Raw genomic sequence first — 57,671 nt, forward strand, 5'->3', positions numbered from 1 at the left:
GCTGGCAGGTTCGTACCTCTACCCGTGCGGGAACGAATGATACCCAAAGCGTCGGGTAAACTCCGCCGCCTAGGCATTCCAACTGCTCGGGACCGAATTGTGCAAGCCAGTCTGAAACTGGTCCTTGAGCCGATCTTCGAGGCGGACTTTAAGCCTGCAAGCTATGGGTTCCGTCCTCGTCGCCGACCACACGATGCAATCGCTGAGATTCACATGTTCGCTAGTCAGGGATATACCTGGGTATTAGAAGGTGACATCACGGCGTGCTTTGACGAGATTGACCACTCGGCCCTAATGGATCGAGTCCGTCATCGAGTTGGAGATAAACGCGTCTTGGGGACGGTGAAGGCACTCCTGCATAGCGGCATCCTCTCTGAGGAGGGCCTAACAAGAGAGACCAAGAGCGGCACGCCTCAGGGCGGGTTATGCGAAGCTTCGCATAAGGATCCTTATGAGAAGTAGACGATTATGCGAAGTTGACGGACATACTCCCATGTCAAGGTGTATCCATGGGCGCAGTAGCTTCGCATAATGCGTCGTCACTTTGTTGAGGACTTGCAGGCCATTGAAGAGGTCAGCAACGCCGGTCTAATCGGGCAGTCTCGGGGTGGTGTGTTCGGATGTCTCTCAACGTTCCGGTCTCCTGACGAGACAAGAAATCATATTGTTGGTCTAAAAACCCTACACCTAACTCCTCAGTGAGGTCTGGGGCGTGCTCGGCCTCCAGAAACGCAGCAGTACGGCTCCACATGCGCCGATAGTAACTGATCGTCCCCTCGGCGTAGTGCAGCCGATGTAGCTCCTGTTCTAAGGCAGTGGTCAATTGGAAAAATGATTCAGACATGAACTAGGTACCTCCTCAATGGGTTAGCGGGATCGTGAAGATCCTCCACTCCACTTTGGCCCATGGTGACGTTATGCGAAGTACATAAGACCTGGATGCCAATCTGACCTGCGAGTCTGGGTGTCAACTTCGCATAATCGTCTACTTCTCATAAGGCGGGATTCTGTCACCACTACTTGCCAATATCGCACTCTCGGTACTCGACGAACACTTCGCCGAAGTCTGGGAGCGCGATATGGGAACTCGTTCTCAACGAGCCACGCGCCGGACGCACAAGCAAGCCACATACCGACTCATTCGGTACGCGGATGACTTTGTTGTAATGGTGCATGGAACTGAGGAACATACCGAGGCCTTGCGAGCCGAGGTTGCAGTGGTACTCTCCAAGGTAGGTCTACGCCTATCACCGGAGAAGACGATGACCGTCCACATTGACGAGGGGTTTGACTTCCTTGGCTTTCGCATCCAGCGACAGACCAAGAGAGGATCAAACAAGGCATACGTCTACACCTGGCCATCGAAGAAGTCGCTCTCCTCGATAAAGGCCAAGGTGAAGGCGATTACCAAACAGGGAACGAATAACCCGCTCTCTAGTCTCTTAGCCCAGATTAATGGTGTTCTGAGGGGCTGGACAAACTACTTCCGGCATAGCGTATCCAAAGATAGCTTCGCCTATCTGCACCAGTACACCTGGTTGCGGGTAGTGCACTGGCTACGACGGAAATATCGCCGTGCGAACTGGGGGTGGCTGCGACGGCATTACCTGGCCAACGCCTGGATGCCCGAGCAAGACGGTGAAGTACTCTTTGACTGCAGAGCAGTCAAAGTGACCCGCTACCGCTACCGTGGTGCGGCAATCCCTTCACCGTGGGTGGGGACAGATGAGAAGGCATCTTAGCCAGATGGCATAGGTTCGGGGAGAGCCGGATGCGGTGGAAGTCGCAAGTCCGGTTCGGAGGGCGGACCAGAGAAACCCACCAGCGGAAACGTTGGCAGGGCGTTCTGGTCCGACCCTACTTGGGAACCGAGGCCCTCGAAGACGTACGCAAAGACCTCTGGCGGGAGATGAGGAAGCTTCCCTCACCAGTCTATGCCCGTAAGTTTGCTGGAGCACGGTGGGCTCTGTTGAAGAATCCAGGAACCCTGACCAAACGCCAAGGAACAGCTCTCGCGGCCATCAAACGCCGCGGGGGAGCCTTATGGCGAGCCTATGAGATGAAGGAGTCCCTACGGGCAATCTTTGCTGGAGACCTCGAAATCGGCGAGGTGAATGAGATGCTTGATCACTGGTGCAAGCGGGCCTCACGTTCGAGATTGCAAAGCTTCGTTCGCCTCTCAAAGACCATCCGAACTCATCGAGACGGGATTCTTGCCTCCATCAGACTTGGGGGTCCAACGGGAGGGTTGAGGGACTCTAACGCATGAGTCCGCTCCATCATCGCTCGCTCCTATGGGTTCCACTCTGCCAAGGCTACCCTGGCACTAGTGATGCTAGCTTGTGGACCGATTGACTTGAAGCTGCCCTACGAGACGGCATTTTCATCCACATGAATGTCAGGAGAGCCCAAAACCATCCAGATACGTGAGACAGTCAAAGCGAGGAGCTAGTTTCGCGTACCACCGATGGAGCTATGCCCCAAGGATTTTATGCTTCACAATCGTGTGAGGTTTAATCTCCCAGGACTTCCCATTACCCTTGAACTGCCATTCTAGCAGACGATTTGGCTTGAACTCAGTGGAGGGATTCTCCATCACCGTCCTAGATGGTTTACTACTGGCCATGCCAAGCGGCATCGGGATAGAACTATGGCCAGCCGTACCCTACAAAGATGACTAGGAACAATAGTAGATAACTGGCACCGTCTCCTTGGACTCTGTGCCATTCGCGTCAAATACGCAGGCGTCGATCGGAGTCTGATCATCCGTAAGGCATAGTTCCCAGGCAGACTGGACACACTCTGGAGCATATATATTTAGGAGGACAGCACAGTTGCTAAAGTAGGGTGGCGGGGAGGAACTGCCCCTCCCCGCTCCCGTCAAACCGGACGTGAACCTCTCAATTCATCCGGCTTCCTGCTCGCAGCTGTTCTGTGTTGGCTCATCACCATTGCTAGGTTGGCTAGTTCATCACAGCCCGTTCGCCTGGGGCCTTTGCTCGACTCTCATTACAAGACCTTCATCACTAATACACCCCAGTCCGCCCCAGCGCGTAGCATCTGAGTACTCTCGCCTTCGGCTTTCTGGCCTCGGCGTACTCGGGTTCCCTGGGTTTACCAGGGACAACTACACGACTGGTTCCTCGGTTCGATATGAAAGCCAGTACTACGCTCATGCCACCTCTACGCCGGACACCGCCTGACCAGAACGAGACAACCTGCCAGACTTATCCGGAAGCAGTCTTGCAACCCCGGTTCTGATGTCCTCTTGAGCGTTTGAACTAGGACTACGGCTCAGATCCTGGTGAAATCTATCCACATAAATGTCAGGAGAGCCTATTATACTAATGGTCGCCATGCGGATCGTCCATACCTAGAGAGAGGACCGCTAATGATTTGTGATATGTGTGGGGCACGTATGCCGGCAGAGTCGGTTAGCTGTCCTAGTTGTGGTCAGTTGACAGGTTTTTGTACCGGCTGTCGAGCGTCAGTTCCAATGGGGAGCACCCTCTGCGACAGCTGTTTGGCGTCTACCCCCAATCAAGACTCAAGCCAGGTCGCCACCGAGTCTCGCCCCAACTCCCTGGCCTACCAACTCTCGCGATTCGCCCCTTCGGTCCGCTACTCTATACGCGACGGAGCGATGATGGTGCTCGGTCTCTACGTCTTCCTCGTTGTTGTGTCAGTGGCAGTCGTCGGTGTAATTCACGGGAGCGGTCTTGGGAATGCGGGCGTTCTCCGAATTGCTGGATGGCTAACCGGACTGACCTTTCGGGGACATTTGATCGCCGCCGCCGGTAGCGGGAGTGAATTTAATGCTAGTCTAAGTGCTTACATCCAACTCGGTTTGCCGTTCGTACTTGCTATGAGCGCAATAGCTGTGCTCGCTAGGCGCACCGAGCGACTACACCCGTCGAAAGACTGGCACCAGATGTTACTTTATGCCACCGCAACTGGACTCGGTGCAGGCGTTGTAACGATAGTGATTTCTTTAATCACTTCGGCGTACGCGGACTTTGTTGTGGGTGGACTAAACATCAACGCTGACGTCCATATGAACATTGTTTCGGCTTTCCTTGGAGTCTTCTTTTTCACGGGCATAGTGGCCGCAGTGACCAAAATCGTCACCGCCTGGAAAACCGAGGTCATTCCCGAAAGGCTTCGCCACCACGTTGCTCTATGGACGCCGGGTGCTATAGGTTTTGCCTGGTTCGCTACGGTTGGCGTAGTCCTGTCCGCACTGACACTTATCATTACTCTTCTGGTGTTACCCTCATCGGCTCAGGTGTGGCTCACTACATTGACCGAACTTCCTTTTATTCTTCTCTGGGTATTCATGGTGAGCTTCGGCATACCTGTCTCTGTTTCGGGCTCGCTAGGATTGCTCGGCTCGGTTGGTGGAGCCACCAGCCAGAGCGTGGGGCTTACCTACGGGTCCTGGCCCGTCGCGGCATGGCTGATTGTGCTCATACCTCTTACGGCGTTGATTGTGGGAGGAATCAAGATCACGACTAGATACCCCGCTCAGCCAAAACCAGCGTGGGCACACTGCTGGCGAACCGCGTTGCTAGGTGCAGTCGGTGGGTGGCTCACCAGCTTCCTAACGCTGATTCTCATAGGAGGCAGCGGGAACGTCAGTATGTTTTCGGGACAAATATACGGCTCCATCGGAGTTAACTGGGCAGTTGCTATAATAGGTGGGGCAACAATCGGGGCACTTATCCCGCTTGTTGGCTTCTACTTAACTCGGCTGCTCGGTGCTCGTTTGCCCAAGCCGATCGCCTTTGTGGTACTCTTCCACAAAGGTACAATCGACCCCAGTTGGGAGCAGATTCTCGGTTCTACCAACTCGCTTAATACAGGGGTATCGTTCGGCGCCCCCGGAACGGATGAACGGCACTCATCGGTGCTAAGCGACAGAATTAACGCATCCGGTCTTATGTCGCTTCATCCGAAGCAACTAGCCAAAACATTTAGGATGACCAAGCGATGGTGGATCGGGGTTGTTGCGACGGTCAGCCTCGCAGTAATGGCGGTAGCCGCAGTAATTGTCATTAACGTTATGGGATCTGCTTTTACTCCTAGCTCAGTAGCCAAAAGCTATCTAAGCGATATTGCTACTGGTAACGCCTCCGGTGCGTTGTCACGGGGCGGTGGTCATTGGGCGGGGCCGTGGTTGACCTCTACTGTACTCCGCCGACAAGACGCTGCTTCGCCAATCAGCCATATCGTCGTAGGTACCGCCTCAATCCAAGGCTCGACCGCCACTGTTCCGGTTTCGTATTGGGTAGGGACTACTCCGGTACTGCACGACGACCTGACACTCTACAGATCAGGCTCACAAGATCTATTTTTCTCCCATTGGATAGTGGCCACTCCTGTCGTCCGACTAGGTACGCCATCTGGCGGGGTGTTCGTGGACGGTATAAAGACCCCCTCGAAAGGGGGCACAATCCTAGTCTTCCCCGGATCGCCCATCAAGACGACGCCCCCGGATTCCGACCCTTACGTGTCGACTCAATTAACCCACAGTGGATCGTCGGTATTAACTCCAGGTGCTAGCACTCTGTTGGGTGTCAGACAGCAACTCACTCCCGTTGGTCGGCACACTGTTATCTCTAGCATCGACAACGCTCTCAAACGGTGCCTCAGCTCCACCTCGGTCACTCCTCCTGGTTGCCCATTCAACGATCCCTACGCTAGCTTTTATCAGCCCATCAGTCATATACGGTGGACTGTGTCGGCTATGCCGTCGCTTCGTAACGTCGCGCTCTCCTTGCATGGAAAATCTCTCGTAAATGTTGACGCTCAGTACGACGTCATAGAGGTGAATTGCAGCTACGATTACTCTTCGTTTTTTGGGACACAGAGCAACCAGGACACCGATATTTCAGCTATGACTACTGCCTCGGTCACTCTAACGCCTCACGAGACGCCAAAGGTTACCTTCCAGAGCTTTCAATGACATCCCCAGCCGCGCCCGATGACGTCACTTGCCTATTTTGTGGCGCATTCAATCCTCGCGAGGCAAACTTCTGTCACGTTTGCGGACAGGGCAATCCTGGATTAACACCAACAAACCAGGAGGCCCCGCATGATCCGATCGAGCCAGTCGACCTAACGAACAGGCAACTCAAAGTCGGTGTCATTCGCCGTCACCCCTGGGCGACATTAGCCTGGTTGCTGCTTACGGTGGGCATTTCTGCCGTTGCCCTAATGACGGGTATTGGTGCGGCATCCATTCCACCTGTTGTGATTCCCGTACATGGGATACGTCCATGAGCGCTACGCTCTCTCGCAAGAAGCAATTTTCTATTGGTTTTCGAACATTGGCTGTTGTGGTGGTGCTCAGCATGCTTGCTTCTACCGTGGTAGTGACTGGTGCTCGCGCCGCTCAACAAGCGTGGGTCCCCACGACACGAACAATCCAGATGCATGTCGCACTCCGGGGACAAGTGGTAAAATCCGTCACCTTCGCCGGTTACCACAGCGTCGACGGCAAACTGCCCACATCCATAACGGCTCGAATGGACGCTACCGGCCTCGTCATTGCCTGGAACCGCTCAGGCGCTCCGGGTGGGATGGCTATCATTCCCGTCTCCACCGTTCTGCGCAATATTCCTCAGACTGTGAACTATACCAGTACTGCCGAGGCTTTAGTTGAGCTTTCGGCGTTTCCCTCGTCGTCTCCTATCCTGTCAGCATCTATTGAGATGGCCGCCATGGAAAGCCCGAGTTTCCCAGTCTTGGTATCCTTGTTGGCATCCGAGGCAGATAGCGATCCTCGCTATCTATCTAACCTAAGTCCCGCCGCCCATACCGCTCTCGAACAGACCGACAGTGAGGTGCAGCAACGTCTCGAACAAATCTTTGCCTTGCCCACTATTCAGGAGCGGCCACAACTAACGAGTGGCACCACAACACCAACCACTGCTACAGTACCGCCAATCGCCAGTGAAGCTCTCGACTCTTTAGTGCCTTTGTTGGACCAATACGGCCAAACCGCCTGTCAAAATCATGCCATTGCCCAAGCTACCTGTCTCGAGGCTCCATTGCCTTCCATGCATCAGTATCTGGATATGACCAATTGGTCGCAATCATGGCAGCTTGTCTATAAGACAACCGACTTACAGTCTCCTGGTGGTGTTGCAAATCCAGTTGCTATACTGCCGCCAGCGGTAAACGCGCCGTTCACTATTAGTGGTGCGGTGGCTACGGCAGTCCAAACGATAGCATCGCCCGTGCTCAACGACAATATCTGTCAACAAGCCGCGAACGTTCCTGATCCAAGCCAAAACGACTGGATACAACCATCCGCCTGCACCAATGATGCCGTCTCTTCCGCATTACTGAGCCAGCTCACCCTTACTTCCCAGTCATCGACGGTACAAGCTTATGTCTCACGATCATCAGGACTAGAAAAGGGTGGTCTCACCGTCGTCGGCGCGTTGGGACCTCGGGTTACGGCCCCCAACACGCTGCTCGGGTTCCAGGAAATATTAGCTGGTGAAGTCAGTCTTGGGATCACCATGATCTCACAAGTCGTGGTACCTATCGCGCAGATCGTTCTTGATCAGGTCATTAGCAATATAAGCCAGAGCGACACCGCCGACGAAGCTACTGCTAGCGTAGAGACCAGCACGGAGGTATCCCAATCAGAAAGTAGTGTCGCCAAATTGGAGGCTAGCGAGGCTGACGCCGGCACGAACCTAGCTGGCGATTTAACACTATCTCCATCGTTGTCGGAATCTTCTGTTTTTGCGTCTATGGGGAAAGAGACGAAGGCAGAGGCATCTCAGATGGTGACCGTTGAGGAGTCGGATCTGACGACTGATAGCAAGCGAGCAGAAAGCGAGTGGGCTCTGCGACCGCAGGCAGCAGGGGCGTCTGCGTTGTCGGCAGTAGTGGACGGTTTTCTTGGACAAGGCAATTACGTGAGTGCTATTGATTCTTCCTTGATAAGTGGTCAACCACTAAGTACGCTTAGCTTTCTAAAGACGTCGCTGGTCACCACTCTCTCGGTTCTTGACCACATCTCTTATCTTTTGCCTGTGCTGTTTCCGGCGTTCTTTAATAACGCTTCTTTGATGGGGATATTCTCCGGTGCTGCATTTAGCTACAGCTTGCCACTAATACCGTTTGTGGGTGAGGTCGCAGGAGGAGTGGTTGATACCATCGATCAAGCAGTTGGCCTCGTAGCCGACACTCAAAATTTGATTGGATTAGGAGAATCTATCGGCACGGGGGATATGGTTCATTCCTATGCGCCGCTCGATGAGCTGCGACAAACAGGCTCCACCTCCGTGGCACCCCTCTATCAATTAGTCGTGCCTCGAAGCCTCTATCAAGTGCTTAACAGTCGTCTTACTGCTACAGCGGTAATTGGACAAGACCAAGGCAGTGGCGCGACGTACACTTTAGATCCAGCGTCTCAAGTGGTTAACGATATTGTAGGAGTAGGCAACGTAACCCAGCTCAACGAGCTCCATCTGGCAGCGTCGGGTACTGCCGCGATCTCCACGCCCGCCTATCTGGGCCCAATCCAGTTCTCGGTGATGACGGCTCGGCTTCCGGTGGGGCAAGGACCGGTGAGCTTCGCACTGCCGTCCGCCACCTCTCGTGACGTGACTATTGCCTACGAAGGCAATGGTACGCATCTTGTCACGGTGCAGGGGACTATCACTAATAGCATCGCACTGTCCTCGGACGGGCACAGTGGCATTGTAGCATTCCGAATTTCGGCACCCAGCGTCACTTCCAGCACTATGCCCTCCCTCGAAGGAGGATTCGTATTCGCGGCGACTGGACCAGCGGCCGGGCAACTGGTTGGGTTGATCGAAATGACCTCGGGCAGACTGCTTACTGCCGTCACCGGACTGGGTGCTCGCTATCTCTTCTGTCAAGCCGAGCCGACTTTGTGTGTTCAATCATGACTACGTCTCGCCATCGTCGACTGCGCATGGTCATTATCTCCGCAATATTGATTGCACTAGTTGCGACTACTTTAGTAGCGCTCCACTATCACTATGCCTCCACCTGTCAACTCGACGCCGCCTTCGGTGTGAGTCCCACCCTACCTATTAGGTTGGGGTGCTACTTATAAATTGGGGGTCTACTTCTGACTTACGAAGATAAGTCGGCAGTCTCGTCCTTGCGCCAACGACCCTTTTCTGTCGCGCGAGGCTCCTGCACCGTGAGTAGTTCAGCGTTGAGTTCGCACGTTGAATGATGATCGGTGCCATGACCAGGAACCGGATATCGCGCCGCTTTAACTTGGCCTCTCGCTTTCATCGTCACCGTCCTTTAGCCGTTAATCACTTATCTTGGTGGAGGTGGCGGGAGTCGAACCCGCGTGCCGCGACCTGTCCTCAATCCATGTAATTTTGCCAAAGCCCCATAACCTCTGCAGACCCACTTGATCACGGGAAATCTCACCATAGGTGATTGACAGTCAGGAATCAAGACCGAAGGAAGCATTCCTAGATCAACAGCCCTACGCTGCTTAAGGAACGGAACAATATCGGATCGGCCCTAGCAGGGACCAAACTGCATCCCAGGTGTTCGCTTCCTATGGCGAGCCTTCAATCTAATCCGATACGACAAGGCCCTATAGGCTCGCGAGGTCGTTCGAACGGATCACTCCAACGAAAACTATCAGCAATCCAGAACGTCTCGATGTGTAAACACTGATCCATATTTCAACAACGACTCTCTCACGAGGTAGGCCATCCACTTGCCTAGGACCTCGGCCCGGATGTGTGTTGACTGGGCGGGCGCACAGTCGCCGCCCACGCTAGGAGCGGCGAGCCCGGGCGCGCAAATATGCCCCGCTGGGCGGCCTTGATCTGCCAAGTGTTGACACGCTCGACCCACGCAGCAGGAAGCACTCGATCTGCATCCGTCTTCGCGAGCGACACGAGCAGCGTCGGGCTGAAAGGCATAACCACGATATTCGCGCCACCAATCGGCATGCCTGCTTCGATGCCTTGGCGGAGGCCCGCCTGATCGGAGGTAATCACAGGAACATCCCCGATCAGGAACTCCGAATCGGCGGGTGGGCGAAGAATCTCAAGGCCAGCATCGGCTATTAAATCGGTTGCCTGCTTGAAGAGGTGGACTACACGGTACCGGAACATCACTCCGGAGTCTACGAGGTTGGCTATATCGTCATGGAATTTGCGTATGATCATCTCTTTCTCCGAGATGGCTGGCGCGCCGTCACTCCCGGTCTTCAGTCGGTACAGGGTGTCGACTAGTCCTGGACTGCTGCGAAGATTGTCTACTATCTCCGACAGCGACTGCTTCCAAAACTTATCGTCCAGATTCTTGACATCGAAGCTCCGAGCATAGTGAAGCGCGATCGCCTCCTTTAAGGTGTTCACATGCTCAGGGTGCTCGAACAAGCACCCCGCCTCAGCCGCTGCGATTGCTGCGGGAAGATCGGTCTCGACCCTGCCCCAGACCTCCTCGGTCCGCCTGCTGTCGATCTTCACAAATCTGTCCAACTTCGCGACCCCCCGTGGTTCCACGTCGGGACGGAGGCCATACTCCGTCGAGTAGTGTCCCATCAACAGTCCCTTCGGAGTTGCCAAACGGAACCCCCGGAGCAGCGTTAGGGAAACGAGGTGTTGCTCGTCACGTCTCGGCGCGTTCGGATCGCTGCCAAGGGTCGCTTCATAAGCGAGCTCGTGCAACTCCTCCTCGCTCATTCCCGTTGCGGCAGAGATGGTCTTGATCTCGCTCAGGAAGCGGGGAAGGCCGTAGTTTAGAATGTATAGAACTGCGTTCTCGGGACTTTCTACGCTCAGCAGCTTGCCTAGAAATTCATAGGCATGTTCGAGATATGTCGTCACGGATCAATCACTATCGACTTCGACCGTGACAATCGGACAGGACAGGTGGCCGGCAGCTCGACGGCCCAGAAGTCTCGATCGTCGTCCCAGTCAGCGATGGGATTAAATAGAAGTCCATCAGAGGTCCATGCAAGTTCGTAGCTCCATAGTCGGTAAATCGCCTTAGGGCTTCGGAGTAGGTGCAGTGAACGGAGCGAGCAGATTATCAACTCCGAGTCCACCACCATCTTGGGCCAACCCTCCGGGGAGTCCAGTTGCCCGAGAGAAGTCCGACGGAATGGGTTGTCCGCGATCAACCCCACGACCCAGTCACCCTCGTTTTCATCGTGCTCTACGACGAATCCGACGACATCCAAGATGACCCCCTGGTTTCCTTCGATGTGATATCGTGCGACCGATTTCTCACCACGGGGTCGGAAATACAGATTAGAAGTAATGCCAAACTGTTCGCAAAGATGGTGCAGCGGGGCCGGATCTATGGGCACGCCATTCAGCTGAAACGACAAAGAAGGTCGCCACACTACCCGCTCATCCCATGCTGCAAGCTGTCCAGTTAGGGTATAGAAGCCGAGTTCGTCATAGCTGTCGGCATAACAGAACTCCTCGGTGTGATGTAGGTCCAGAAGTCCCTTATAACGGGTCTTCCAGTCTGCCAATTGCGCAGCAAAGGCATCAGCCCCGGTGCCATGCCAAGTGTGCGCTGATTGTTGTATACTCCATCGACCACTACTTGTGACCCATCCAAGCGTTGCCAGTCTGTTCAAGAGTGCGAGTAAACCGTGCTCGTCAGTCACTTCAAGCGGGATGTCAAGAACCACTCCGAATCCCGCTCCGGGTACCCAATCGATGTCGAAGAGTTCGCGCATGAAGATGAACCGGCCAAACCTACCTCCGCAGTAAAGCCAGCTTGATCGAGTCCCATCGCTGAGCACGAAAGTCTCTGGACTAGATGGGAGACTATTCGTCTGCTCTAGGGAGTTGACCTGTCGTTGATTCGACACAAAGATGGCCTTAGCGTGCGTAACCATGGCGTCACGCTTTCTCCGGAGCATGCGTGGAAAATCCTCCGCGTTACCTACGACTTGCTCCAACTCATCACCGGTGACTAGTAGGATCGGGCGCTCCGGCGTACCCTGGACCCTGTCGATCGCCCCCTGGGTGAACCCCGAATAGCTCACGAAGAGCCCAAGGACGTTTGCTGCGGTACGTCGAAGCCGATCTTCAAGACCCTGAACCTCGGCAGGACCTGGCTTCCTCTTCCACCATTTCGCCTCTACAAGGTAGATCTGGCCGCCCATCTTGGCCAGGAGATCTACTTGCCGACTCCCTCCAACGCTTGGATTTTGGATCACCTCAAAGTGGGCAGAGCGAAAAAGCGAACCGATGAAAGCCTCGAATTCGAAACCGCGCCGTCTTGGGTCAACGAGTACCTTCAACCGTTCCCAGTCCCTAACAATAGTGGACTCGTACCTCATGGTCACACTAACACCTGCGATAGGGTCCGCTAGTCGCTCTCGGCTCGCCTGAGGTTTCCTCGAAATTATGCCACCTATTCTTGCTCAAGGGTACACCACCTGCGCAGTATCGCTCAAATGTGCCCTCCTGTTCCCGTTGAACGCCACCCTCCTAGAGGGGTCAAAATGGACTGTTTGAACTTATAGTAGCAAGACTACAAGTCGCCTTCGTCTGAGTTGAATCGGTTCTATTATCAGGCTTGAGGCGGTTTGCTTGCTTCCCTAGGGCTACTTTGCGATCATAACACACTCCCTTACCCAATTTACATTTTAACTGTCACGCCATGACCAAGTCGCTGCTAGGCATTCCAATCTCGGCAAAAGGTGATCACGCTCTAGAACAGTCGTGTGCTATAGCCTCCAAACACTCCTTCTACCCCATTCACCCGCGCTGCCTTGCCCCGACTCAATAGCAGTGGTATCGTGCATCCAAGAGAGGGAGGCATGGATGCTTGTACTAACACGCAAGGATGGCGAGAAAATCATGATCGGAGATGGCATCGAAATCACCATCGTCGAGACAAAGTCTGGTTCGGTGAAGCTCGGAATCGTGGCCCCACCAGAGGTAGCGGTCATGCGCGACGATGCGCGGGTCGTCAACTAACCCAAAACCAAGAGAATCGCCACTGTCGACATGTTTAGCCCGGCATCGTAGTCTTTGGAACCACAGCCGCAGAGTTCGACGCCCACAGTCCGTAGACGTTCTGCGAGGCACCGGGTCCTGCGATCTCAATGGTATAGCTGCCTGGACCGAACGTCTCAGACCAGAGGTTTTGTTGGGAGTCACCCGGCGTTTGATTGATCCCGTTGGTATCGGTGACATTAGGTTGTACAACGCCGTTCACAGAGATGCTCGTTTCTCCATAGCAAGGGTGGCCTCCGGGTGGGATGCCATACGTGATGGTCGAAGACTGGCCAGCCGGGACCGTGAACGAGTAACTCGCGTTTCCATTGACCCAGCCACCATCTGCCGATGGGCTCGCGTCAGAACCAGCCGCATAGGAATACCCGTACAGTTTGCGCCACCCAGGGTTGAGCGTGGTAGTACCTGCCGCAAAGATCGGTAGATTGGGTCCACTCGACGGTGAGCTCGTGTTGGTGGTCTGCACATTGGTTGCGTAGGTCCCGGTTGCGCTTGTCGTAGCGCTGACGGAGCCGAGAATCGGCATCGGCACCTTGAAATTGATGCTGCACGCATAGGAGTTCGTCGTTGCGCTGCATGACCAGTTGGTTATGTAGGGTTTACCCGTGAGGAGGCCGGCGACAACAGCATTTGCCGCGGTCGCGTCCGCGGCTGATTGTGTACTCAATAACTGGTAGTTCCCCAGGGTGTTCAGGGTGCTGACGTCCTGTGCCGCCGCAGCAACCGCGGTCTGTGCAGCAGCATGCACCAGGATCGCGACATGGACGTAATCGAACACGCCCAACACCGATGTGATAAAGATGCTGAACAACAAGACTGGGAAGAGGACGAATGCACCCATTACTCGGCCACCTGCTCTACCGGGACGCTAGCCGTCGCGGTCCAGGTGGTACTGATGTGTTTGCCGAGGAACGTTCCGAGATCGACGGTACAGACGCTTGAGACCACAAACGACTGACCAGCTTTCACTGGGACGCTCACGCTTAGAGGTGCACACTGGGTCTGTGCAGATTGTGGAATCGCCTTGGCAAACACCTCCTTTGCCACTGTGGTCGCCTGCGATGCTTGGGTAGGGAACTGGAACTGGGTTGCCGCTCTGGCACTCACGAGCGCTGCGTCATCAACCATGGTGCCCATGAGCGCGTACACGATCATCAGTACCGCAGCGACGATGAGGACAAAGGACAACATGATGCCAAGCGTCATCTCCATCGTCGACACGAGGCCGCTCTGGTCGCTCAGTGTGTTTTGCAAGCGCGCTATCATGAGGTTCGCCCGCCCTGCTGCCAGATCGACACGGCCTTAGCGCTCCAGACGATCGGCATGTTAGCAACTGGGATCACTACCCGACGCTCGACCACAACCGTGCAGACGGGTTGAGCCGCAGAGCATGGCTCAAAGACCACACAGGCGTTGGTATTGGGCGAGCACTGTGACTCGGAGGTGACGATACCAGTGGAGCCCGCCAGGAGATAGGTACTGCTCTCGGACTTGGCCTCCGAATTGGCGAAGGTCGCCGTCGTAGAGGCCTCAATAGCTGCCAAGTGGTGAGCGACAATCGCAGATAGCGCCTGCGCACCCGCGGACCCGATGAAGACTCCCCCAAAGACGAAGATCACCGTGAAGAGAAATACCTCCATCGCCAAGCCCAGCGCGTCATCGACTCCCCCATGGATACATCTGAGTCTTGTTCGCAGCACGGGCCTGATCCTTTCTTGATCTCGTAAGTCGAGCAACGCCACTAGAGCGCGTAGGGGTTCACGCGCCCTAGTGACTGTTGGCTCGGGGTTAAGGGAGTTGGCTAATCACGGTATTGGTTTTTGTCGTGGTACTTGTCACGCCCGGCGCGATGATGTTGGTGTAGAGCGCGATAGCGACGCCAGCGATCACCATGATCCCGATGACCCATGCGATGGTGGTCGTTAAGTCTCCACTCTCGTCAAAGACCAATTGTTGCATTCGCATTGGCATGACCCTGTGGAGCCCTTCGCCAATCCAGGCACCAATAGTCGTGTACCAAACATAGATAGTAAGCATTATTCACCTCCCTCCCAGAGATACTCGTAATGGATTCTAACTAATCATCTACATATAGGTGTCTGTTCTATTTATGTCACAGTCCACCTTTCCCGAACGCAGATAACATAGGCACCATGATGAAGACCAACAGTGGCATGATCTGGAGTAGGGCAAATACCGAGAGCTTGGGTCGCTGAGCTTCGAGCTTCTTGGCATATCCTCGCATGAGTGACTGCTTCATCGTGCGCGCCTGTTGTAGGATCATGTCCGAGAGAGCATCCGGAGAGAAGAGCGATCCTCGCATGGTCTCACCGATGAGTTCGAGCTCGGGGATGGCCCAGTCTTGTCCAAGATCCAACATCGCCTGGGCAAGGCTCGCGTCCTCGGCGACACCCTCGCTGCTCATGGACTCAGCAGCACTATCGATACGCTCCTGGATCTCGCGGGTGATCCGGAACGCGACTGGCGAATAGGTCACCTCCTCCATCTCGCGCAGGGCAATCTCTACAGGGTGAGTGCGAAGCTCAACACCAAAGACCATGAGATACATGGTGAGCACGGATCGGAAAGCTTCGCGTTCGGTTTTCGCCGTTCCCTCGATAGTTGCCTTTGTCAAGACCGTACTGACAGGTACGCTCGCTCCAGCTCCGATCACAAAGGCAATACCAGGAATCAGTAGCCCGAAACCAGCGAGCGCCATCGTGAAGGCGACCGCGGCTGAGATGACCAAGCACAACACCAGACTGTTGGCGGTCTTGGCGTTGTAGTAGGTCGTGTCTCTGTCAAGAATAGCGAGCGCCTGGCGCAACTTTGGATCCTCGAGGGTAGTTCGGTAATGATTAACTCGCCCGACGAGATCGCGGACCCCAACACTCTTGGTGTCACTGCGGAACAACCACGTGATCCCCATGTTTCCAAGTACCACGACGGCGATGACCAACAGTGCCATCCCAATGAGGACATGACTAGTCATTCTGTGACCTCCTTTCGATCCTCACTCTGGTGGGCAGATATGTTCCCAATCTGTTGTCCGAGCCTCTCTCTGAAGGTCTGTGGGACAATCAATCGCGTCTCGGCGAGCGGTGCAGAGAACTTGCGAAAGAGAAGGAGCAGGCCGACCGTGACCGCCTCGATCAGAACAAGGACGATGTTGCCAGAGATGGTGTGGTAGTAGGGCATGATGAAGTTTCCCATAAGTGCAGCTAGTGCGATCTCCATGATGACCACTGCAGGGAACATGATCTTGGCGATAGTGAAGATCTCTCGACGCGCACCGAGCGCGGTGTTCTGCTCGGCCAGCTCATCTTTGAGCTGCTGCTGGATCTGTGCCATGACCTCATAATCTGCGTCACCACCGCTTGAGGTGAAGTTGGCATTCACCATCGCTACCACCACGTCGACCTGGGGATCCTCTCGCTTGATCGCAAACAGGGTCAGTGCATCGCGTAGCCGGATGACATAGCCACCGATCGAGACGTTGGCTAGGTGTAGATTCTCCCGCAGATCCGCCGCGGCGTCGGATGGCAGTGACTTCGCTGAGATCATCAGCGACTCCCATGCTGTCTTGGAGGTTTGTAGGAGATATGAAAGCGTCTGAATCCATGTGATGTTGGCCTCCATGGATACCACGCGCGCCTCCATAGGGTCCCTGCCAAAGAATGCGCGGGTCAGATACAAGATCACCGCCGAACCAACGGTAAGTACCGGCTGATGTGTGAAGATTGCCGCCCCAGCTCCGACCCCGAGAATAAGAACCCAGTCCTTAAGGGTCGTCCTGGCGATCGCAGATCTCGCTCTAGCGCGGGTCATGTTTGCAACGAGCTCGCCCCTGGTGGAGCGACGTTTGATTAGATACTGTCCCCAGAGATCGGTGACTCCCCACAGACCACCAAGCAGAACGAGCAGTCCCCCAAGGTAGAGGTAGATGGCGTACCTTTGTGCCACGGATCCAGTAATCATCGCCTGAACCATTAGTGCTCCCCCCTACGATCGCGAGCTCTGGGCGTGGATTCTGCCCCGAAGATTGCAGCAAAGACCTCAGCCTCGCTCGGGCTGGACGTAGAACCTTTCGGTTCAGACGCCGTCTGTGGAGCGACCGATGTGACAGCTTGGGACCCGTCTTGGCGCTGGTAGATCTGTCCCTCTGCGGACCCTTCTTTGGACCCATCGACGATGCCGGCCAACAGCGGATCTAAAGCGCGGTTTGGGACACGGGCGAATCCAACATCGCCACCATTGTCAACAAGTCGTACGCCAGTTCGGTTCACCTTGTCTTGGATGGATTCAGGGATAACGCCTCTCCATTTCGTAGTGCGCAGTTCAGAGTCGAACCCCCAAAGCTCTCCATATACCGGCTTACCGTCAGCACCAAGCTGGTGGGTCAGCACCCAAACGTGTTCGATCTGTCGCTCTGGATCGCGTTCATAGCGTTGGCGCACAAACAGGATCACATCGACAGACTCGGCCATGCGCTCGAAGACCTCGCGCTCTGAGAGTTTGGAGCCCACCATGTTCTTAATGCGGCGCCAAATACTCGCTGGCTCCTCCGCGTGCATGGTGAGGCCAGATCCTCCAGTGACGTTGGCGACCGTGAACCAGTCGATGATCGAATCATCGAGCGCCTCTCCAATGACGATGCGATCTGCCATAAAGCGCTGGCTATCGCGAATGAGATTGGCCATGTTGCGCTCCTTGGTCGGTACGAGAGCCAAGATCATGTCATGACGCTCTACTCGCGAGTTGAGATCGAGTTCTGGGGAGTCCTCCACCACATAGAGGTAGTCGCTTGGATCAACACTGTGGAGGAGTCCCCTCAACAGAGTGGTCTTGCCAGAGCCCGTTGAGCCAACGACGAGAAACGTTGCACGTGATGCCAGCATTGCTCTGAGAAACCAGTACATCCCTCGAGTTGGGATCATCCCCATCCGGTAGATCTCATCCAAGTCCGGCTGACCGGTGCGGTTCATTCGGACCGAGGCGAGCACGGATCTCGTGTCGTGGAGCATGTTCGCTGCGATACGCACACGATGACTCGGTAGATAGAGGGTGATATGAGGAGATGAGTAGGTCCAGTTCACCGGCTGACCGGAGAACCTGATCGCCTTGCCACCAATAATGCTCTCACGAAATGTATTGAGGTTGTTCGCCAGCGGGTAGGCAAACTGTTCCTTGACACTCGATCCGATTCGATGCAATCCAATCTGTGCATCTTCTCCATCCATCCATCGAATGGTGACGTTGAAGATGGTCTCATCACGGATGAGTGTCTCAAGTCCGCCGAGCCCAACAAGATCGTCAGCGACCACTACAGCGAACTCACTCGCCTGGTTTGCACCGATTCCGAACTCAGCAGCTTGTGAGCACACCAGATCCTCGACGATCTTGCGCTTTTGGGCATAGGACGCCGAGCCCTGCACGGTATCACTAACCGTTGGATTGCGCGAGAACTTACTCACAGCGCTTTGGCGCTGTTGGGTCAGCCTCCAATAAGGAGGGGCGTCACCCTTTGATCTCTTGGTGGTGGCCGCGACCTCAGGCATTCAACTCTGCTCCTCTCAGGTAGTGAGCGAGATGGCTTACTCCATCTAGATATTGCTTGCTGGGCTTCTTGGCCTTCGACTCGGTGACGAGCGCATTTCGCCACAGGTGTATAGCGATATCCTCATCGAAGGGCAACACCTCTGCGCAAAGGACCCCACCAGTCGCATCGGTGACCTCTTGGGGCATCGAACGCAACTTAGAGATCACCACGATTGCCAGGCGATCCTGATAGAGGGTGAGTCGTGCGACTGCTCGTCGTGCCTCCTCTATGTTACGCACCACCACGAGGATGATCGCTGCGGTATTCAACACGCGGTTATGGATACCCATGTGCTCGGGTGCGACCCTACCCAGGTCAACAATGACATCCAAGTTGGTACTCAAGGCGAGGTCAACGCGCTTCTGCCACCACATGGGCTCACCAGGACGAGGAAAATCAGGGATAACCGGTGCGGGCACGACCGGCAGCTCCCACCCCTCGGGATTACGACCAGCGAGGCTGGGTGCCTGGACCTCTGAGAGGCCGAGGTCATAGCCGTCGGCCAAGAGGTCCGATAGTGACGCTGGCGTGTTAGAAGCTTGCGCATCAAAGCCCATAACCTGCATGAGGCTTCCACCGGTGATACCGAGCTCGAGCAAGATACGAGGGTGAAGCGGCCACAGGTTTGTCAAGTTGGCGGCTAGAGTTGTTGTTCCGACTCCTCCAGCAACCTGCGTGAGTACGACCAACGCCATGTTATCCCGATACCCGTGCTAGGGAGATGTCACTGTTTGCCCCAGCGGTGCTCAGTGTTGGGGCCAGATCTTTAGACACCAGGAGATCCACTAAGGTCCCAGAGCCCGATGTTCCAGGGATGATTGAGGTGACCGTTCCTGCGCCAAGCACCATGCCAGGATTCGCAACGCTCCCCTTTGGGCCAGTGCTGAGCGGCTGTTGACCAGTAAAGACCACCTCTACCCGACCTCCAACGTTAACCCCGGCACTTGGAAGGTGTCCTGGGGATAGGTCTAAGCCAATGACGGCCTGACTCACCCCGAGGTGTCCTGCACTCACCAGCCCGGAGGTCAGTACTTCTCCAGGCAACAGACCAACCGTGGCGTGGGCGGTGAGGATCTGTCCCAACGACAAGGCACCCGGTACACCGGGAGTTGAGATGTTCGCTACTCCTATGTCAGCAGGAATGATCCGTGCACCAGCAGGGATAGCTCTCGTTGTGACATAGACAGGGGTGGTGCTTGTCGAACGGCTCAAGAGAACGACGCCACCCGTAACTCCAACGAGTCCAACAGCGACGAGCAACATGACGCGCGCGAGTCTGCGTTGGGACTTACCGGGAGCGACTCCGGACTTGACTCGCGAACTACTCCGTCTGCGCTGAGGAGGTGCCTCGCTTTGCGTGACACCACCCTCAGCGTCTAGGTCCTTGGATCGCGCTTTCTTCTTCAACATCGCCTACGCAGCCGCCTTTCGTGAATTCAGATCCGGTCGCTACTGGTACTACATAGGCACATTTTTCAAAAAAGTATGGCCAGCGCAATAATCCACGAAATTATCGCAGCAATCGCAAGCGCTGGACCGGCGCGGAAGTGCCTGACATGACATAGCTGGAGGGCACTGAGAATGACTACGAGTATGAGGGCCCACCCCATGAGCGCTACAAGACCGGCAAGAACTGGGAACACTCCGAGCGTCAGCCAGGTTACGCCGATCATCTTCAAATCGCCACCGCCAGCGCCGCTACGGCCATGGCGCAGGCTCGCAAAGACGATCCAGACCACCGCGATGCAGGTAACGCGGATAGCAGCACCCGGCCAGCCATTCACATCCACCTGCAACGCGATGGAGGCGAGCGCGGCTGAGGCCATCAGTGCATTGGGAATCGTGCCGGTGCGGGAATCACTGAGCGCACCGAGAACGAAGATCCCACCAGTGAGACCGAACAAGGCGGCGACCAACCAGGCGTGCGTGACCAATAACACCCCGGTAGCCAACGCTGCGGCAAGGACCACAACCCCCATCAGTCCTACTGCACGCACCGGGACCAGGGTGTCGAAGAACCGTTCGTGACCCTGAGGCGACCAGTTTGAAGCGGGCTTCACCTGCAGGACCAACTTCGCATTTCGGTGCATACATACTGCGCAAGCGAAGCGAGAGTGGTGACATGCAAACGAGAAACAAGGCGGTGATCGTTGGATTGGTAGCGGGCTCGATCGCCTGGAACACCACGCGCGTCCTCCCCTATGGGATTGAAGCCGGTGTCTTGGCGTGTTGGGCCGGGTGCTTGCCCGACCTTGATGCTGCCTATGAGTTCGCGGGCGACCACGCCAAGTACCCGCCAGCCACTCTCACGCTTCCGTTTGGTCGAACGATTGTCGATCGCGTTCAGTCTGCGATGCACGTCAAGTTTCTCCATTCAGTTGTTGCGCTCATCGCCTTTGTAGCGCTGGGCGAACTCGTAACGCTCCTTCCTAGTACTATCTACGCACATTTTCAGATGTTCTTAGCTGGATGGTTCTTTTATGTGTTCGCCAAGTACTTCTTCAAGACCATCCTGAGACACCTCATACAAGACGCCATCTCCGCAATTGTGATCTATTGGGCCATCACTGGGTTTGTGATCTGGGCATTGGTCTCTGAGCACTTTCCAGGATTTCATCCCTTGCCCACCCGCTGGTTTGTATTGACACTCCTACTCGGCTTCGGTGGAAGCGTTGCGATCGAGGTCTTTAGCGCCAGAGGGACCCCACTGCTCTGGCCAGTTACCTGGAGAGTCCGGATCCCCATGCTGGCCGAGACGGGTGGGGTGCGAGAAGTTATCGTAATCGTCTTCTTCGTCTGTGGTTGGTGCTGTTGGTGGTGGTATCACTACCCCACCTTTCACTTGGTCGCCATGGACCTTGGTGCAATATTTCACCTGATGTGTCGGGATGTTCTCACAAAGGTGGAGTCATTTTTCTGACCGTACCCTAAGACATTCCCATTTAGCGCCTATGTAGTTAGTCATAGTCCCCGTCTCGCTTGAGGCAACGACCCGAAAGGAGCAACAGTGCCACTTCACGACTTCTGTCCCCTCAGGGAGGGTTCATGAACCACCCCAAACGCAAATCACTCAAGGACGGCAACGACCAAGGTTGGGTTGACTATCCACCCCTTTCAGAGAGGGAGTTGTTGAGTCTTCTTGTGCTTCTAGACAAAGCAGACCTGTGGCTTCACTGTGAAGAACACTTGACTGCGGGCCTTATGACTCTGGCGGTCCAGACCTATTTGGACATCGATGCACTTACAACAGTTGAGGCCATTGCTGATCAGCCCAGCCGACCCCGTGGTCTGTGGTCCGCGATCCAGCATGTACGCCAGGAACTTCTTGTGCACCTAGAGCAGCTCGACAAGTCCGAAACACATGATGCGCCTAGCGCACAGGAGGAGGAACAATAATGGCAAGACGAAAGCAAATGTGGTTCCGGATGTACACCAAAACCATGCGGGACATGAAAATTATGAGGCTGTCTGTGACCCACCGTTGGCTGTGGGTAGCGGTGTTATCTGCTGCCAGAGAGTCCCCAATTAGTGGAGAGCTGATGCTGACCCAGACCTTAGCTGTGGACGAGCTGAGTCTGAGCCAATATGCAAATTTACGCGTGCAGGATGTCCACGCAGGACTCAAACTCTTCCAGGACCTAGAGCTGATCTATTGGGATGACACAAAGAACGCTTGGGCTGTAACTGCCTGGTCAAACCGGCAATTTGAATCTGATGACGCAGCCGTACGGGTAGCGAATCACCGTTACAAGAAACAACATAGTAACGTTACAACGCCGTTACCGGTAACAACGTTGCAACACACCATAGACAGAGACATAGACATAGAAAAAGAAGCTAAAGCTTCTTTAGCCGAACAGGGAAAATACACCGAGCCACAAACCGGTCTTTCTGACCGCGTGAGCGAGCTAGCTGACTCACCTGAACTCAAGGTGGTCCACAACCCAATCACACCCTCCGCGGCGAACCCAAAGGCGAGACGTACAAGACAAACGCGATCAACCACTAGGGAAACCACCAGTGGTCCCCAGGTTAGGAAACGAGACCCGCTCTTTGACGCGATGGCTGTTGCCTGTGGGCATGATCTCGATAACCTCACCAAGTCCGAGGGGACAGCTATCGGGTCGGCGGTTGCAGAAGTCCGTCACCAACCGGATATAACTCCAGGGCTGATCCATGCCAAGGCTCAGGCGTATCGCTCGATGCACCCGGACTGGGAACTTACCCCGAGAGCGCTGGTTAAGCACTGGAGCGCGCTGGGACAGACTACGACTCCCTGGGTTGATCCACGACAGAGGGAGCTTGCTGACTTTCGCGAGAAGTGTGGGATCAAGGACACGTTTCACGAGGAGCTCATCAACCACCTGAAAGCAAGCGCGGAAAAGCCCATACTCCCACCGGGGGTAATACCCGCGGAACTCTTCCATCCGAACCAGCTGGAGTATTACAAAAAATACATGCCCGAGATCGAGATACGTTACACGGAGGTCACGAGCGATGCTTCCGATGTTCCACCAGTCGACCCCATAGTCGAAGATCCGCCGGAACCCCCTCGACCAGAACTTTTAGAAGAAGATTGGGGGTGAGCGTGCAGATTTCCGGAAAACCGGCCTATGTAGTGTCTGTGTGGTAATCGAACACATTACAGGGGCTCGGAAGTACACAAACTCCGCTCGGCCAAGCCAGCAACGTTCGTGCATACATATCACCGGGGACGAAATCCCTCTAGAACCTCGATCCTTAAGGACGGCACATGTTTGACCGACACTACACGACCAACCGAAATCCTGAACTCCAGTGGGAGAAGCGCGATGTCGTGATCACCCGCACCGATGGTACCATCGCGTTTGAGCAGCGCGGAGTAGAAGTCCCCGCAACCTGGTCGAACAACGCCACGACCATCCTTGCCCAGAAGTACTTCAGGGGGACCCCTGGCAGTGAGGAACGTGAATCCTCGCTCGCGCAAGTTGTTCACCGAGTTGTGGTTGCAATCGGGGCACGGGGTGTCGCAGACGGGTATCTGACGGATGAGAACGAGGTCGGCATCTTCCTCGACGAACTCACGTATGTCCTCACCAACCAGCTTGCATCCTTTAACTCGCCGGTCTGGTTCAATATCGGTGTTGAGGGAGTTCCCCAGCAGGCATCAGCCTGTTTTATCCTCTCCGTTGGTGACGAGATGGAATCGATTCTCAATTGGTATCGAGAAGAGGGGCTCATTTTCAAGGGTGGATCCGGCGCAGGTGTAAACCTGTCGGCGATTCGATCATCGGTAGAACTGCTAAAGGGTGGCGGAACCGCCTCAGGGCCGGTATCGTTCATGCGCGGAGCCGATGCCTCGGCTGGAACCATCAAGTCTGGAGGTAAGACGCGCCGCGCGGCCAAGATGGTCATCCTCAATGTCGATCATCCTGACATCGAGGAGTTCATCGAAACCAAAGCCAATGAAGAGCGCAAAGCACGAGTCTTGGCTCAAGCGGGTTTCGACATGGGCATCGACGGTAAGGACATCATCTCGATCCAATACCAGAATGCAAACAACTCAGTTCGTGTCACCGATGAGTTCATGGAGGCTGTTTTCGAAGATGGGAGTTGGGATCTTCGGAGCGTCACTACTGGTGAGGTGATCAAACAGGTGGCGGCCAAGGATCTCATGCGCAAAATCGCCCAGGCTGCTTGGGGGTGTGCGGATCCAGGGATGCAGTACGACTCGACGATCAACCGTTGGCACACCACGCCCAGTGCGGGGAGGATAAACGGATCGAACCCATGCTTCACCGGAGAGACGTTGGTGGCCACAGCGGACGGGCGCAATGCTGTACGGATAGATGAGCTCGTTGGCACCGACGCCCCCGTCTATGCCAAGGATGCAAAGGGCAACACTGTCATCCGAACTATGCGCAATGTCCGCATGACGAGAGCTAATGCCGAGATCGTTGAGGTAACACTTGATGATGGTTCTTCGGTGCGCTGCACTCCAGATCACCTATTTATGCTCAACGATGGCTCGTACATTCCTGTGATCGAGCTACAGCCAGGCGATAGTCTGGAGCGGTTCGACTCCGAACATGAACCGTTCGTCGTAAATCCAACTATCCCGGCCAACCATAAGGTTGCATCAATCAAACCGGTTGGACGCGCCGACGTATTCGATGGCGAGGTTGACGAGCTGCATAACTTTGCTATCGTCACCTCGGTGTCGGGCGAGATGCGCGCAGCAGCACTCTCGGGGGTATTCGTCCACAACTGTTCGGAGTACATGTCCCTCGACAACTCATCGTGCAACCTTGCCTCAATCAACCTACTCAAGTTTCTCAATGACGATGGCTCATTCGATGTGGAGTCATTCGTCCACGTGGCGCAACTCATCTACACTGCTCAGGATATCCTCATCAACCTCGCTGAGTATCCAACCGGGGCAATCGCAAGAACAACCCACTCCTATCGTCAACTTGGACTCGGTTACTCGAACCTTGGCGCATTGCTGATGACACTCGGTCTCCCCTATGATTCGCCGCAGGCTCGACAACTCAGCGCCGTATTAACCGCGCTCATGACCGGTGTTGCATACCGTACAAGCGCTGAGCTTGCCCGTCAATTGGGGCCATTTCCCGGCTACTCTCAGGATGCCGATGCAGTGCTCCAGGTGCTCGAGATGCACCGCGACGCGCTCACCAAGATCAATGAGAGCCAGGCACCTGTTGATCTACTCCAAACCGCCCGGGACGTCTGGGATGAGACCCTGACTCTCGCACGCGAGTATGGTGTTCGAAACGCTCAGGCGACGTTGCTCGCGCCAACAGGCACGATCTCGTTCTTGATGGACTGTGAAACCACAGGAATCGAGCCTGCGTTCTCGCTGGTGACATATAAGAACACTATCGACGGCTCGACCATGGTGCTTCCACTGCGCTCGGTTCAGGTCGCTCTTGAGCGCTTGGGATACAGTGCTGCCGAACGTGAGAGCATCGCTTCGTTCATTGCGAACGGGGATGGAGATCTTCTCGCGAGTGGACTGTTGCGCCTCGAGCACGGACCGATCTTTGCCACAGCTGTCGGCACGAATCCCATCTCAGCAATGGGGCATTTAGAGATGATGGCCGCAGTTCAACCCTTCCTCTCCGGCGCAATCTCAAAGACCGTGAATGTCCCTGAGGACACATCTGTTGAGTTAATCGAGGAGCTCTACATCCAAGGGTGGATATTGGGTTTGAAAGCCATCGCAATCTACCGTGACAACTGCAAGGTCGCCCAACCGCTCTCGGGCACCAGCACGGCTGGCGTTGAAGCCACCGATGACAACATCTGGCGAGACCTAGCGCTCGAGGCCGAGGGCATCACCACCGCACTCTCTCTGCGCGTCAGAGAACTCGAAGCGATGCTCGACAACCCAGTGCGTGAACGGCTACCGAGGCAGAGACGATCACGTACCTATGCCTTTGAAGTCGGGGGTGCTGAGGGATACGCAACCGTTGGAGAGTACGACGACGGACGGCCTGGTGAGATCTTTGTCAAGATCTCCAAGCAGGGATCGACGATCGCGGGCATCATGGACGCCTTCTCGATCGCAGTTAGCCTTGGGCTTCAACACGGGGTTCCCCTAGAGTCCTTTGTGCGAAAGTTCACCAATATGCGTTTTGAACCCGCTGGGATCACCGATGACGCAGAGTTGAGGATCGCATCCAGCCTGGTGGACTATCTCTTCCGACGTATCGCACTCGACTACATGGATGCCGATTCACGAGCAGAACATGGCATCCATAGTACGGCTGAACGAGCGGTACACGCAGCTATCGATGCCCAATCGAGCGAGACTACCCGAGGGACAAGCGCTGGGGGGATAGCAGTACTGACCAAGGCCTTGGGTCAAGAGCCACTGGATGCGATACCAAAGCCTGCACTTGGGTCAACCGTTCGAGTTGGCTCCGAGACGACACTGAAGGTTTCACCTCAACGGCACGTGGATTCACCGATGTGCTATACCTGTGGAACGTCAATGTTGCGGACTGGGAATTGTTATGCCTGCCCTTCGTGTGGCCAAACTTCCGGGTGTTCGTAATTTTTAGGGTTCTTGGAGTGTCTTCCATTGCTTGACTAAGGAAACGCGTAAAGTCGTCTCTGCGGATAATTTTCCGATTGTCTGCATGTCTTCCGCCCTCACCCTGCATATGGGATTGGGCGGAGCAGTCTCACAAACGAAGTGAACCGGGCGCGAGGGGCCTTCCAGACCGCGCCTACGATAATGCGACTGACCCCACAACTCCCGAAGGCGCGACGAGCCTTCGTTGTCAAGGTGAGCAGGCGAAGAAAGTCAGCCTCGATAGACGAAGGTTAGTGAGTTGATCAATGCTGCCTACCACAGACAGTGTGATGGGAATTGTTTGAGAACACCACCGGCTCAGACGTTCTCCAAGAAGGGACTTAGGCAAGTTCAGACTCCACGGCGTCAGCAAGAGCGTCCATTGATGTAAAGGTCCAGTCTGGTTTTACAGAGGCTGGCGGTTCTGGGGTGGCACCCCAACCTGGGTTGTCGTGGCGTCGGTTAATCCAGACGGTGTGCAGGCCTATTGCCTGAGCAGGTAGGTGATCGTGGAAGAGACTCTGCGCCACATGAAGGAGCTTTCCCTGCCCTACTCCCAGCCGGTCACTCTCAGCAAGAAGCGCTTCAAAGTTGCGTGGAGAGGGCTTGTAGGATCCAACATCCTGCGCGGTGAGAATCCCGGCGAACGTTACGCCCAAGCGTTCGTTAGAGCGCGCAAATGAAGCACGATCGACGTTGGAGAGTATGATCAACTTGTAGTGATGAGATAGCCTGATTAGGGCTTCCCTCGAATCACTGAAGGCGGGCCAATTGGGGACGGAGTTCGAGAATGTCTCCGCAACGGCATCTGTCACCGGTACGCCTAATTGTGCGCCGAGTGTGCGTATCGCGCGCGCAAGAATCGCAGGATATAGTTCGGCTGGATGTTCAGCCTCCGCTTGTGCCTCTTGCGTGCCGTAGGCAATCAAGAGCTCCTCGTTAGTCATCTGAAGACCGTTGGCGGCTGCCCAAGGTTCGAGAACTGCTGAGATCCCCGCCTCCCAGTCGATCAGAGTACCGTAGCAGTCGAAGCTCAGAGCCTCAAAGTCAGTCAGGTTCATAGTGTACGCTCCTTTATGAGATTCAGAAAGAACTGTTCGGACTCGTCGAAATGCATGTCCCAGAGTGACTTTGCCCTGCTTAGGTCCCGAGCTTTTAAAGCGAGGAGCATGGGCTCATGCTCACCGGCGAGATCTGCTACGCTGCCGTAGCTGGGTCGTAGCTGGGCGATGAGTAGGCGCATCTCGGAGCCGACATCATCAAAAGTACGTAGTAGGTGGGGTGAACCAGCGGCGACAAAAACTGCGCGGTGAAAACCAATATCATGGTCAGCAACGACATCCCACGCAGAGTCCGACTCCAGTGCCGCAAAGCGATCCATTGCCAAAGCAATCCCGTCAAGCCGGTGGTCACCCTCAATGACTAACTCAAGAGCTCGCGTCTCAATTGGCCGACGCAGTGTGTACAGATCAACCGCGTCTGAGGCCGTGAAACGGCGCACCTCCGCACTTCGACCGCGACCTCTCTCCAGAAGCCCATCAGCGACGAGCATCTGTACGGCCACTCGAACAGTCGGACGAGCGATACCAAATTCCTCAGACAGGTCGGTGTCGCGCAACTGTTCGCCTGCCAGATAATGGCCCGCCAGTAGACGACGACGCAACTCGTCTGCGACAGCGTCAGCAACGCTGACAGGGGTCACTTGCATGTCTACCAGTATAACAGTTAATCAGTCAAGTTTGCAATACGGCGAGTTGTTCCGTTCAACGTCCACTACCACACATCAATTCAGAACCCTGGAATCGGAGCAATGTCCAGCGGTGTTGCCCAGCTGGCTCGGCGACGATCCCACCGAAGACGTCGCAGTCACCGCCAAGGCAACTCATCTGGGTTGCCTAGTAGACAACTCGAGGTGTTTGTCGGACGGACAAGATTGAATCGCTCCTCGATTGGACCTCAGAACCAGCCAACTTCGGGACACGACAACCCGTGCGCGAGATGTGTCGTCGACTCACCATCGGAACTGGACTGGTGCTCGCGTTATCGACATCGCAGTTTCTGAGTGCTAGGCCATGAACACACGACAAACATGTACTTTAGAACCATCTCACAGTTGAGGCTTGGATCGACAGGGGCCTGATGGCCTAACAAACGTAGCAGTAACTAGTAGCGGCCGCTGCGGTTATAGCCTTCGGTTTCCGTGAGCAGATTGGGTTTCTGGAGTTCGGTCTCCTTAAGCGATGAAAATGCCACCAAGCCATGGAGTCGGATGATCGACACCCGAACAACGTCACACCAGGAGATGGCTAGATCGGCACCCTACGCGTCGAGGATCAGCTCGACTCGACGTTGGTGCCTGGTCCATATCTGGAGCATCCTCAGGTGGATTGGCACTAAAGGGGCCGATGCAAGTAGCTAAGATAATGTCTCGCAGACTGTGTCCGGGTGAACAGTAGTCGAACTCGACAGCCCAACTATCTTCCCGTGGTCAAAGACGAGTTGATGAGGTGCGGAGTCGTTGCGGCGCATGACCTCGCTAGGGAATTTCACGGGAGGCTGCGAGGACCCGCCATCAGAGGCGAACCCAACACTCGCCTCGTGAAGGCGTTGAGCACCCCCGACTAGGACATCCTCGGAGCACACCCAGTTTGGTAGCGGATAGTCCGGGACATCACCCGCCATATGCGCGATAATCGCACAGTGATGGGCTTGCCACGCGCATGAGATACGTTCGCGATGGGCCACGACACCTAGTCGACCCCGACTAAACGCTCAAATCCCAGTAACGGCACACTGTCGGGGTCCACGGGCCGGTCTGTCGCGGCCTAGTCTCGCTCCACAATGGCAGATGTTGTAGCACATTATGTAGAACGCGCTATTTGCGCTGTGCCTCGCGACGATGCCCCAGCTCCAGGTCGAGCAGGGTACGTTTTGCATCCAACCCACCGGCATATCCCGTGAGGGCGCCGTTTGCCCCGACGACCCGGTGACATGGGACGATGATGGCAATTGGATTATGTCCGTTCGCTAACCCGACAGCCCGAGCGGCACCGGGCTGACCGATCCGGCGCGCAATGTCACCATAGGAGCTGGTCTCACCATAGGGGATCTCCGACAGGGCTTTCCATACCTTTCGCTGGAAACTGGTTCCCCCTGGGCACAGGGCGACATCGAAGGCCGTCCGCTGTGCGGCAAAATAGGCTTCAAGCTGAGCAACTACATCTGCGAATGCCGCCGCGTCCTTGACCCACTGGTGGCGCTCAGAAGGCGGATGGGCCGTTTTTTCCATTACCAGGTTGGTAAGGCATGTACTCTGACCTGCCAGAGTGAGCAATCCGACCGGACTGTTGATGATTCGATAACGGGTTAAACGCATGGTTGACCCTCCGTTACCCAGTTGTTTATTGGGTGGTCTTGAGTCGCCCAAAGGTACTGCACCGCACAGGATCGCCAGGGTCGCCATCTTCGGCTGTGGGCGACCAGCGCCGCAGGGGTCACAGGCAGGCCAAGCTCCTTTGCGCCCTTCACCACGCCCATGTCGGTGTTGGGGAAAGCATCAGGGTCGCCAAGCACACGCATGGAGATCTGCTCGAGCGTCCATGGTCCGATACCGGCGAGTCTGGCCAGCTGATGGAGTGTGCGCTCCCGGTCAGTACCGGGGTCGAGCTCGATGGCACCGCTGGCCAACGCTGTTGCCAAAGCGAATACCGCTGTCTGGCGGCTCCTAGGCATGGCGAGAGCATCCGGGCCGATCTCCTGGAAGGCTTCGCTTGTGGGAAAGATTCGGTTCAGCCCGCCGGCGGGGTCATCAATCGGGGTGCCGTAACACTCTGCCAAACGCGCACCGTGAGTGCGCGCGGCGCTGGTCGAAACCTGTTGGCCGAGTATAACCCGTATCGCCATCTCGGCGCCGTCGACGCTGCGAGGGATGCGCCGACCGGGAGCTCGTAGCACTTGGGAAACAAGCACCGAGTCTCCAGATAGCGCGTCGGTGACCGCTCCAGGATCTGCATCCAGATCTAGAAGCCAGCGACATCTGGCGATGGCGACTGGAATGTCGCGCAGATTGTCGAGGGTCAGTCGGCAGACCACATGGTCCGAGAGTGGGGTAAGAGCGACGATGCCGTTGCCGTTGGGAAGCCGAAGCGTCCGGCGGTACGCACCATTACGGACCTCCTCGCAACCGGGTATAGCGGTAGCCGCCAGGTGGCCGAAGAGACTAGTCGGAACAAACGGTGCGCGAAAGGGGAGGCGGAAGACGAGAGTGCCCGGAGGCCCGCTTTCCCCCGCCACTTCCGAAGTGCCCTTACCGGCGGCACGAGCTCGTAGCTCGCTCGGGGTGTTGGCGAATATCGTGCGCACAGTGTCGTTGAACTGGCGAATGCTGGAGAACCCTGCTGCGAATGCGACCTCGCTAAAGGTCATGGCCGTGGTCTCGATGAGCAACCGTGCCGTCTGGGCTCGATTGGCCCGGGCGAGAGAGAGGGGACCAGCACCGAGCTCCGTCACGAGGTGGCGCTCCAACTGGCGGACGCTATAACCGAGATGCGATGCGAGACCAGCAACACCCACCCGATCTACAGTGCCATCGAGGATAAGCCTCGTTGCCCGTCCCACCAAGTCTTGACGGATGTCCCATTCGGGCGATCCGGGCGACGCGTCCGGCCGACACCGCTTGCAAGCCCGAAACCCTGCATGCTGTGCCGCAGCCGCCGTCGGGTAAAAGGTAACGTTGCGCGCCAAAGGTGAATGACCCGGGCAGCTTGGTCGACAGTAGATTCTAGTGGTCTCGACAGCGACCACGAACCAGCCGTCGAAGCGTCTATCTTTAGATTGCATCGCTCTGTAGCACCGGTCGAAATCCTCATGCATGATGACAGAGTAGTACCTGGTGAGGCGATAGGTTGGCGGGATTACGACATGGCAGTGACGGGAGATTAGCGTACATCGATCACCGGTCACAACATTCAGATATGACAGGATCAAGTCACGATAGTGATGACTACTTAGTAACGACGGTGGGTGATGTTCGTCTAACCAACTACGCCAGTGGCGTTCAAGACCTCCATCTTCGAGAGGAGTACATAGTCGGCCCACAGCGGTCTCAACCGCGCCCCAGCCGTCGACAGAAAAACCCTCATGACTTGTATCAATACTCCCACCTTGCCCGAATCGGGCCACGACAACACAAGCAAACTGGTGACGGCCGAGATCCGAACCATTGAACGTCTCGCCCATTCGGCAAGCATCGGAGCACCCCACCACGTTCTTGGACTTCACCGGCCGGAGTTAAGGCGACGGATGCGGACTCGGTGCGATTATGTCGTAATCCTTTTTGGAAGCTCTCTGCGGTCTCAGTGGTGAAAGCCACGGTATCTAACCTATGCTCCCATGCTCTCGAAGACATCAACGATCCCACTTTGAACTCCCAGGGACATGACGGTGAGTCGAGCGGCCTCGTCGATGCGGATCCGAGGCGGACCTGGCGGCGCATCCTGGTAATAGGTGTCGGGACCGTAGAACTGTCCGTAGCGGACGACAACTCCACCGGCGCCAAGTACCGTGCGCTCAAGGAACTCGACGGCTTCGGCATCGTCGCCAGGAAGCGACCAGGCGACGCTCTGGGCAATCATCCGGGCACCGCAAGTGGACGCCGCATCGACAAGGTTAGTCGTCCCCTCACGTCGCATCCGCCTGTTGGCCAACGCCTGCTTGCGAACCTCTGCGGGGTCGTTAGGCAGGTCAGTAAGCTGGTGAACCACGAGTTCAGGCGAAAAATCGGCCATGACTCGGAGCAATGTATCGCGCTCGAAGACGTCGCAGACGATCGGTTCGGCGCCAACGTCTCGCAACCAGTCCACCTTTCCCGGGGTGCGGGTCATCCCCGCGACAGTGTGACCCTCTCCGACGAGCAATGGTACGAGGTGCCGACCGATCACGCCGCTCGCACCTGCCAGAAAAATCCGCATTGCTCCATGTTACGTGCCGGGATATAGCTGACAATGCCTAGACGCCGCACCGGTCTGGCTTAACTCTGCTCGACAGCTACTCAGAACGGGAGGCACAACAACGCTAGCGACGCGCCCGGCCGACATAGAGCGCAGTGAGTAAGGCCCCTAGAAAGAATACTCCGCTAGCAATCATCATTCCGGTGCGCAGACCAGTGACGAAGGCTCCTCGGGATGCGATGAGGGTTCCGAAAATGGCGACGCCGATCACGCCGCCCACCTGGCGGGCAGCGTTTAGCGTTCCCGAGGCGATCCCTCCTCGCTCGGTCGGTGCCGCTTCCATGACTGCTGCGGTCGCAGCCGGCATCACCAGCGACATGCCGAGTCCTGCTGCCATGAGAGGGACCACAAGTAGCCAGTAGGAATTGTGGGCTCCGCTAATGACAAGGCTCGCCAGCCCTAAGCCACCCACGACGAGACCCACCAGCATGGGGAGCCGTGGCCCGGTGTGGGCCATCACCCGGCCAGAGACGCTCGAACCAAAGATCGCCATAGCAAGCTCTGGTGTCAGTGCCATCCCGGCGGCAAGCGGGGTGAACCCGCGGAATTCTTGGAGGTAGATGCTCATGACAAATAGCTCACCGTAAAAGCCGAGGTTGATCAGCAGTCCGACAGCTGTCGCCGACGAGAACGTGGGAGAGGACAGCAGACCCATCGGTAGCACGGGGCTGCTCACACGGCGCTCGATAAGGATAAATGCGCCTCCGGCCACGACGAACACGGCCAGACCGGTCACCACCACTGGGGACGCCCAGCCGGATGCACCAACCTTGATAAGGGCTGCCGTGAGACCCACGAGAGACACGACCCCTACTAGCTGCCCGGCGACGTCGGCACCGCGAGGTCTCCGTGGCAGAGACGGCAGGAACCGGGCTGCAAGTGCCAGACCTGCGACACCGATAGGCACGTTCATAAAGAATACCGAACGCCATCCGAACCCCGACACGAGTGCACCACCCACCACCGGGCCGGCACCGGCAGCGATGCCAGCCACCGCACCCCAGATTCCGAAGGCCCGACGTCGAGCTGCCTGGTCAGGGTAAGCGGCTTGTAACAGCGAGAGAGAGGCTGGCACCGCGAGAGCGGCGCCTAGGCCTTCGACGCACCGCGCTACGATGAGCACGTCGGTCGTGGGGGCAAGCCCACATGCGAGCGAAGAGAGCCCAAAGATGGCCATGCCGATTTGGAAGACACCCTTCGCTCCCCGGCGGTCTCCCAGTGCGCCAGCGGAAAGCAGCAGCGCGCCGAACACGAGGCTATAAGCGTCGACAGTCCATTGCAATGCACCCGTTGAGGCATGCAGGTTGCGTGAGATTCCCGGAAGCGCGACATTGACGACCATGGTGTCGAGGATCACCATGAAGTACCCTACGCAAATCGCTACCAACGGCCATGGCGAGGATCGTCTAGGCAGCCCACGCTTGTCATCGATCGGGTTCTCGTTGCTTGGTGTCTTCATCCAGCCGTTCTAATCGCGAAATGCTGCGCTCTGCCTCGAAGTGTGGGCGCACCAGTCTGGTCGGCGGGGTCGAAGACTCTGCGTTGGCTCGCGGCGTCGACATCGTCTGGCCACCCGTTTCGTGCATGGATCAGCGCAAACCGTGATGCTGATGGTCCTCTCCTTGAGGTGTCGCTGCCTCTTAGTAGGGTAGCGGGGAGGAACTGCCCCGTTACCTTTTAGGTAAGCCTCGATGGTCGAGGTTAGGTCACTGGGCCTGGCATGACTCAATTTCCCTGTCATTGATGATCCGGGGGGGTGTTGTCGCCTGCGCCCAGAGATGCTTGTAAAAGACTATAGGGACATGGCTTTGGAGTGATCCGGAGGTCTCGTCGTAGGAGTGGGTGTCTAAATCAGGTGTCTGAGGGTGGCCTTAACGAAGGAAAGGATACCAGCTCATGGAATCCCCGTACGACATCTATTAGAGCCAGAGGTGGAGTGATCGTCACCAGGGCCAATACATCGTTTCACACTCGCTCCTCCAGTATGAGTGGCCTTAGGTGATTGGTGGAATGTGGTAGCTTCGCGTCCGGGGATGACTGATCGGGATACCCTGTTGGACTACTTAAGTATCCTGCGAACGGGCACATCGTAGTGACGATAGCGAATTGATTAACTTAACATGCCGTCGCTGTTCCCCCGGAACCGAGCTAGCAGAAGACACTTTTTGAGTTAGGCGTACTTGGCAGGTTGGACAAGTGGGAATCTGTGGGAGGACACTACACGGTGCCTAGAAGACACTTTTCATGTGGAAGACGCCCCTGGAGTTCGAAAGACTTCGTAAAAAGAGCAACTCTTTTGGTGTCTTCTCTCTGAGGAACTAAGCACTCAGTATCTGGACTTTCCTTAGCGATGGCGGGCTTGGCGACAGGCTCCTTGCGTCTTGGACGGAGGGGGCAGTCGTACTTCATGTCAGAGCCTGATGTTACAATTGTTGCAATGCTTCGGGGAATCAGTTCATGACATCGATAGTTAGGGTGGTTCGGGCACTCGATTTTGACCGTGAACGTATCGAGTTTCTCCTTGGCGAGAAGGCACTTTGTCTAGAGCATGTCGAAGCGCCGTCGATTCTCGTTGATGGTATCTACCGTACATCTGCAAGTCGCTGGCTTCGACGCAAACACGCCTTACGTCCTGTTGAATCAGCGATCTCAACCTATGCTTACCGCCTGGCCGGATATATCGCTTACCTGCGTAACGAGCGTGGGCTCATTGGTACGAGTGAGTGGTCGTCCGATGGATTTGCGGTGACGTCAGACGACCTGAGGGCTTTGTATCGGTCCCGACAGTTCGAAGATGCCACACGGGTCAGTTCGGTGTCTTGGCGAGGGGTTGTGGTGTTGGGGCAGAGGAAACTTGGTTTAGAAAACGACCGCGCCGGGTGACATCTTCCCGAAGATCTTTTCCACGCCAGTTTTGGGCTCTTTTCGTGAGCCGCTTGGTCACCCGCATGGGTTCCTTTGTGGTGCCGTTTCTCACTCTCTACCTCACTCATGCCAGGCTCGTCCCACTCCCCTTGGTGGGAGTTGTACTTGTTGCCTTCGGTCTTGGGGCACTCTTAGCCCCCGTCGCCGGGGGCGTGCTCACCGATCGATTCGGGCGAAAGATCGTGCTTATCGCGAGTCTCTTTGGTGCGGGTCTGTTGCTCGTACCCGTCTACTTCGCTCACAACATCGCATGGCTGAGCATCGCAGTACTGTGCTATGGTTTTGTGCTTGGCCTCGGGCGACCCGCACAGACAGCCATGGTGGCCGATCTGATCGGTCCTGAGCAGCGTCGGCGTGCTTACGCCTTGTTGTTTTGGGCCACAAACTTGGGTTTTGCCGTCGCGATGGCGGCTGCGGGGATTCTTTCGACCCATGGGTTCAGTTATCTTTTTCTCGGGGATGGCTTGAGCTGCGTACTTGGTGGCGTGGTGGTGTTGGTCGGGACTCAGGAAACTCATGACAGACCCGTCCGCTCCGAGCGACCCTCTGGAGGCCTGACAACGGTTTTGCACGACGGCCAAGTGGTCATTCTGGTTGTGCTCGGCGTCGCCTATGCTTCGCTCTACCAACAGGTGTCCATCACCTTACCCCTTGCCATGGTCCACGCGGGGCTCTCCTCGGCCTCTTACGGCATTGACATTGCCCTCAACGGGATCTTGATTGTGGTGCTCCAACCTCTTGGGGCACGGTGGATACAGAAAATGCCAAGGATGCCGTTGCTCGCAGCCTCAACGGCTGTGGTCGGTGTCGGGATAGCCTCTTCGATTCTCGCCCACAGCACCGTGGGATACGCGTTTTCGATTGCCGTGTGGACGGTGGGAGAGGTGGGGACCGCCGGGATTTTGAGTTCGGTGATTGCCGACCTTGCACCACCGGCGCTCCGAGGTCGGTACGCCGGGATCCAAGGCTCCTCCTGGGGGATTGCACGGTTGGTTGCACCCGCAGTCGGCCTAGCAGCGTTCTACGCCTTCGGGCCGACCTGGCTCTTTGTCGGTTGCGGAGTTGATGGGGTTCTTGTTGCGCTCGGGTATCTCGCCATGACTGGTCCCCTGCGGCGACGGATGGAGCTCAAAGAGGTCGCCTAAGGGGCACGTTAGCCGACGCAAAGTAAGCCATCGTCGTTGGCTGGGTGGGATGGCGAGCCTATGAGATGACGGAGTCCCTACGGGCAATCTTTGTTGGAGACCTCGAAATCGACGAGATGAATGAGATGCTTGATCACTCATGCAACCAGATCCTCTCAGCTCGCGAATGCCAAGCTTCGTCCGGCTCTTGTAAGACCATCGAACTCATCGAGACGGGATCTTTGCCTCCATCAGACTTAGGGGTCAAATGGGAGAGTCGAGGGACAGAGAACGCATGCGTCCGCTCCATCGTCGCTCGCTCCTACGGGTGCCACTCCACCAAGGCTACCCTGGCACTAGTGAGCAAGCTTCTAGGATCGACTGGCTTGCAGTTGCCCTACGAGACGGTGATTTCATCCACATCCATGTCAGGAGAGCCAGAGTTTTTGCATCGCCTTCGATGGTTGGGTGTCTCAGAATATCGAAGGGGACCAAGCATCATTCATCCACGAACAACATCATAACTCAAGGCCGCTATCGCAAGCGGGGATACCCCTCAGCGGACGGGGTAGCTATACACAGTCGTTAGTATGAGCAACCATGGCCACACGCGCACTAGTGGTAATTGATGTTCAGAACGAGTACATATCAGGAAATCTCCCTATCTCGTATCCCAAGTTAAGCGTCAGCTTGGCCAACATTGGCATCGCGATGGACACCGCTGCGGAATTAGGTATGCCAATCGTGGTCGTCCAGCAGGTGGCCCCAGAGACCTCACCAATTTTTGCCAAAGGGAGCAACGGTTATGCGTTGCATGAGGTCGTAACGAGCCGCAGCTGCGACCATCACGTGGAAAAGACATTGCCGTCTGCTTTTGTCGGTACTGACCTTGCTATGTGGCTGGAGACTCATGCCATCGACACCATCGTCATCGTCGGCTATATGACACAAAACTGCGACGAATCTACTGCCCGTGACGCCTTGCACCACGGTTTGACGGTCGAGTTCCTCTCTGACGCAACTGGCACCTTGGCGATGGCCAATCAACAGGGTTCGCTGGGTGCAGAAGAACTCCACCGGGCTGTACTGCTTGTGCTGCAGTCGCGCTTTGCAGCAGTTAGCACGACCCGCGAATGGGTAGACGCAGTACGCAACGGTATGGACCTGGAAAGGTCGAATGTCGTGGCCAGTACCGAGATAGCTCGGTCTTAGATCGCGTAATGGCGACGGGTCACGCGTTTCTTTAGACCGATACGCGTACCCTTAGAACGTGAACACCAATCCACTGATAGTCGTTGCTAACATTTGCGATGGGCGTGACGTTCTCAACATCGCTTACGAACACGAGACACCTGGGCTGTGTCTGTTGACTCGGAGGTCGATCGACAATTTCTGCCAACAGCCAAAGCTCAGCACTGGTTACACCTAACAGGCGAGGCGAAGATCGCACCCAAGATCACGGTAGCACGCTATAGCTGCTCAACAAGCGGAACCCCCTCCTCTTCACTTGGATGAGCACACCACTGCTCGTATCCTCACTGAAGCGGATCCCCAACGTAGCTGATCGTTGATGAGCCAACATGGGCGCCGACCTTGATTAGGGCATTCATGGCGATGATGGTAACACTGTTGGCACTAACGACAGCGACCGTGGATGGGCCAAGAACTCGGGATCCTACTGAGGCAACTACACCGTAGTTCGCAGTAGCCCCTTTGAAGAGTATGATATCACCCTGCTCGGGGGTGGTTGCACTGGCTAGCTCCTGCCTCATTTGCGATGGTTGAGCAGACAGCGTGATCCCTTGGCGTGCCAGTATTGTCGGTATCACGTTGGGGCATGCGACGTTGACGAGCTGTTCGCAACTCCCGCCTGACCCAAGAACCGCCATCCATGCTGCTAGGCGTAGACGGGTATCCCCCACTGCTGAGGTTGAGAACGTTGGAATTTCGATATTCACTGGGATGGAGGACCCTGATCCAGTGTTCGACCCGGCGTAGAGTTTGGCGTGGGCGAGAACGCTCTTGACGTAGGTAAGCGGATTGTCAGAACTGTGCAAGAAGAGTGCGTCGTTAAAGACGTACTGGATGGGCTGTCCGTGGGCCATGATGACCTGAACACCATTCATCCCCGCGTTATAGGTCCACAGTGCCAGCTCAGGGTTGGTCAGGATTCCGTTCGAGCAGAGTAGACGTGCGGCGGCAAAGGTAGCATCTACAGCATCGTAGACAGATGGTGGGCGGAGCGCACCGACAAAGTTCGGCACTGGAGCTGTGTAGGAGGCGAACGTTGCTGGTTCAAACTGGAATGGTCCCGCTGCTCCCGCACCATTGGCACCACTGCGCACACCTGGACTGGTGCTGGTACCGAAGGTCGACTCCTGATTTGTTACCCCGGCCAAGAATGTCCATGGCAGTTTGCACACTCCATTCTCGGTAGCGGCCGCATAGAGAATTGGAAAGGTCACGACGCTGGGGTTGGTCTGCCTATTCGGAATGTGTGACAACGCATAAGCGCTCTCTGCTGGCTGCTGTGACGAAATGGTGATCGAGAGAGATCCAGTCGACGTAGAGGAGGAACCACCAGCGCTACAGCCTAGCTCTCCACCGAGCAGGGCCACATTGCAAGGGGTGCCATACAAGTAGGTAGCCACCGCAGCGACGAACATTGTTGATACCATCACCATGGCCGTGATGAAGCCAAGGCAAGCCAAGACGATGATCTTGGCGAGCTTGGCCCCTCCTACTTTCTTCGCAACTGTTGTTGCCACCGGCAGCGCCATACAAACCTCCTACCCGTGGGCAATATCCAACCGCGACAGGCTCTCGGCAAGCATGGCAAAACCCGGATCTGAGGCAACCTCACACCGAACACCGATTTGTGCCGCCGTGTTGAGGAGAGCACGCTGGCATATCAAGGTGCCATCCCTCGGTGCCGAAACCTCGAGGGCAAAGCCCATTACCAAGTCTTCGGCCCGGCTCCATATGCTTATCCCCGCAATGCCGCGATAGCCGATCAACTTGGTACGCTCGGTCCCTTCATGGGCAACGGGGATCAGCTGCATCCCCACTCGCCAGGTACCCCTCAATGTCTTGGCGTAACTACCCCGACTTCGCATCTTGAGTGAGAGCGGATGAGCATGGGGCCAAGGGACACCGAGCCAGTCCAGGTCGGCCTTTGAGTCAGTGGTGATTATCCGCCATCGTGCGTCATGACCAGACTCCGTGGTCACAAACACCTCAACCACACTGCTGGTCCTGCGGGCACGCACCACCTTTCGAACCAGATCTGTTGCGTCGTCGGTGACAACAATAACTTCGAAGTGGTGCTTCCCCGCAGGGACCACGGGACAGGGTTGTGCCCGACGCAGAAACATTACTCAGCCTCCGGACTAGTCGGGGGTTCTTGGACCGGTGGGGTCTGCCTCGGTTCGGGCTCCTGTACTGGTGGGGTCTCGTCCATGGCTGGGCGCTCATCTCCCTTCGAGGAGCGTGCCTTTGCTGCTGCTTGCTTTTGTTCGGCAATCGCCCGTTGGTCCTTGACCTGATGGATGCTCTCTCGCTTAGCGGTTCGCCATGATGAGCGCAGGTTGATCCCAGTTTGGACAGGGTGCTCAGGACTGACACCAGAGGCCCCAACAACCATGTTCGGTATCGCCTTCGCGGTACCCTTGTAGTGATCCACAAAGGCATGAGCTGCCCTTTCGCGTAAAGGCTTTGACTCCACCTTTTCGCTTCCCTTATCCTTTGCGGCACTGGCTGCTCCCTGAGCTCGGGCATTAGCGAGCGCTGCGGCTCCAACTACTGCATCGACCTCGTTGGGATCGGTTGCGATCGGGGGTTCACCCGTGGATACATCAGGTGTCACCTCCGACAGGGGTGGGTCTGTATTTGGTGGGTCTCCGTTTGGTGGGTCTGTATTGGGTGAGTCGGTAGCACTAGCCCTCGGTGGTGCCGGTGGTGCCGACACATCACTCAGCGCAGACGCTGAATCACTTCGCGTACCCGTATTTGATCCTGGACTCGTAGGTTGGGCTATTGGTACACTCTCGGGGGAGGTCGGGCTGACCGATGGCGACTTGCTCCCTATCATTGCCGCGTCCTGGAGGCTGGATCTTCCGGGCGAAGTTCGGGTGTTGGCACCGGGTGGGCTTGTTGAGACATCCCCCTGGCTACTACCACTCAGCTTTGAGGATGCCTTCTGTGCTAGCTGGTGTAGTTTGCCACCCGCTGCTGGTTTCGCGGCAGCCGTAGCGGTGCTGGCAAGCTGTTGATGACCAGAGCGGAAGGCGTCATGTATAGCGTTACCCGCTTGGAACGCCATTGACAGAATGAACTTGGGAAGAAACACCGCAGCTCCGAGAATGAGAAGCCCGCCGAGTGCGTCGGAGAAGTAAGTGATGGCATTGGTAGACGTGGTAGCGCTCGTCAACGAGATCGCTTGAGTAATCGTTTGGCCACCGATCGAACCAGTTAAGGTGCCGGTGATAGGTTGGACACCCAGGGCGCCGTTGGTCGCGCCCATCATAGCGATGCCGACGGCCAGGATTGAGGTGATGATGAAGGGCATGGCCAAGGCAGCGGTTACCCCCTCGACCGCTTCACGAAAGCCATCCTTGCGAAATAGCGTCAGGTACGGCGCAAAGTAGATGAGTAGGTAGACCACTGCGTGAGCGAGAATCAGCATCAGGATCAGAATTCCCGCGAGGATGAGTCCGACTACAAGAATGACGATCGACACGAAGATCGAGTCCTCGATTCCTCCAATAGCACTGGTGGTCGCAATCATTGCGAAGGTAGTCGAGAGACCATGTGCACTCGCACCCGCTACGTTCATAAGTGCCGAGTCCATCGCACCGATCAGGCTCTGGATCGGGTTGACGATAAGGCTGAGGGCGAACGACACCACTAGGGCACCGATGACTCGCTTGAGCATATCCTCCGTGCTGGCCTTGGAGTTCCCTCCGGTCAGGCCCTTGCCAACTAACCACACCAGAAACACCAGCATTGCGATGCCCGGGATGACAATCGCGTTGAAGCCAAGGAGATGCTCGAAGTTGCCACCAAATGGCAGGTTGTCATTAGCCGCAAAGCTCTGGACTAGCTTGAGTTCAGCCAGAAATGCTCCCGCGAGGGCAGCCCCAATTGCATTGAAGATGCCCATAATGACGCTGGTGATGAGTGAACCCACGGACTCGCGTCCTCCTTATCGTGCCTAATCTTGTCTTGCCTTATCTTGTCGTGCTAGGAGGAGTCGATGCACTACCCCACTGTGCTCCTCGACTCTGCTTAGAGACCCTTTAGCACACTGAAGAGCACGTTCAAGAGCACTGCCCCGATAACGATTCCAGCCCCAGCCTTCATCGCACGCGTACCCCACTGGGACATCCCTTGAGAGTTGTGCGTGGAGCCAAGACCATGTGCCACCAGTCCAAATAGAAACACCACCGGGCCCAAGATCAGCACGAAACTATTGAGAAACGTCTGAATTGAGGACATGATGGTGGTGATCTGTCCGGTCCCTGGTAGTGCTCCGATAATCGTTGCCATGATGGAGGTCATGTCACTTCCTTTCTTCCTAAGGAACTTATATAGGCCGGTTTTCGCGATAAATTCCGAGCGCTACCGTATGTATATGCACGGACTACTCCCATGGCGAAAAGATCTTCTCGGACGCGAGGATGTTTCGCTTAGCTCCCTGTCGTGTCCCAAGCGCAGCCGTCATGTTCTGGTCGGTGTTGGTGGTCTCTGAATCCGCGGTCGCGAGCACGCTTCGACAGAGATAGTGGTGGTTCCCTATCAGGCTGAGGAAGAGGCCTCGATAGTTGCCCGATGTCTCTTCTAAGTTGAGAATGCTCTTCTCAGCGTTCGTGAGTGTAAAGGTCTCACCGATCACCCCGATCTCGTTACCAGAGTTTGAGAAGATGAACGCTGATTGCACCGCATCGATAATCGTCTGTAGCTTGCCCGCTGTCGCAGTACCGGTGTTCGCAGCTCCTAGCACGTCTGAGAGCCCGTGCATGGTGAGCACGAGTGAGACACCGTAGGAGCGTGAGAGCTTCGTGGTTGTCTGTAAGAACGCGGCTAGGTTGTCAAGGATTGCCCAACCCTCGTCAACGATCAGGAATGATCGCTGCTCAAGGTGGGAAATCGCGTTGCGAAGCCAGAATGCCACGACATTTGACACTGGCTTAAAGAGAGCTGGCTCACGGAACACCTCAGACAGATTGATGATCATCCCTTTGGGGTTCACGGTGACGGAGGTCTCACCATCAAAGAGTCCTCCGAGCTGGCCTGATCCTAGATATCGTTGTAGTCCTGCTATCACGGGGATCAGGCGCTGAATCGCCTCGGCCTTGGTTGGTGTACCCATCGCATAGACCAGCTCCGGTGGCACCGCGCGAAGCACATCGATCGCGTCGGCTAACGTCGCACCTTGGCCCAATAACTCCGCTGTCTTGTCGATCGCTGCTGCTTCGTCAGGACTTAGGTTACGGTCCATGACCGAGGCTGCCAAGATCGATAGCATGGTCGCCTTCGCACTTGGAGTGTCAAGATCCAATGGGTTAATCCGGGTCTGGCCCGGTGCGAGCATGAGGTAGGGCAAGTCCAGCTCGCGTGCGGTATCGGCGTATTCACCCTTCGGGTCAAGCGCGAAGAATCCATACCCATGCACACCTGCGCCCCGGAGTGCCAGCAGTTTCGAGAAGGTCGACTTACCGGTTCCAACCTGACCAAGAACGATCGCAATCGGCGAGGTGATGATCTGGCGTGCATAGAGTTCAAAGGGATCCCACGAGAATGGAGCACCAGAGAGATCATCGCGTCCAAGAAGAATGCCAGGCACCTGCAGTGGCGAGGCGATTTGGGCCTGGTACAGTGACTGAGCCTGTCGGGTCGAGATGGTGTGGGTTTCAAAATATGGAGGGATGATCGCCAGTGGCAGTGAGGTAGCCCAACCCTCGTCATGTCGCCAGTCCGCTCGTCTAAGGCTCAGATAGGACATGCCCGCCTGTCGGTACAACCAGGTCTCGGCCTCATCGATGATCGCTGAACTATCAGCGGTGATGGTGATGGTTCCAATCCCTCTGAGGATTGCCTCGCCGGTCGTGAGGTCGGCCTCGGTCTGGCGGGCAGCCTCCATCTCCGCATACTCGCGCGACATGATGCGTTGAGTACCGCGCCCAGATGCCCGGTTCAACGTCTCCATCTCGACCTTGTTGGCTTCGCGTTCGGCCTGGCGAAGCGCCATCGTTGGGTCACCCACCGTCCATGTGTAGGAGATCGCGTACCTAGCCACGTTTGCTGGGATGCTCCCCAATAGGTTGAGCTGCCAGGTCTCAGGGACATACATCTGGGGGAAGTTGTTGATCACATAGGTGCGCGAGACGTGATAGGGCAAAACCATATCAGTCGTAGACGATGCCAAGTTGTACTGCACCGGCACAAGAGAGTTCAGATCGGGCGCGTAGTAACCGAGCAACAGGCGCAAAAATGCGGTATCGGGGTTCTGTGCTCCACTGATAACCTCGATCAGCTCATCCGAGTCGAGCAATCGGGCCGCGGACACCACGCCCTTGATGGTCCGATCGATCTGGTCAATCATCGACTTGAGCGCTTCGGTCTCGCCCGAAGCAATCTTTGACAACTCAGTGACGAGGTAGCTTCGCCGGTCATAGACCTGATCGCCAACACGCTCGGCTACCTCTCGATACCTTGTGACCAACCCCTGATCGAGATCTGGGTTCTCCTCAATGAGGCGCCGGAGGATCTCCTTGGGACCGACAGCAGCGGTGACCACGACGTCGGTCAAGAACTGCATCCGCCTCACCGACTGTCCCGCCAGGCTGGCCAATAGGCGCCCCCACTGGGCGAGCACATTGTGTTGTTCCGCATCTGAGAGGAGCAGTAGGTGGCTGCTGGATGGGATTAGCCACACACCCAGCCATGCAGACCTCGTTCCTTTCTTGTCGTCATACCACAAGACACCCTCGGTCTGGTTGAGACGGCTGATAGACACTGTTCCAAAAATACCCAGATCCATCTCAACGACTTGGTTTGCGATTCGGGTCTTGGTCGATGAGGTGCGGGTCCATGAGAACAATGATGTGAACCAAGAAGCTCGCTTGTGAATCAGAATCGTAATCCACTCAGTAACAATATGGTGGCGAATCGGGACACTGTTGCCAATGATCAGAGTGCCACCGATCACCAGCTCAAGGGCGAGATTGTGCACCACAGGGATGAGTAAGACGACGATGATCGCGGTCAATACGGAGTGGTTTCGGATGAACGGGATCCATGTTGGGGATCTGCGTCTTGGAAATTTTGTGGCCATACCTATATACATAGGCACAAAAGTGGCCTATTTAGTTGGGTAGCGAGGTGATTTTGTGGCTGACATGCCAATATTTCGAGTAGATGACTTGGGGTCACTGGTAGAGGAGCTATACCGCTTCTACCAAAACCTGGGTTATCCCGTCGCTTTTGCCTACATACGGGCCAACGGTTTGTGTGCCTGTGGTGACAGCGGCTGTGCTTTGGACCCCCACCTACTAGCGGGTGACACGCTCAAAGAGATAGGACGTTCCGGTTCGACAAACCAAGCCTCGCAATTGTCTGTCAGTCCACGACTGGTCATCCAAACCAACTTCACGGTGGCGACCGAAGGTAGCAGCGTGCTTGGACACATCAAGGACACGGTTAGCGTCCCAATTCTTCGACACGGCAACATCTGCTACCTCTTTGTCCGCGACGCTAGCGCATTCCCCAACCTTTGGCCAGTCCTTGGCCAACCGAGCATCTCTTGGGTATCGTTGCCCCCCTATCGCAGCGACTCCCCTGCTGGAGGATACGACCTGCCCGCATGGTTGGCCCCACTTTCAATTGCTCATGATCAGCTCCCTCTCCTCAATGACCTCCTCCCCCAAAGTGTGTTCTCCCGCATTACCCAAATCCAGCGAGTAGGCATCGAGGTGCAACAGCGCACCGGTGAAGGAGTGATCCCCCTCGATCAGATTGTGACCTACGCCGCAGAGGAGTTACAGAGGAGTGGACAGACTCAAGAGACACTGGCCCTTTTGGGAGCGGCATGCGTTGGTGAACTACTCAGCGTTGGCCAAGCTCATCGACTACTCGGCCACGACACCGATGAGCTGCGCGTGGCAATTCTTGACACACTCTTCGCCGAGGGCGATATCGCCACGGACGAGCTGATCGAGATCCTCTATGACTCCGCAGTTGCGATGATTATTGAGAGCGAGGGCATCGACAGCGAGGGCCTCGAGGATGAGGATGCGGACGCAGCCGAAAACGACGCCGAGGCTCAGGAGCTAGAGGGCTCAGTCCACCCTGGACCGATGGCCGGCATTGGCGAGCTCAAGGGCAACGACGATTCTGCATCTGTAGCTATCTACGCCGAGAACTACCTCGACGAGCTCATTGAGTCCGATCAATGGGACGCGGACCCAGACGATATGTCAGTCACAGCCTTAGACTCAGACGCTCTCGATTGGGAGCAGATACTCGATGGAGTCGACCCCGCTACCTTAACCCCGCTGACACTGGTCGCGATTGTCCTAGATGAGTTGGGGATCTCGCGAGATCCTCTAACGAGTCTTGCTCTCCTTGACATGGCGTTAACAGCCATCTCGGAACCTCCCATGCACCCAGACGAGTTGTTTGGCTATCTATGGCCCACACGTCAAGCACTCCTTGGGGAGCTTGAGTTCCATAGCGTAGTTGTACAGCTATTGGCCGGAATTCTGCTTCGCTTCGAGATGATGTGCGAGGCAGGGACGCTAGTGGCGGATGAGACCTTTCTCGACCAGCTCTTGCACCTCAACACGCCCTCCCTCGTCTCGGATCTCTTTGGTGCTCCAAACATTGTCTTCTGGCTAGAAAAGCACGTTCTCCAAGCTCCTCTCGTCCAGCTCGATACTCGAATCCACAAGATCGCCTATGTCCTCGACACGGTGGGCGCACAAATCATCCCCGACGTATCGACTCGGTACTACCTGGATCTCATCAGGGAGAGAATCGATGACTGAAGACCTCTGGCTCGATATCTCCAAAGTCGCTCACGCCTTGGCAACACGACACGATACCGCCTCATACTATCGCCCACAGTACATCACATTGTTACTCGATTCCCTTCTAGAACCCGAATTCACGAGGCTCGGGCGGGTCATTGCGGATGATCTGTTTGCCGCGATTGAGGCACAATGTGGGACCTCGATCTGTGCCTCGGATCGAGACATGTTCTGGAGTGCATTTGGGGTTGAGCGCTGTGCCCCCGGCGTTGAGGTACTGCAGCGTTCTCGTGCGGCGCGGGGCCTCGACGCATTCCTTGCTGGTTCATCATTGCCACCCAGTCTTATTGACCGGGTTCGGACGCTACAACAAGCCCAGAATCCCTTCGCAGTCAGAGTACTGCAGATGCACCCTCCTCAGATAACTGCGCGGCTATACCGTAACCCATTGGATGCCTACCGCTCCCTGTACGCCCTCTGTGAGTGGAGACTTGCCAAGGAGTCCAAAGAGGTAGAGATATTACAGAACTGGATAGGGAACGTGATCTACCATCAGGTTTGGTATCGCGTGGTGATCAACCAGATTGACCCGGGTGCAGTAGAGGACATCTCTCAGGATGTCACATTGCGCACCCTTGAACAGCTCGCGATCTATCAACCCCAACGCAGAACTTCGCTCTCGAATTGGACCTTCAACATGGTGAATCAATCGATCTCCATGGCGGGAAGATCCCTGCGACGCGAACGTAATACGGTCGCCTTCTTCACCACGAATCCCGATCGTCTTGGCCCACCAGGCATGAGCTCTGATGAGGCTGCCGAGGTCGAGGCGGCCGAGCTGGTTGAGTACGCGATGACACGACTGCGCGCATCTGGCTCAACTCTAAACATCGGTGAGCGAATACGTACGTTTGTTGCAGCGATCCCTCATCTGCTCGGAGGAGAGCCACCACAGAACCTAGAGGAACTCGAGGCCCAGCTACGCCTCTTGTTGCCCAACATTGACTCAGAACACCTATATCGGATTGCGGTCCATAGTGGCTTCATCCCCAACACTACCAAAGGATCCTCATGACCTACTATCTGCGGCTCTATCGAAATGCGATCATCGCGGCGACAATCACCATTCTTGTAATGATTGCAGTTCCCAGCGTCACCACCACGGTGGTGAATGATCTACCACCAGCTGTGGCCTCGGTGCTCTTGGGCCACCATGGATATAGCGTCATCGGCCTCGAGTGCCTAGCTCTCGCCATCGGCGCGCTTATTGTGTGGATGCTGGTTCGAGATCAAGTAGACACGCTCATTGAGTCCGATATGGATGAGACTGCAGTTAGCGTCTACCGCGATATCCGAGACAGAGGGATCGCTCCGGCAATCGCCCAGCAGGTTGTGGACGCGAACGCCAACATGGACCAAGATGCACGAGCCCACGACTGGCAACAGGCGAATCAACCCAGCTTCGCTGCTGAATTAGGGTATCGGCTCGGCGTTGACGGTGAGACGCGCAAGATGATGCGCGAGTTTTTTCACAACAGTGGAGCGGAGGCCGACATGCGTCGCACCTTCTCAACATCCCTGGAGGTAACGCTCGAGAACGGCAACATCCACAAGTCACACACCACCGATGCGACCATTGAGCCAGCATCACGCTTTCGTCCAGTTAACCCCGAACGAGACCCGCACTGGACGGGTGACGTCGCACCTGAGCTCGTTAAGGCCAAGATCTTTACTGATTGGAACGAGGCGTCGGTGCCCAACAATGAGGTCATCGCGCCAGAGCCAACATCTGGGACACCCGGCGTCGCAACTGACGACGAACTAGGTGATGACACCCCAGACAACGAGTCATCTGATGACGAGGAAGAGGACGCCGAGCCCACAGAGTGCACCGAACCCGAGGTAGCAGCGGAACCCACAGAGGGCACCGAGCCCGAGGTCCTGTTCGATGACGAGACTGACTTGCGAGCTCTTGAGCTGGAACCAGATGCACCAGGAGATGAGGAAGATATCACACTCGTAAACGATGGCCCTTGTTTGGTCGAGAGTGATGACGAGGTGGACCAGGATATCCGAGAGGTGGGTACGCCTGGGTCCCAAGAGGTTCTATTTTCTCAGACCATTGAGGCTGTTGCACTCGAGCCCACAATCGTGGACCTTGAGCCCAGTGATGGTGACGAGCTAGGTGATGTTGAGACTGGTGATGTTGAGACTGGTGACGATACTACGGGTCTAGATGTGGCCACCCAGGTCGATCGGGAGACAGAGGCACTCTATGCCTCGGTTGAGAATGACCCCGTCATCGCAGGACTTGTCGAGTCGATGAAGCTCACCCGCCGCTTGAGCGCTACGGACCAGATCCGATACGTCTATGCCTACTACGCGAGCGATCAAGCCTTGCTAGTCACTGAGCTCCGAGAACCGCTAGCGGTCCATGTTGATCGGTTCTCGCCCACGATGGTGCCACTGGCGGTTCAAGCAGGCGTGAGGCGCTGTCGGACTGTCTCGTGGATTGTTGATATCACGAGTAGCGCAAGTCGCGAGGCCGATCTGTCGGCGATTGTTTGGGTGCCGGTTGGGATTACTCGGCTTGGGGATGCTGGTAACCATACTGCCTGGAAGCTAGTGCCAGTGGCTTCGGGATCCACACGTTCCTTTCACGTCGGGCGTGACCATGCTGCATTGGCTGCGGTTCGCCTGGAGCGGGTGTTGGGTACCGTCTACAACGACTGTGAGGTCGGCCAGGATGGGGCCTCAATGTTCTATACCATCCCCAGTCTTGGCGTGACTATCGAACTGAACGTGGACTCAGAACTCGAACCAACAGATGAGGACGTCATCCACACAGATGCCGATTATGTGCAGGGTCCTGTGCTGCCGGTGATCTACGATGTCCCACTGCTGGCTGACATGGCACGCACTTGGATTGGGGAACGGCTCGGGGGATCCACTCTCGAAGTCAGCGACTGGTTGGCGCTCGTGAACATGATTACCACGCTCATCATGCGTATCGAACCAGTGCCATCGCGAGACTTACTTGGACAGTGGGCTGGACCCGATAGTGAGCGTGGAAAGGATCTCATCGCCAAGCTCGAGCGCATCTTTGGCGATGCTTTGAGCGGCGACGCTAGCGGGTGGATGTTATCAAACGTTCGCTGTGATGTGCTCTGGCTCCAAGAACTTCTCTCCCCAACAGAGACTCGCCCCGACATCGCCGATCTGCTCACACACTTTGTCATCAATACGTTCCGTCCTGGCTATTCTCAATCTCTACTGAGCCTGGGTGCCCTGGATCCGCGGATGCGAAGCACCGATGGCATCCGGCTTGAGCAGATCATCAAGGACGTCCTGGATGTGACGCTCGATCTGTTGAGTCCAGGTGCTGAGGGAGTCCTACGAGAACATCTCAACGCGATCGCAGCAATGCTTGGGAAGGAGCAGGTGTGAGCGCAACCAATCACGAAAGTGGCGTGCCAGCAGTCGTAGTCCTTGGCGGACTTGGCTTATCTCTCGTCGCGGGACTGTGGGTCGCCATGAAAGCCGTGAGCGCAATCTGGGGACCGGTGGATATGACATTTGCCAAGTTCTTGGCGACTCTGTGGCTGGTGCACTCTAGCGTGGTCTATCGAACACACCAGCTGCTCCCCAATCCCCTGCTCTGGCGGGTGAGCGCCACAGCGATAGCTCTTCTCGTCTTTGGTGCGGGGATGGTGAGCCTGCTCGTGGGTATTCACCTCTTCCAATCAGTTGGATCGGGTTCCAAACTCTTTGGCTCTCGGTCCGCCCTTGACAAGAGATCCGATGATCCGGCGAGGTGGTTGCCCTTTGACTCGCGCAAGTACAAGCCCTTCAGCCCAGCCGAGGTCGTCCAACAAGACCAGGTCCACCCCAGTGGAACGACAATACCCGTTGGCGAGCGATGCTTAGACAGCTACGGTTTCATGCTCGGTTACGCACGCGATAACCCCGAGGACCCGATCGCAATCTCCTCCGAACTCTCGATGCTCCTCGCAGGAGAGGCACGATCAGGCAAGACCATGGGGTTTGTGATCCCTTGGGTGTCACAATGGCTGGGTCCTATCATCACGACCAGTACCCGTGTAGAGGTGATCCGGGCAACCCTGCTCGCGCGCCGGCGTGTCTCGGATCACATCTATGTGCTCACCCTGCCAGGGGTGCAGATCCCGGAGGGAGTACAGCCGATCAGCTATGACATCTGCTGGTTCTACAATGAGGAACTCGACTCCCTCGTAGAGTCAGCTGAACGAAGGGCCGCTATCTTTGCCGCAGTCGCTGGCGACTCGAACCAACCGGTCTGGGAGAATGCAACGAAACAGATCTTCGCGTGTCTCTTGTTGATCGGCTTCGCCTGGCGATACGCCCAGGTGGAATTTCTTGGCAAGGACATCGCATCGGCAAAACCGAGCCTTGGAAGCGACGACCCAAAGACCCACCACATCGACATGCTGAAGAAATTCGCGAATCTCGAGTGGACCCGGACAAAGGAGAAGGTCGATACGGTGACGGAGTTCCTCAAAGCCAACATCCCAAACGGGAGAGGAGTACATGCTGGATCATACGTTGCAAGCGTCGCTCAGACCTTCCAGGGCAACGCTGGCAATACCGAGTTTGCCCAGACAATCACCGGCATGATCGCCGTTGCCTTAGGAAAGCTCAACGACCCCCAGGTGGCCGCCGTCTTTTCTACCCGCTGGGATCAGCCGGTGTTTGACCCTGAGACATTCTTGGCTGAATCTGGAACGCTGTATCTCATATCGCGCAGTGAGGATTCCACCGATCTCGCCAAGTTCTTCAGCCTTGTGGTGAACGAAGTCGCAGCCGCAGCACGAAGACGAGCGAGTCGCATGAGTCGATGCGATCCAGGGCTTGCCCTCATACTCGATGAGATCGCCAACATCGCTCCCCTCCCCAATCTCAGCACCTACATGTCCGAGGGTGGAGGTAACGGCATCACTACTGTTGCGGTGGTGCAAAACCTGCGCCAATTGATCACGCTCTATGGTGAGGGTAAGGGTAAAGAGATCATCTCGAGTGCCAACGTCATCGCGACCTTTGGCGGTTCCAAAGCTAGGGAAGACCTAGAGATGTTCTCCGAACTCGCGGGACGCAGCACAGTCCAGGTGTCGAGCTATGACAAGAGCGGCAACATCACTGGGCGTAGTGACTCCACAGAGGCCGCTATCGACCCAAACCGAATTGCCAACATGCCCCGGGGTTGGATTTACCTGAAGCTGCCAAACTCAGACCCGATACTTGTCAAGACATTCCACTGGGCAGGTGAGCCTGCACGCGTTTGGAGCGCACACCCTTTCAAGGCACTCAAGTGGTCCCGAGAATGGGGACAATCACTGGGTGATGAAGGGTCCAGCTTCCCTTTCCACGGTACCAACCGGTCCCTCAGTTGGCGTGCAATTCATGACCTCACCCTCGAATCCAATGGACTCAGCCTCCATCCTCTCCAAGTGGAGATCAGCGCAAATCTCGGACTGGGCGACAAAGGAGGGCCCAAAACATCACAAGAAGACAGCGAAGAATCGGAGCCGCGAACGAGAAGGCACCGGGGAGAGGCAGTCCAAGACCTCCGTCCTAGCGACAGCAAGCCTACATCTGCGCCTGGACCTACACCACCGGCGGATATGGATATGCGACCCGCCCGACGTCTGGAAAACACGCCTACATCCCAAGTGAATACCCCACACAACCGTGGTGACAAGTTGGCACGGCTACGACAGCAGATGATCGACAACGCCGGCAAACGCTGGACCGCCAACGACGAGGATATGGACATCCTATTTAGAGAGGTACCCGATGACACTGACGCCTGAGGACAACCAATTCACAGCGATCGAGGCACCGCTGACCTTCCTAGCACTACGAGGATCTCTTGTATCGCAGCGACGGGTAGCTGAACAACTTGGGATGACCGACTTACTCGGCGAGATTGACCCGCTCTTAGCCGAGACCGAGGCTGCTACTCGTACCCTCTTGCTAAAGACACCGATGCCAGATGATGAGTATTTGGATCCGATCTTCGACGAGGAGTTCCTCGCCCTGTGCCAGCTGATGGGGGTCAACGTTCTCGCTTGGGTGAATCAGCCTCAGATTCTTGCGCGACTGCGCGACCCTGACGCCATCCTATCGAGGTGGGTCGCGACCGCCGCGTGGAACGCGGATGGTGTTGATGCCGCGGCTGAATCCACGATCTCATATTCAGAGAGTATCGCAGAGGTTAAGGGGGCTATTCATGCACTCTTCCGGATCCTTCTTGATAGCGGTCTTATATAGGTTTCGTATGTCCTCTGTTTAAGTAACGCATACTCTCATACCGATAGATACTGTGAGGCATCACGAGGTATGGTATGGGAACTGCATGTGACGATGAGGCAATCGCGCTAATTCAATCACTACAAGCTGGGGATCAAGAGTCTTTCCCGGAACTTATGGAGATTCTGAAACCCATGGTGGAGTATGCCGTGTGGCAGTTCACTCACGGGAGTGTGCGCTATGCTGATGACCTCTTACAAGAAGCATGGATTGGCGTTTACAAAGCCGCACAGCGCTATGACACAATTGCCTATCCGCATTTGCTCAAAACCTATTTCCGAACTGCAATCATCAATCAGCTCGTGCTCGCCGATTCCCAAACAGCCGATTCATTGGCCCCACCAAGGGCTATCGCACGGTTCCAGCGCGATGCTGTCAAAGGACACGTCGACTGGTCCCAATCTAACGAGGAGATCCACCGCTCATACCCACAAGTCAACCTCGTCGAAATTGAACGGGTCCGCACGTTTGGTGGTTGTTCCGTCACCTGCATGAGCAATTTCCCTGAGGTGTACGACTCACTCACCGGTAAATACTCTGACGCCCCAGCGTTCGACGAGTGGGCAACCACTCGGGTTGACATTGAGCAGATCCTCACCGAGGTCAGGGCACAGGTTAGTCCTATACACTACCGTGTCTTTGAGCTACGATTCTTGCAGGACTTGAGTCGGCCAAGCGTGGCCAGGATGTTAGGGCTGAGCGTTGTTCGTGTCTATACGCTTGAACGCCAACTGCTCGCAACGCAATTTCTCGTTCGCTATACAGAGTCCAGCGCCCCGACTCCAGAGACGCTGCGTTCGCTGTTGGCACAAACCCTCTCTGCAACTGCTTGAGCAGCTAGGGTCGCCCATAGCTGGCTATAGCCGAGCTGGCTATAGCCGCCGGTGCCTGCGGTACCTTGGTCTGTCTGGTGTAGTCGCGGGGTTGACCGGTTGGGCGAGGTCCATCCCCTCATCGCCAGCATCAGCCATGGCTGGCACTGCCCCAGAGGCCTGGTCGTGACTTTGGATCTCCCCCAAGCTACGATCGGGACCACTTGTGGTTACTGCTACCGCGGGTTCGTCACCTTCGCCAGGGGTGGCCGTGAAGGCGATACCATCCTCGATCCCATAAGCGTAGGCATGGATGATCTTGGCAAGGATATCTGCATTGGTCTCGGGTGGAATGAATCGGCGCATCTGCTCAAGTACAAACTCTCGTCTCTCGGCATCCGACGGGTCCGGCGGGTCGATGAACTCGTCAATGAGCCCACGCTGGATCTCTCTGTGTGCACGGTTGCGCAGGGAGCGCAAACTGCCAATAGCCACCGCGATGTCGGTCTCGATTGGCAGCCTCGACAGGTACCAGAGAGGATTGCTCATGCTCTCGGCCAAATCGTGAGGGGTAAGACCTGATCCGAGCAGGCTCAAGAGTTCGCTGACTGTTGCTGGTCCGTCCATCTCATTCACACCGAAGCCTTTGGCATCGCGATCATCGATCGCAGCAGCTCCGGCCCTCCTTTCACTTGTCACTAGCTCTTCACATGATGTATATGCTCCGCGCGGTGCATATACATGGGTAATGGCACAAGATTTTTCACATGGCAAGATAGTACAGATACCAGTAGCGCGGTTTCCAAGGGATGACCTGCCCACTCTCGATCCCGATATCAAAGATGATGAGGAGCAGTATCGCGCAGGAATCGAGCACGTCACGATCTCTCTAGAGCACAACAACGCCGAAGACTGGTACTGGCGGTACGGGAAGGAGAGGCTGTATGCCCAACTTCGAGTGCTGGATCCCAAAAAGAGAGTGTCCTGGGAGGAGCTACACCGGTTCGTGAGTACCTACGCATGGATTGAGGGCAAGTGGAGGTTCATGTTGTCCAAACCGTGTTGGATGTTGCACATGGATGTCGTCGATCGAGTGGTGATGCTTTATCAGGGGCGCAAGAACTATGAAGAGACTCGGTTTAAGGCCGATCCGCGGGCACACCTGGATTTCCTCAGCCTGTTGGATCGCATCGTCGAAGATGTACGCGAGTTGCTGTCACACTGTGAAATCAAGGTTGACTCAGAGGGCGATGAGAACTACGCCTACATCCATCACGATGGTGGAGAGTATGTGCACACCTGGATCCCCAACCTCTTGCACCGTGTCACCGAATGGGAAGGCTTAGCCCCACCAGAGTCACCCGTCATGTGTGCGACTCCAGCGAGCTCCCCCGACGACAGATTGCCAGATGCGGGTGACCTCGACGACACGGAAAGCCCTTGGTAGGGTCGTACACTGTGGTGAGGAATTCCAGTGGAGTTGCAATCTGATTGAGAACGGAGACCCCCATGAACGTCGAAATACGAGACAACAAGCTCTACATCGAAATTGAACTCGACACACCGACACCATCATCGTCTGGCAAGACGTTGGTGGTGGCCAGCACGCATGGGAATACCGTGACCTCAGCGATGATCAACGGCAAGCCAGTCATCATAGGACTAAACGCCTACATCAAGCCCTAAGACGGCGCACTAGGCCCACAAACGTCAAGCCCTGGACTCGACGTACATCTTCCAGAACGGCTGCATATATGACACCAGAAAGGAGGGCAGATGCGCAGCGACCTAGTGCTGAATTTAGCCCAGCCGGGCGATGGGCAACCCTTCATCCCTATCCCATACCTAACACCGAAAGCCATGCGAAGCCTCGGGAGAAGTATCTGGAGAACGACCAAACATGTCCGCATCCAGGGAGGTCCGTTCGCGATCAACGGATGGGGAGCGTTCCAAGAGACGTTCGTCATTGACGATATCGAATCTGCCCGTTATGTATCGTGGTACTACAAACTTCTGGCCCGGGCTTATCTCAACAACATTACTGCTGGTCAATTGTACGAAATGATGACTGTCGACATGGTCTCTGACTTTGTCCGCACGTTCTACTTCGCGACGAAGCAACCCCGTCATCCGGCTATGGTTCTAGTTCACCAGGACCTAGGCGCGATATTGGGTGCCCACCTGCGCTTTGACAACGACAAAGTGCACTGGGGCCTAGACAAGCGCTACGTGGGGCTCATGAGCAGGATAGCAAACCTGGGGATGCTGTTCCTGGTGGCCTCTCCAGAGCCGTTCTTTATGATGGGGTGGTTGTGGCGCGAGCCGGGCAAACCCTGGCGACGCAAGCGTGCGTGGTTCACTCACAGCTACGATCCAACAAGTGACCTGCTGCAAACCACTCCGTTCCATGCGCCAGGGAGTGTTGGAGCATCGCACATCCCCACGCTCTATGACACCAACATCTACGTGCCCGGTCATGTTCGACACGTCAAGGAGAGGCGAATACCCGAAGGTGGATGGTCTGCACCCAAGAGTCGCCTGGCGCTGCGATCCGGTCCCAAGGATACGAGCGCGCCTACGTGGTTCGGTTAGCCGTCTCTAAGGATGGATCTAGTTTTGCAAATGAGAAGAGGCTTCACTCGAGCATCGACTATTTATCGCCGATTCAGTCCAAACAATCCGCTACGCTGCAGGCTGCACAGATAAGCGGGATCCAGTGTCGCATTGGTGAGCAATTCCACCTATCCACTCGGTGAAGATTGCAGTGAAACCTTGTGGATGGGGCGCGCAGTCCTTGTCTGTTCGGTTGCTGTCAACGTACCTGACGGAAGTGGACCTTGTGGAGGCTAGCTGTTATGAGAGCTCGTTGAGGCGAGAGAGGTCGGCTGGCGAAAGGACGATGGCTTCAACCGCAAGGTTCTCTTCGAGGTGTGCTACCGAAGAGGTGCCAGGGATGAGGAGCACGTTGGCTGATCGGGCGAGCAACCACGCGAGCCCAACCTGAGCTGGTGAGATCGCCCGCTCGGAGGCAACTTCCTTGACAACAGCCTGCTCCATTACCTTGGGCATGTGGGGAAAGGCAGATCCAAGCGGGAAGTAAGGCACGTAGGGGATTCCTTCAGCAAGGCACCGTTCAAGGACAGGCGTGTCTGATTGATCAACCAGGCTGAAGGCATTCTGCACGCAGGCGATCGCGGTGGTGGACAGCGCAAAGTCCAATTGCTCCACGGTGACCGTCGACAGCCCGATGCCAGCGATCTTTCCCTCGTCCCTTAGGGCCGCCATCTCAGCCAGTTGGTCTTCAAGGGGAACGTCGTGTTTGTCATCCACTTCATGGCGACGCAAATTCACGGCGGTCAGATGATCCACGCCCAAGCTCCGCAGATTCTCCTCAACGTCGGCGCGTAGATCTGAGGGCGCCTGAGCCGGGAGCCAGGCTCCCGCGCCATTGCGACGAGCTCCCACTTTTGAGACCAGTGCAAGGTCTGGCGGGTATGGATACAGAGCCTCGCGAATGAGTTCGTTTGCGACGTTCGGCCCGTAAAACTGTGCTGTATCGATGTGGTTCACGCCAAGGTCAAGGGTGCGACGTAGCACCGCGAGCGCCTCGTGGCGGTCTTTGGGCGGTCCGAGCACCCCTGCCCCGGGCAGTTGCATCGCACCGAATCCAATCCGTCGCACAGTCCGGTCAGCGAGCTGTTGGGTGTCGTTCACCACGATTTCCTCCTGGTTGGTTGTCA

At 56.1% G+C, this 57,671-nt stretch carries 46 protein-coding genes and 1 pseudogene; 22 read left to right on the forward strand and 25 right to left on the reverse strand.

What is annotated here, in order from left to right:
- The 5 genes and pseudogenes from M7Q83_RS02375 to M7Q83_RS02395 form a co-directional block, all read left to right on the forward strand.
- A pseudogene (locus M7Q83_RS02375) lies at positions 1-426 on the forward strand (reverse transcriptase domain-containing protein); the annotation flags it as partial.
- A gap of 581 nt (positions 427-1,007) precedes the next feature.
- Positions 1,008-1,742 carry a group II intron maturase-specific domain-containing protein gene (locus M7Q83_RS02380; RefSeq protein WP_298335163.1) on the forward strand — a complete coding sequence of 245 codons (735 nt, stop codon included), beginning with the start codon at positions 1,008-1,010 and terminating at the stop codon, positions 1,740-1,742.
- A gap of 29 nt (positions 1,743-1,771) precedes the next feature.
- Entirely contained in the window at positions 1,772-2,269 is a 498-nt protein-coding gene (locus M7Q83_RS02385; protein WP_298334981.1) for a transposase, read from the forward strand.
- Positions 2,270-3,496: 1,227 nt separating this feature from the next.
- Positions 3,497-5,965, forward strand: a complete 2,469-nt coding sequence (locus M7Q83_RS02390) for a hypothetical protein (RefSeq protein ID WP_298334983.1) — start codon at positions 3,497-3,499, stop codon at positions 5,963-5,965.
- A gap of 616 nt (positions 5,966-6,581) precedes the next feature.
- Positions 6,582-8,933: a hypothetical protein gene (locus M7Q83_RS02395; protein WP_298334985.1), complete on the forward strand. Its 2,352-nt coding sequence runs from the start codon at positions 6,582-6,584 to the stop codon at positions 8,931-8,933.
- A gap of 804 nt (positions 8,934-9,737) precedes the next feature.
- On the opposite strand, the gene M7Q83_RS02400 is transcribed toward M7Q83_RS02395, so the two are convergent.
- Together M7Q83_RS02400 and M7Q83_RS02405 are read right to left on the reverse strand one after the other, a co-directional pair.
- Positions 9,738-10,853 (reverse strand): DUF4238 domain-containing protein, encoded by a 1,116-nt coding sequence (locus M7Q83_RS02400; RefSeq protein ID WP_298334987.1) that lies wholly within the window; start codon positions 10,851-10,853, stop codon positions 9,738-9,740.
- Positions 10,850-12,289 carry a restriction endonuclease gene (locus M7Q83_RS02405; RefSeq protein ID WP_298334989.1) on the reverse strand — a complete coding sequence of 480 codons (1,440 nt, stop codon included), beginning with the start codon at positions 12,287-12,289 and terminating at the stop codon, positions 10,850-10,852. Before M7Q83_RS02405 ends, M7Q83_RS02400 begins: the two co-directional genes overlap by 4 nt.
- 526 nt (positions 12,290-12,815) lie before the next feature.
- On the opposite strand from M7Q83_RS02405, the gene M7Q83_RS02410 reads away from it, so the two are divergent.
- Positions 12,816-12,971 carry a carbon storage regulator gene (locus M7Q83_RS02410; RefSeq protein ID WP_298334991.1) on the forward strand — a complete coding sequence of 52 codons (156 nt, stop codon included), beginning with the start codon at positions 12,816-12,818 and terminating at the stop codon, positions 12,969-12,971.
- A gap of 34 nt (positions 12,972-13,005) precedes the next feature.
- Here M7Q83_RS02410 and M7Q83_RS02415 read toward each other — a convergent pair whose 3' ends face one another.
- The 10 genes from M7Q83_RS02415 to M7Q83_RS02460 form a co-directional block, all read right to left on the reverse strand.
- Complete coding sequence (locus tag M7Q83_RS02415; protein ID WP_298334993.1) at positions 13,006-13,851, reverse strand: hypothetical protein; 846 nt, start codon at positions 13,849-13,851, stop codon at positions 13,006-13,008.
- Positions 13,851-14,216: a hypothetical protein gene (locus tag M7Q83_RS02420; protein ID WP_298334995.1), complete on the reverse strand. Its 366-nt coding sequence runs from the start codon at positions 14,214-14,216 to the stop codon at positions 13,851-13,853. Before M7Q83_RS02420 ends, M7Q83_RS02415 begins: the two co-directional genes overlap by 1 nt.
- Positions 14,217-14,272: 56 nt before the next feature.
- Complete coding sequence (locus tag M7Q83_RS02425) at positions 14,273-14,710, reverse strand: hypothetical protein (RefSeq protein WP_298334997.1); 438 nt, start codon at positions 14,708-14,710, stop codon at positions 14,273-14,275.
- An 88-nt stretch (positions 14,711-14,798) separates the two neighbouring features.
- On the reverse strand, positions 14,799-15,047 hold the full coding sequence (locus tag M7Q83_RS02430; protein ID WP_298334999.1) for a hypothetical protein: 249 nt from the start codon (positions 15,045-15,047) through the stop codon (positions 14,799-14,801).
- Between the two features lie 76 nt (positions 15,048-15,123).
- Positions 15,124-16,002 carry a hypothetical protein gene (locus M7Q83_RS02435; RefSeq protein ID WP_298335001.1) on the reverse strand — a complete coding sequence of 293 codons (879 nt, stop codon included), beginning with the start codon at positions 16,000-16,002 and terminating at the stop codon, positions 15,124-15,126.
- Positions 15,999-16,988 (reverse strand): hypothetical protein, encoded by a 990-nt coding sequence (locus M7Q83_RS02440; RefSeq protein WP_298335003.1) that lies wholly within the window; start codon positions 16,986-16,988, stop codon positions 15,999-16,001. Before M7Q83_RS02440 ends, M7Q83_RS02435 begins: the two co-directional genes overlap by 4 nt.
- 11 nt (positions 16,989-16,999) lie before the next feature.
- Positions 17,000-18,568, reverse strand: a complete 1,569-nt coding sequence (locus M7Q83_RS02445) for an ATPase, T2SS/T4P/T4SS family (protein ID WP_298335005.1) — start codon at positions 18,566-18,568, stop codon at positions 17,000-17,002.
- Positions 18,561-19,304: a hypothetical protein gene (locus M7Q83_RS02450; RefSeq protein WP_298335007.1), complete on the reverse strand. Its 744-nt coding sequence runs from the start codon at positions 19,302-19,304 to the stop codon at positions 18,561-18,563. The genes M7Q83_RS02445 and M7Q83_RS02450 overlap by 8 nt, the downstream gene beginning before the upstream one ends.
- Before the next feature lies 1 nt (position 19,305).
- Complete coding sequence (locus tag M7Q83_RS02455) at positions 19,306-20,019, reverse strand: hypothetical protein (protein ID WP_298335009.1); 714 nt, start codon at positions 20,017-20,019, stop codon at positions 19,306-19,308.
- A 65-nt stretch (positions 20,020-20,084) separates the two neighbouring features.
- A complete protein-coding gene (locus M7Q83_RS02460; RefSeq protein ID WP_298335011.1) occupies positions 20,085-20,669 on the reverse strand; it encodes a hypothetical protein in 585 nt (194 codons plus the stop codon).
- Between the two features lie 62 nt (positions 20,670-20,731).
- Between M7Q83_RS02460 and M7Q83_RS02465 the strand changes: the two genes are divergently transcribed.
- From M7Q83_RS02465 to M7Q83_RS02480, 4 genes are all read left to right on the forward strand, one after another.
- Entirely contained in the window at positions 20,732-21,529 is a 798-nt protein-coding gene (locus tag M7Q83_RS02465) for a hypothetical protein (protein WP_298335013.1), read from the forward strand.
- A gap of 125 nt (positions 21,530-21,654) precedes the next feature.
- Positions 21,655-22,005: a hypothetical protein gene (locus tag M7Q83_RS02470; protein WP_298335015.1), complete on the forward strand. Its 351-nt coding sequence runs from the start codon at positions 21,655-21,657 to the stop codon at positions 22,003-22,005.
- Positions 22,005-23,195: a phage replisome organizer N-terminal domain-containing protein gene (locus M7Q83_RS02475; RefSeq protein WP_298335017.1), complete on the forward strand. Its 1,191-nt coding sequence runs from the start codon at positions 22,005-22,007 to the stop codon at positions 23,193-23,195. The genes M7Q83_RS02470 and M7Q83_RS02475 overlap by 1 nt, the downstream gene beginning before the upstream one ends.
- Before the next feature lie 167 nt (positions 23,196-23,362).
- Complete coding sequence (locus M7Q83_RS02480; protein WP_298335019.1) at positions 23,363-26,668, forward strand: vitamin B12-dependent ribonucleotide reductase; 3,306 nt, start codon at positions 23,363-23,365, stop codon at positions 26,666-26,668.
- A gap of 362 nt (positions 26,669-27,030) precedes the next feature.
- Here the strand turns inward: M7Q83_RS02480 and M7Q83_RS02485 are convergent, their stop codons facing one another.
- The 6 genes from M7Q83_RS02485 to M7Q83_RS02510 all read right to left on the reverse strand — a co-directional run bounded on the left by M7Q83_RS02485 (position 27,031) and on the right by M7Q83_RS02510 (position 34,156).
- Entirely contained in the window at positions 27,031-27,750 is a 720-nt protein-coding gene (locus M7Q83_RS02485; protein ID WP_298335021.1) for a haloacid dehalogenase type II, read from the reverse strand.
- On the reverse strand, positions 27,747-28,391 hold the full coding sequence (locus M7Q83_RS02490; RefSeq protein ID WP_298335024.1) for a GntR family transcriptional regulator: 645 nt from the start codon (positions 28,389-28,391) through the stop codon (positions 27,747-27,749). The genes M7Q83_RS02485 and M7Q83_RS02490 overlap by 4 nt, the downstream gene beginning before the upstream one ends.
- Before the next feature lie 1,173 nt (positions 28,392-29,564).
- Entirely contained in the window at positions 29,565-30,065 is a 501-nt protein-coding gene (locus tag M7Q83_RS02495) for a methylated-DNA--[protein]-cysteine S-methyltransferase (protein WP_298335026.1), read from the reverse strand.
- Positions 30,056-31,561 carry an AlkA N-terminal domain-containing protein gene (locus M7Q83_RS02500; protein ID WP_366526358.1) on the reverse strand — a complete coding sequence of 502 codons (1,506 nt, stop codon included), beginning with the start codon at positions 31,559-31,561 and terminating at the stop codon, positions 30,056-30,058. The genes M7Q83_RS02495 and M7Q83_RS02500 overlap by 10 nt, the downstream gene beginning before the upstream one ends.
- Positions 31,562-32,070: 509 nt before the next feature.
- A complete protein-coding gene (locus M7Q83_RS02505) occupies positions 32,071-32,658 on the reverse strand; it encodes an NAD(P)-dependent oxidoreductase (RefSeq protein WP_298335030.1) in 588 nt (195 codons plus the stop codon).
- 103 nt (positions 32,659-32,761) lie between these two features.
- Positions 32,762-34,156 (reverse strand): MFS transporter, encoded by a 1,395-nt coding sequence (locus M7Q83_RS02510; protein WP_298335032.1) that lies wholly within the window; start codon positions 34,154-34,156, stop codon positions 32,762-32,764.
- Positions 34,157-35,154: 998 nt separating this feature from the next.
- Between M7Q83_RS02510 and M7Q83_RS02515 the strand changes: the two genes are divergently transcribed.
- From M7Q83_RS02515 to M7Q83_RS02525, 3 genes are all read left to right on the forward strand, one after another.
- The gene (locus M7Q83_RS02515; RefSeq protein ID WP_298335034.1) at positions 35,155-35,580 is read left to right on the forward strand and encodes a hypothetical protein; all 426 of its coding nucleotides are present in this window, start codon (positions 35,155-35,157) and stop codon (positions 35,578-35,580) included.
- A 44-nt stretch (positions 35,581-35,624) separates the two neighbouring features.
- Positions 35,625-36,767 (forward strand): MFS transporter, encoded by a 1,143-nt coding sequence (locus M7Q83_RS02520; protein ID WP_298335036.1) that lies wholly within the window; start codon positions 35,625-35,627, stop codon positions 36,765-36,767.
- A gap of 579 nt (positions 36,768-37,346) precedes the next feature.
- Positions 37,347-37,958: a cysteine hydrolase family protein gene (locus M7Q83_RS02525; protein ID WP_298335038.1), complete on the forward strand. Its 612-nt coding sequence runs from the start codon at positions 37,347-37,349 to the stop codon at positions 37,956-37,958.
- Between the two features lie 323 nt (positions 37,959-38,281).
- On the opposite strand, the gene M7Q83_RS02530 is transcribed toward M7Q83_RS02525, so the two are convergent.
- The 5 genes from M7Q83_RS02530 to M7Q83_RS02550 form a co-directional block, all read right to left on the reverse strand.
- Positions 38,282-39,526, reverse strand: coding sequence for a hypothetical protein (locus tag M7Q83_RS02530; RefSeq protein WP_298335040.1), 1,245 nt, complete (start codon positions 39,524-39,526; stop codon positions 38,282-38,284).
- 9 nt (positions 39,527-39,535) lie between these two features.
- Positions 39,536-40,120, reverse strand: coding sequence for a hypothetical protein (locus M7Q83_RS02535; protein ID WP_298335042.1), 585 nt, complete (start codon positions 40,118-40,120; stop codon positions 39,536-39,538).
- Entirely contained in the window at positions 40,120-41,934 is a 1,815-nt protein-coding gene (locus M7Q83_RS02540; RefSeq protein WP_298335044.1) for a hypothetical protein, read from the reverse strand. Before M7Q83_RS02540 ends, M7Q83_RS02535 begins: the two co-directional genes overlap by 1 nt.
- 98 nt (positions 41,935-42,032) lie before the next feature.
- The gene (locus tag M7Q83_RS02545) at positions 42,033-42,305 is read right to left on the reverse strand and encodes a hypothetical protein (protein ID WP_298335046.1); all 273 of its coding nucleotides are present in this window, start codon (positions 42,303-42,305) and stop codon (positions 42,033-42,035) included.
- Positions 42,306-42,387: 82 nt separating this feature from the next.
- On the reverse strand, positions 42,388-45,015 hold the full coding sequence (locus tag M7Q83_RS02550; protein WP_298335048.1) for an SCO6880 family protein: 2,628 nt from the start codon (positions 45,013-45,015) through the stop codon (positions 42,388-42,390).
- 130 nt (positions 45,016-45,145) lie between these two features.
- Between M7Q83_RS02550 and M7Q83_RS02555 the strand changes: the two genes are divergently transcribed.
- The 6 genes from M7Q83_RS02555 to M7Q83_RS02580 all read left to right on the forward strand — a co-directional run bounded on the left by M7Q83_RS02555 (position 45,146) and on the right by M7Q83_RS02580 (position 53,952).
- On the forward strand, positions 45,146-46,792 hold the full coding sequence (locus M7Q83_RS02555; RefSeq protein ID WP_298335050.1) for a hypothetical protein: 1,647 nt from the start codon (positions 45,146-45,148) through the stop codon (positions 46,790-46,792).
- Positions 46,785-47,849, forward strand: a complete 1,065-nt coding sequence (locus M7Q83_RS02560) for a hypothetical protein (protein WP_298335052.1) — start codon at positions 46,785-46,787, stop codon at positions 47,847-47,849. The genes M7Q83_RS02555 and M7Q83_RS02560 overlap by 8 nt, the downstream gene beginning before the upstream one ends.
- Positions 47,846-50,221 (forward strand): hypothetical protein, encoded by a 2,376-nt coding sequence (locus tag M7Q83_RS02565; RefSeq protein ID WP_298335054.1) that lies wholly within the window; start codon positions 47,846-47,848, stop codon positions 50,219-50,221. The genes M7Q83_RS02560 and M7Q83_RS02565 overlap by 4 nt, the downstream gene beginning before the upstream one ends.
- Complete coding sequence (locus M7Q83_RS02570; protein ID WP_298335056.1) at positions 50,218-52,620, forward strand: type IV secretory system conjugative DNA transfer family protein; 2,403 nt, start codon at positions 50,218-50,220, stop codon at positions 52,618-52,620. The genes M7Q83_RS02565 and M7Q83_RS02570 overlap by 4 nt, the downstream gene beginning before the upstream one ends.
- A complete protein-coding gene (locus M7Q83_RS02575; protein ID WP_298335058.1) occupies positions 52,604-53,080 on the forward strand; it encodes a hypothetical protein in 477 nt (158 codons plus the stop codon). The genes M7Q83_RS02570 and M7Q83_RS02575 overlap by 17 nt, the downstream gene beginning before the upstream one ends.
- A 74-nt stretch (positions 53,081-53,154) precedes the next feature.
- On the forward strand, positions 53,155-53,952 hold the full coding sequence (locus M7Q83_RS02580) for a sigma-70 family RNA polymerase sigma factor (RefSeq protein ID WP_298335060.1): 798 nt from the start codon (positions 53,155-53,157) through the stop codon (positions 53,950-53,952).
- Positions 53,953-53,991: 39 nt separating this feature from the next.
- Here the strand turns inward: M7Q83_RS02580 and M7Q83_RS02585 are convergent, their stop codons facing one another.
- Positions 53,992-54,630, reverse strand: a complete 639-nt coding sequence (locus M7Q83_RS02585) for a hypothetical protein (RefSeq protein WP_298335062.1) — start codon at positions 54,628-54,630, stop codon at positions 53,992-53,994.
- Between the two features lie 49 nt (positions 54,631-54,679).
- Between M7Q83_RS02585 and M7Q83_RS02590 the strand changes: the two genes are divergently transcribed.
- The 3 genes from M7Q83_RS02590 to M7Q83_RS02600 all read left to right on the forward strand — a co-directional run bounded on the left by M7Q83_RS02590 (position 54,680) and on the right by M7Q83_RS02600 (position 56,523).
- Positions 54,680-55,378, forward strand: a complete 699-nt coding sequence (locus M7Q83_RS02590) for a hypothetical protein (RefSeq protein ID WP_298335064.1) — start codon at positions 54,680-54,682, stop codon at positions 55,376-55,378.
- A gap of 62 nt (positions 55,379-55,440) precedes the next feature.
- Positions 55,441-55,617 carry a hypothetical protein gene (locus M7Q83_RS02595; protein ID WP_298335066.1) on the forward strand — a complete coding sequence of 59 codons (177 nt, stop codon included), beginning with the start codon at positions 55,441-55,443 and terminating at the stop codon, positions 55,615-55,617.
- A 90-nt stretch (positions 55,618-55,707) separates the two neighbouring features.
- Entirely contained in the window at positions 55,708-56,523 is an 816-nt protein-coding gene (locus M7Q83_RS02600; protein WP_298335068.1) for a hypothetical protein, read from the forward strand.
- Positions 56,524-56,784: 261 nt separating this feature from the next.
- Here M7Q83_RS02600 and M7Q83_RS02605 read toward each other — a convergent pair whose 3' ends face one another.
- Positions 56,785-57,645 (reverse strand): oxidoreductase, encoded by an 861-nt coding sequence (locus M7Q83_RS02605; RefSeq protein ID WP_298335070.1) that lies wholly within the window; start codon positions 57,643-57,645, stop codon positions 56,785-56,787.
- Between the last annotated feature and the right edge of the window lie 26 nt (positions 57,646-57,671).

Source organism: Ferrimicrobium sp. (genome assembly GCF_027364955.1).
Classification (GTDB): domain Bacteria; phylum Actinomycetota; class Acidimicrobiia; order Acidimicrobiales; family Acidimicrobiaceae; genus Ferrimicrobium.

Coding starts and splice junctions, on each gene's coding strand:
- M7Q83_RS02385 (WP_298334981.1), top strand. CDS start 1,772: ATGCGGTGGAAGTCGCAAGTCCGGTTCGGAGGGCGGACCAGAGAAACC.
- M7Q83_RS02390 (WP_298334983.1), top strand. CDS start 3,497: ATGGGGAGCACCCTCTGCGACAGCTGTTTGGCGTCTACCCCCAATCAA.
- M7Q83_RS02395 (WP_298334985.1), top strand. CDS start 6,582: ATGGCTATCATTCCCGTCTCCACCGTTCTGCGCAATATTCCTCAGACT.
- M7Q83_RS02410 (WP_298334991.1), top strand. CDS start 12,816: ATGCTTGTACTAACACGCAAGGATGGCGAGAAAATCATGATCGGAGAT.
- M7Q83_RS02415 (WP_298334993.1), bottom strand. CDS start 13,851: ATGGGTGCATTCGTCCTCTTCCCAGTCTTGTTGTTCAGCATCTTTATC.
- M7Q83_RS02420 (WP_298334995.1), bottom strand. CDS start 14,216: ATGACGCTTGGCATCATGTTGTCCTTTGTCCTCATCGTCGCTGCGGTA.
- M7Q83_RS02430 (WP_298334999.1), bottom strand. CDS start 15,047: ATGCTTACTATCTATGTTTGGTACACGACTATTGGTGCCTGGATTGGC.
- M7Q83_RS02435 (WP_298335001.1), bottom strand. CDS start 16,002: ATGACTAGTCATGTCCTCATTGGGATGGCACTGTTGGTCATCGCCGTC.
- M7Q83_RS02440 (WP_298335003.1), bottom strand. CDS start 16,988: ATGATTACTGGATCCGTGGCACAAAGGTACGCCATCTACCTCTACCTT.
- M7Q83_RS02445 (WP_298335005.1), bottom strand. CDS start 18,568: ATGCCTGAGGTCGCGGCCACCACCAAGAGATCAAAGGGTGACGCCCCT.
- M7Q83_RS02450 (WP_298335007.1), bottom strand. CDS start 19,304: ATGGCGTTGGTCGTACTCACGCAGGTTGCTGGAGGAGTCGGAACAACA.
- M7Q83_RS02455 (WP_298335009.1), bottom strand. CDS start 20,019: ATGTTGAAGAAGAAAGCGCGATCCAAGGACCTAGACGCTGAGGGTGGT.
- M7Q83_RS02465 (WP_298335013.1), top strand. CDS start 20,732: ATGCAAACGAGAAACAAGGCGGTGATCGTTGGATTGGTAGCGGGCTCG.
- M7Q83_RS02470 (WP_298335015.1), top strand. CDS start 21,655: ATGAACCACCCCAAACGCAAATCACTCAAGGACGGCAACGACCAAGGT.
- M7Q83_RS02475 (WP_298335017.1), top strand. CDS start 22,005: ATGGCAAGACGAAAGCAAATGTGGTTCCGGATGTACACCAAAACCATG.
- M7Q83_RS02480 (WP_298335019.1), top strand. CDS start 23,363: ATGTTTGACCGACACTACACGACCAACCGAAATCCTGAACTCCAGTGG.
- M7Q83_RS02485 (WP_298335021.1), bottom strand. CDS start 27,750: ATGAACCTGACTGACTTTGAGGCTCTGAGCTTCGACTGCTACGGTACT.
- M7Q83_RS02495 (WP_298335026.1), bottom strand. CDS start 30,065: ATGCGTTTAACCCGTTATCGAATCATCAACAGTCCGGTCGGATTGCTC.
- M7Q83_RS02500 (WP_366526358.1), bottom strand. CDS start 31,561: ATGCATGAGGATTTCGACCGGTGCTACAGAGCGATGCAATCTAAAGAT.
- M7Q83_RS02505 (WP_298335030.1), bottom strand. CDS start 32,658: ATGCGGATTTTTCTGGCAGGTGCGAGCGGCGTGATCGGTCGGCACCTC.
- M7Q83_RS02510 (WP_298335032.1), bottom strand. CDS start 34,156: ATGAAGACACCAAGCAACGAGAACCCGATCGATGACAAGCGTGGGCTG.
- M7Q83_RS02515 (WP_298335034.1), top strand. CDS start 35,155: ATGACATCGATAGTTAGGGTGGTTCGGGCACTCGATTTTGACCGTGAA.
- M7Q83_RS02525 (WP_298335038.1), top strand. CDS start 37,347: ATGGCCACACGCGCACTAGTGGTAATTGATGTTCAGAACGAGTACATA.
- M7Q83_RS02530 (WP_298335040.1), bottom strand. CDS start 39,526: ATGGCGCTGCCGGTGGCAACAACAGTTGCGAAGAAAGTAGGAGGGGCC.
- M7Q83_RS02535 (WP_298335042.1), bottom strand. CDS start 40,120: ATGTTTCTGCGTCGGGCACAACCCTGTCCCGTGGTCCCTGCGGGGAAG.
- M7Q83_RS02545 (WP_298335046.1), bottom strand. CDS start 42,305: ATGACCTCCATCATGGCAACGATTATCGGAGCACTACCAGGGACCGGA.
- M7Q83_RS02555 (WP_298335050.1), top strand. CDS start 45,146: ATGCCAATATTTCGAGTAGATGACTTGGGGTCACTGGTAGAGGAGCTA.
- M7Q83_RS02560 (WP_298335052.1), top strand. CDS start 46,785: ATGACTGAAGACCTCTGGCTCGATATCTCCAAAGTCGCTCACGCCTTG.
- M7Q83_RS02565 (WP_298335054.1), top strand. CDS start 47,846: ATGACCTACTATCTGCGGCTCTATCGAAATGCGATCATCGCGGCGACA.
- M7Q83_RS02575 (WP_298335058.1), top strand. CDS start 52,604: ATGACACTGACGCCTGAGGACAACCAATTCACAGCGATCGAGGCACCG.
- M7Q83_RS02580 (WP_298335060.1), top strand. CDS start 53,155: ATGGGAACTGCATGTGACGATGAGGCAATCGCGCTAATTCAATCACTA.
- M7Q83_RS02590 (WP_298335064.1), top strand. CDS start 54,680: ATGGCACAAGATTTTTCACATGGCAAGATAGTACAGATACCAGTAGCG.
- M7Q83_RS02595 (WP_298335066.1), top strand. CDS start 55,441: ATGAACGTCGAAATACGAGACAACAAGCTCTACATCGAAATTGAACTC.
- M7Q83_RS02600 (WP_298335068.1), top strand. CDS start 55,708: ATGCGCAGCGACCTAGTGCTGAATTTAGCCCAGCCGGGCGATGGGCAA.